This is a genomic window from Martelella mediterranea (assembly GCF_021021415.1).
Taxonomy (GTDB): Bacteria; Pseudomonadota; Alphaproteobacteria; order Rhizobiales; family Rhizobiaceae; genus Martelella; species Martelella mediterranea_C.
This window is the reverse complement of sequence record NZ_JAINWJ010000060.1, coordinates 1-44,076: the sequence shown is the minus strand read 5'-3', so window position 1 is coordinate 44,076 and position 44,076 is coordinate 1. Positions and strand designations below refer to the sequence as shown.

The following is a 44,076-nucleotide window of genomic DNA, read 5'->3' as shown; positions in this document are numbered from 1 at the left end:
GGTGTGCGCGGAAAGAGCCTGATCGTCAACCTGCCGGGCCGACCGGCGTCGATAAGGCTTTGCCTCGATGCGGTTTTCCCGGCGATCCCCTATTGTCTCGACCTGATCGGCGCCGGGCGCATCGAGACCGACCCGGCACGGGTCAAGGCGCATCGGCCGCCGGCTTGAGGCCGGTCGTGGTTTGCAGAAAGGAGTTTCAGACATGAAAGGACGTCCCGCGCCGGAGCGCACGGTGATCATCGACGGCAAGCCGCTTCCCGAGGTTCTGGACGAGGCGATGATCGTCGCCGTGGTGCATGGCTTTTATGACCGGATTCGCGAGGACGCGCTGCTCGGGCCGGTCTTCAACAGCCGGATCGCTGCCGATGACTGGCCGCGCCATCTTCAGCGCATGTGCGACTTCTGGTCGGCGACGCTGTTGCGCACGGCGCGCTATCAGGGCCGTCCGCTGCCGCCGCATCTGGCGATTCCCGAAATCGAGGAACGGCATTTTCACCGCTGGCTGCAACTCTTTGCCGAAACCGTGGATGCGCTTTGCCCGGAAGAAGTGGCTTCGCTGTTTCTCGACAGGGCCATGCGCATTGCCCATTCCTTCCGTCTGGCGATCGGCTTTCATCGCGGCGAGGATACGACCGGGCTATGCCCGATCGGCCACGCCGATCTTGCGCGTCAGGCAGGCGGTGCGAGATCATGAACGCTCAGGAAACCGGGGCATTCGTCGCGCGCAATGCGGAAGGCCAGTTCGAAATCGGCGCGGAGCGGCTCGCGCGCCGCTTCGGCCTCGGCGTCGATGATCTGCGCGCGATGACGGCGCGCGGGCAGGTGCGGTCTTCGGTTGAACGCGGCGACGGCGAGGATGCGGGACGCTGGCGACTCTCCTTTCGCATCGGCAACCGCCGCTGGCGGCTGACCGTGCGCGAGGATGGCATGATCGAAGACGATGAGTTCAGCATTGTCACCTCCGGCGGGCGTTCGGCCTGAGCGCTAAAGCGTTTCCAGGAAAAGCGGAAGCGCTCTATTGCGAACGGCCGGTTTTCTTGTGCGAGGGCTGGTCGTTGGATTCGCGATCGGCCGTTTCGCCGCTGTCGTCGCGACGTTCCGTTTCCAGCCAGGCCGGGTCCAGTTCGTGCAGAAAACAGGGCGGTGACGACACCTCCATTGCGCCTTCGTCCGGCTGATCCGTCTCGGCGTGGCGGCCGCTCCTTTCCGCGATAACGGCCGCGAGGACCCGCGCGTGGTTGATGCATTCGTCGCGGGCGGCGTAGAGCAAGGTCACGGTGTGTTTCTCGTTCCTTGCGCACAGTTCATCAAGCGCGGCGTTTTCCGCAAGCTCCGCGCGATAGCGCCGTTGAAAATCCTCCCACCGGTCTTCTCTGTGCGCGAACCATTTGCGCAATTCGCCTGAAGGCGCGACGTCCTTGGCCCAGAGATCGACGCGGGCCTTGTCCTTCGCAAGGCCGCGCGGCCAGAGCCGGTCGACGAGAACGCGCAGGCCGTCCGCCTTGTCGGGTTCGTCATAGACCCGTTTGATCTTTACCGGCATCGTGCTGTCTTCCTCCCTTGTGATGCCCCGCAACTGCAAATCAGCGGTCGGGCTTGAAAGTCGCCGCGTGTCGGACTATCGTTGAACATATCAATGTCCAATGGCGGGCATTCCATCGCAAAGCTGCGGATCTGAGAACCGTTTCCTTCAAGGGAGCGCTTCGAATGATGCCGCGGCTTTTTTGTTTTCATTTTAGACAGCGAGGAAAGCCGATGCCACCCCGGCATGTGATCCATTCTGCGCGTCATCTCCCGTTTCCGTCAATCGTCAGCCCTTCTCAAGGCGGAGGACGGCGATGGGTGTAGAGACCGTCAAGAGCGTCTGTCCCTATTGCGGCGTCGGCTGCGGCGTGGTGCTCGATGTCGAGGACGGGCGGATTATCCGACTTTCCGGCGATAGAGAGCATCCGGCCAATCGCGGGCGGCTCTGCACCAAGGGCAAGACCGCGCATGAGGCGATTGTCGCTGCCGGTCGTCTTGCGAATGCGCTTGTGCGGGGGGAGGGCGTTGCGCCAGAGGCTGCCTCCGTCGATGTGGCGATTGCTGAAACGGCGAAGCGGCTGCGCGCAATTGCCGACACGCACGGGCCGGACGCGGTTGCGCTTTATGTTTCGGGCCAGATGTCGATGGAGGCGCAATATCTTGCCAACAAGCTCGCCAAGGGGTTTTTACGCACGCGCCATATCGAGTCCAATTCGAGGCTGTGCATGGCCAGCGCCGGTTCCGGGTACAAGCTGTCGCTCGGCGCAGACGCGCCGCCGGGATCCTATGACGATATCGAAAAGGCCGATCTGTTCCTCGTGATCGGCTCGAACATGGCCGATTGCCATCCGATCCTGTTCCTGCGGATGATGGACCGGGTGAAGCAAGGCGCGAAGCTGGTGGTCGTCGATCCGCGCCGCACTACGACTGCCGAGAAAGCCGACCTTCATCTCGCGCCGAAATCCGGAACCGACCTCGCGCTGCTGAACGGCCTCCTGCATCTGATCGTCGAGGCGGGCGGCATCGATCAGGCCTTTATCGAGGCCCACACCGAGGGCTGGACCGATATGCCGGCCTTTCTCGCCGATTACCCGCCGGAGCAGGTCGCGGCGATCACCGGGCTTGAGGTCGAGGACATCAGGGCCGCTGCCGATATGCTGCGCGCCGCCGGCGAATTCATGACGCTCTGGACCATGGGGCTCAATCAGTCGGTGCAGGGCACGTTCAACACCAATGCAATCTGCAATCTGCATCTTGCGACGGGCAAGATCTGTCGCCCGGGCAGCGGGCCGTTCTCTCTGACCGGCCAGCCGAATGCCATGGGCGGACGCGAGATGGGCTATATGGGGCCCGGCCTTCCGGGGCAGCGTTCGGCGCTCGTCGAAGATGACCGTCGCTTCTGCGAGACCCGCTGGGGCCTTGCGCCCGGCACCATCCGCACCGAGGAGGGCACCGGCACCATCGCCATGTTCGAGGCGATGGCCGCGGGCGCGATCAAGGCCGCCTGGATCATCTGCACCAATCCGGTGGCGAGCGTCGCCAACCGCAAGACGGTGACGGCGGCGCTTGAGCGCGCCGAATTCGTCTCGGTGCAGGATGCCTATGCCGAAACCGAAACCACGCCCTATGCCGATATCCTCCTGCCGGCGGCGGTGTCGTTCGAGGCCGATGGCGTCATGGTCAATTCCGAGCGCAACATGGCGCTGACGGCGGCGGCCGCAAAGGCGCCGGGCGAGGCCCTGCCGGACTGGCAGATCATCGCAAAAGTCGCCTGCGCCATGGGCTACGAGGAAGCCTTCGGCTATGGGAGCGCGGCAGAGGTGTTTGAGGAAATCCGGCGGTTCTCCAATCCTGTCACCGGCTACGATATTTCCGGCGTCACGCATGAACGTCTGCGTGAAGGCAGCATCCAGTGGCCGGCATCCGAGACCGGGCAAGCCACGCGCAACCCCATCCGCTACCGCACGCCTGATACGGGATTGAAATTCGCCACCGAAAGCGGCCGGGCGAAATTCTGGCCACGGCCGCACTCTGGTGCGCGTGAAATGCCGGATGGCGACTATCCGTTCATTCTCAACACCGGCAGGCTTCAGCACCAGTGGCACACCATGACCAAGACCGGCAAGGTCGCCCGGCTGAACAAGCTCAATGCCGCGCCGTTCGTCGAGATCAATCCGGCCGATGCTGCGGCGCTTGCGATTGGCGAGGGTGACCGGGTTTCTGTTTCCTCGCGTCACGGCAGGGCGGTGCTGCCCGCGGTCGTGACCGACCGGGTTTTGCCGGGCGCGTTGTTTGCGCCGTTTCACTGGAACGATGTGTTCGGCGACCAATTGGCGGTCAACGCGGTGACCGGCGATGCCGTCGATCCGATATCGCTCCAGCCGGAATTCAAGGTGACGGCGGTTGCGCTCGCCCGCGTGGCGGCGGCCAAGCCCGATGCGCCGGTGGTTGCGCGGGGCAAGGTCGAGGCTGTGCCGGTGTTAGCGGAAGGCAAGGACGCGCAGCCGGACACGGACCCATCAAAGACCGGTGTCTCCGTGTTCTTTGCCTCGCAGACGGGGACTGCGGAAATGGCGGCCGCCGATCTTTGCGACGCGCTCGGCGCGGCGGGGTACCGGGCGGCGTTGCGCCCGCTCGACGCGGTCTCGCCGCATGACCTTGCGATAAAGGACCCGGGGCTTTTCATCGTCAGCACCTTCGGCGATGGCGATCCGCCCGATCATGCGACCGATTTCTGGGCGGCGCTCTTGCGCGAGGATGCGCCCCGCCTTGAGGGACTGCGCTATGCCGTGGTGGCAATGGGCGACAGTGCCTATGATCAGTTCTGCGGCTTCGGCCGGAAACTGGATGCCCGGCTTGAAGCGCTCGGCGGCGCGCGTCTGGCGGCCTGTCGCACGCTGGATGCGGGCGAGGAGGCGGAGGCGGTTTCAGCGGCGATGGCCGCTCTTTCCGGGCGTTCGAATGGCGCGGCGGCCTCGGCTGAAACCGCCGTCCGTTCCAATGGGCGCAAACCGCCGCAAACCGTTGCGGCCAGGCTCAGCGTCAACCGGCTGCTGAGCGGTTCCGGCAGCGCCAAGGAGGTGCGCCAGTTCGGCTTCCGGGTCGATGGCGCGGCGGATTACGAGGCGGGCGATGCGCTTTCCATCATGCCGCGCAACTGCCCCGAGCTTGTCGATGAAATCCTGAGCTCTCTGCAGCTGCCGGCGGAGACGCCGATTTCCGGCATCAACGGCCACGATATCGGCATCGGCGAGGCGTTGCGCGATCATTTCGAGATCGGTCAGTCGCATCCGGATTTCCTCAAATGGTGGGCGGATGTCAGCGGGCATGAAACGCTGAATACCCTGATTGCCGCCGCCGACCGGAAAGCCCTCAATGACTGGCTTTGGGGCCGGCAGATCGCCGATATTGTCGCCATCGCGCCGAAACCCGTTGCCGGACAGGACTTCTGCGACAATCTGAAGAAGCTGCAGCCGCGGCTCTATTCGATCGCCTCCAGCCCGAAGGCGAGCCCGGATGAAATTCATCTGACGGTTTCGGTGCTGCGCCATGCCCGTTACGGAAAGAGCCGCAAGGGCGTCGCCTCGGTGTTTCTGGCGGACAGGGCGGCGGCCGAGCCGGTGCGCGTTTCGGTGAAGAAACAGGCGCATTTCCGCCCGCCCGCCGATCCGGACACCCCGGCGATCATGGTCGGTCCGGGCACCGGCATTGCGCCGTTCCGTGCCTTTTTGCAGGACCGGGAGGCGGCGGGCGCGGGCGGGCCGAACTGGCTGTTCTTCGGCGAGCAATCGCGCGACAGCGGCTATTATTATCGCGACGAAATCGAGGCCTGGCAGAAGGGCGGTTTGCTGACCCGCTTCGACACAGCCTTTTCGCGCGATCAGGCGGAGAAGATCTATGTCCAGCACCGCATGGCGGAAAACGGGCGCGAAATCTGGAAGTGGCTGCAGGAAGGCGCGCATTTCTATGTCTGCGGCGATGCGAGCCGCATGGCGAAGGATGTGGATGCCGCGCTTAGGGCGGTTGCCGAGACCCATGGCGGGCTTTCGCAAGTGGCCGCCGAAGGCTACGTTAAGACGCTCATCAGGGAAAAACGTTATATGCGCGATGTCTATTGACCGTTTTGCGGAAGCCGCCTCATGAACACCAGTGATCTCGCGATCCTTGTCATCGATGAAAACGCGATCCGCGCCGCCATTATCCGGGACGGCCTGCTCAAGGCCGGCCACCATAATGTGACGGTGGTGGAGGAACTGGTCGGCGTTGCCCGCACGATCGAGCGGCTGTCGCCCGATGTGATCGTGATCGATATCGAAAATCCGAACCGCGACATGCTCGAGAGCCTGTTCGTGCTGTCGCGCACGGTAAAAAAGCCGATCGCGATGTTCGTCGATCGCTCCGATGCCGAAACCATCCATGCGGCCGTCGAGGCCGGGGTCTCGGCCTATGTCGTCGACGGGCTGAAGCAGGAGCGGGTCAAGCCGATCCTCGACATGGCGATTTCCCGGTTCAACGCGTTTTCGCGCATGGCGCAGGAGCTGGAGGCGGCGAAAAGCCAGCTCGAAAACCGCAAGGTGGTCGATCGCGCCAAGGCGCTTTTGATGAAATCACGCGGCATGGACGAGGAAAAGGCCTATGCGCTGCTGCGGCGCACGGCGATGGATCAGAACCGCAAGATTGTCGATGTGGCGCAGAGCCTGATCATGACGTTCGAGATGCTGGAGAGATAGAGATGCAGGACCTTTCAATCGGATTTGTGCCGCTTCTCGACAGCGCCATCGTTCTGGCGGCGGAGGCCAAGGGCTTTTTCATCAAGGAAGGGCTCAAGGTGCGCCTCACTCGGGAAACCTCGTGGAGCGCGATCCGTGACCGGCTGGCGGTCGGCAGCCTGCAGGCCGCCCATGTGCTGGCGCCAATGCCGATTGCCGCCAATCTGGGCCTGTTTCCGCTGGCGCCGAAACTGGTGGCGCCGATCGCGCTCGGGCTCGGGGGCAATGCGGTGACGGTTTCGGCGGCGCTTGGTGCTGCGATGGAAGCTAAGGGCGATGAGAGCGATCTTGACCCGGCCAAAGCGGGCGCGGCGCTGAAACGGGTGATTGCGGCGAGAAGAGCTGAGGGCCTGCCGCCGCTGCGCTTCGGGGTCGTCTACGTGTTTTCCGGGCATAATCTCGAACTGCGCTACTGGCTCGCGGCCAACGGCATCGATCCCGACCGCGATATCGAAATCGTGGTGCTGCCGCCGCCCTTCATGCCGGATGCGGTCGAAGCCGGGCGGATCGACGGTTACTGCGCCGGCGAACCGTGGAACACGATTGCCGCGCGGCGCGGCGCGGCGAGGATCGTCACCGTCAAGGCGAAGATCTGGCGCTCCAGCCCGGAAAAGGTGCTGGCGCTGCCCGCCGATTTCGTGGAGGCCAATGAGGAGACCGTGGCGGCGCTGCTGCGTGGCCTCTACCGCGCCTCGCAATGGGCGGCCGAGCCGGAAAACCACCCTGAACTGGCCGCGATCCTCGCCGAGCCGGGCCATCTCGATGTCGACCGTGCCATGCTCGAGCCGCTGTTCTCCGGAACGCTCTCGATCAGCGAAAAGGCGGAAACCACGGTCGAGGATTTCTTCCTCACCTCCGCCAAGGCCGCGACCTTCCCCTGGCAGAGCCATGCGCTGTGGTTCTACAGCCAGATCGTGCGCTGGGGGCTTTGCGATCACTCGGCCGAGAACGCCGAGATCGCGAAGATGAGCTACCGGCCGGATATCTACCGCAAGGCGCTGCAGCCGCTGCACACGCCGCTACCGGGCGCGAGCCTGAAGGTGGAGGGCGCGTTGAAGACGCCGACGCCGGTGGGCGCGAGCGCCGGCGGTCTCATCCTCGGTCCCGACGGCTTTTTCGACGGGCAGACCTTCGATCCCGATCAGGTCGGCGCCTATATCGAACAGCAGAAGGCGGCGATCTGAGCTGCAAAGCCCGCTCCACCCAAGCCCGTATATTGTGCGCTTCTTGGGTGCAATTGCATAAAATGTGGGCAGTATTTTTCTGAATACATTTTTTATGCAAAAATCCGTCGATGCCGCTTGTCTGATGCGACATTGTGTGTTTCCATAAGTCTCAAGAATTCGGCGCCCAATGGAGGGTGCCAGGCAACGCCGCCAACGCATTCGCGCCACAACTGGCCCGATGACCGTTAGGCGGCTTTTTTCGTTTTTTCGATCTTCCCATCCATCAGGAGAACGCCATGCGCCATTTCCTTTGCTCTGCCACCATGCTCTGTTCGCTGACCTTTGCGGCGACGGCTACCCATGCCGAAATGCTGTTTCCGGAAAAGGACGAACTGACCATCGGCTTCATCAAGTTGACCGACATGGCGCCGCTGGCGATCGCCAAGGAGATGCATTTCTTCGAGGATGAGGGGCTCTATGTCACGCTGGAAGCGCAGGCGAACTGGAAGGTGCTGCTCGACCGGGTGATCACTGGGGAACTCGACGGTGCGCATATGCTGGCCGGCCAGCCGCTGGCGGCCACCATCGGCTATGGCACCGAGGCGCATATCGTCACGCCGTTCTCGATGGATCTCAACGGCAACGCGATCACCGTGTCGAACGCGGTCTGGGGCCGGATGAAGGAAAATATTCCTGCAGGTCCGGATGGCAAGCCGCAACACCCGATCAAGGCCGATGCGCTGAAGCCGGTGGTCGAGGCCTACAAGGCCGAGGGCAAACCGTTCAAGATGGGCATGGTCTTCCCGGTCTCGACCCATAATTACGAGTTGCGCTACTGGCTGGCCGCCGGCGGCATCAATCCCGGCTATTATTCGCCGGGCGACATTTCCGGCCAGATCCAGGCCGATGCGCTGCTCTCCGTCACCCCGCCGCCGCAGATGCCGGCGACGATGGAGGCGGGCACGATCGAGGGCTATTGCGTCGGCGAGCCGTGGAACCAGGCGGCCGTGTTCAAGGGTATCGGCGTGCCGGTGGTCACCGATTACGATATCTGGAAGAACAATCCGGAAAAGGTCTTCGGCCTGACCGAGGAATTTACGGAAAAATACCCGCAGACGACGCTGGGGCTGACCAAGGCGCTGATCCGCGCCGCCATGTGGCTGGATGAAAACGACAATGCCAACCGCGAAGAGGCGGTCGAAATCCTGTCGCGCCCGGAATATGTCGGGGCCGATGCCGAGGTGATCGCCAATTCGATGACCGGCACGTTCGAATATGAAAAGGGCGACAAACGCCCGGCGGAGGACTTCAACGTCTTCTTCCGCCACTACGCCACCTATCCCTATTATTCCGACGCCATCTGGTATCTGACCCAGATGCGCCGCTGGGGCCAGATCGCCGAGCCACGGGAAGACGGCTGGTATGACGAGGTCGCCCGCTCGGTCTATCTGCCGGATATCTATCTGGAGGCCGCCCGCCAGCTGATCGACGAGGGCCATGCCACGGACGCGGATTTCCCGTTCGATACCGATGGCTACAAGCCCGCGACCAACGAATTCATCGACGGTGTGACCTATGACGGCCGGCATCCGAACGCCTATCTCGAGAGCTTCCCCATCGGCCTGAAGGGGGAAGAGATTGTTGACGGCAACAAGATTGCCGGACGCTGAGCGCGATTGACGCCAGCACGGACAAGGAAGGCTCAGACGCTATGACCATTGCCACAGACATGATGGACCCCGAAATCGCCGCCCGCCGCGAAAGGCGCATCGCCCGGATCAACCGGTCGGGCAAGGTGCTCGCCCCCTTCGGCCTCGGCTTCGTCGTGCCGCTTCTGAAGCTGGCCGCCGGCGATACCCCGTCGGAGCAATGGGCGGACCTGAAACAGATGCTGCTCGTTCCTCTGATCGGCATCCTCGCTTTTCTGGCGGCCTGGGCATTCCTGGCGCCCAAGGTCCATACCTCGCTCGGCGCGATCCCCGGCCCGGCGGCGGTGTTCCAGCAGGCCGAGGTGCTGATGGACGACCATGTTGCCGAGCGCCAGAAGGCCGAGGAATTTTACGCCCGGCAGGATGAGCGCAACCAGATGTTGATCGCCGAAGGCTATGCCGACCGGGTGAAGGTGCGGCCCTATACCGGCAAGCCGACCTATTTCGACCAGATCTGGACCTCGCTGCTGACGGTCGCGCTCGGTTTCTTCATCGGCACGGTGATTGCCGTTCCCGTCGGCATCGCCTGCGGTCTGTCGAAGACCTTCGAGGGCGCGATCAATCCGCTGATCCAGCTGTTCAAGCCGGTCTCGCCGCTCGCCTGGCTGCCGATCGTGACCATGGTGGTGGCCGCGCTTTACGAAAGCCAGAACGACCTTCTTCCCAAATCGATGGTGATCTCGGCGATCACGGTGACGCTCTGTTCCATCTGGCCGACGATCATCAACACCGCGCTCGGGGTCGCCTCGATCGATCGCGATCTCGTCAATGTCGGCAAGGTCTTGCAGCTTTCCACCTGGACGACGATCCGCAAGCTGGTCCTGCCGTCCTCGCTGCCGCTGATCTTCACCGGCATGCGGTTGTCGCTCGGTGTGGGCTGGATGGTGCTGATCGCCGCGGAAATGCTGGCGCAGAACCCCGGCCTCGGCAAGTTCGTCTGGGACGAGTTCCAGAACGGGTCCTCGGATTCGCTCGCCCGCATCATCGTCGCCGTCATCACCATCGGCCTGATCGGCTTCTTCCTCGACCGGGTGATGTTCGCGCTGCAGACCGCCTTCACCTATTCGGCGAACCGCTAAGGAGGGCATGATGAAACCCATTCTTCAGCTCAGAAACGTGGAAAAGGGCTTTGGCGAAGGCGTCAAGCGCAACCCCGTCCTTTCCGATATCTCGCTCGATGTGCAGGAAGGCGAATTCATCGCGATCCTCGGCTTTTCCGGCGCGGGCAAGACGACGCTGATGTCGATGCTCGCCGGTCTCGATAAGCCGGACAGCGGCGAAATCCTGTTTCGCGGCGCACCGGTCGAAGGCCCGTCGCCGAAGCGCGGCATCGTGTTCCAGAACTATGCGCTGATGCCCTGGCTTTCGGTGGAGGCCAATGTGCGGCTCGCCGTCGACGCCGTGCACCAGGACAAGCCGGCAAAGGAGCGGGCCGCGCTCGTCGACTGGTATGTGGCCATGGTCGGCCTCAACCATGCGCGCGACCGCAAGCCGTCGGAACTGTCAGGCGGCATGCGCCAGCGCGTCTCGGTCGCCCGCGCACTTGCCATGCAGCCGGATCTGCTGCTTCTCGATGAGCCGCTTTCAGCCCTTGATGCGCTGACCCGCGCAAAGCTCCAGGACGAGCTTGCCGATATCTCGCAAAAAGAGAAGAAGACCATCATTCTCGTCACCAATGATGTCGACGAGGCCATTCTTCTGGCGGACCGGATCGTGCCGCTGACGCCCGGCCCCAACGCCACTTTCGGCCCGTCCTTCGATGTGAATATTGCCCGGCCGCGTGAGCGTGCGGCGATGAATTCCGACCCCGATTTCATCCGCCTGCGCGCGTCGATCACCGAATATCTGATGGATGTCGGCGTCAGCGCGAAACCGGAGACGGCGCGGGTGGAAACGTTGCCCAATGTCGTTCCGATTTCGCTCAAATCGACCTCGAAGCCGCTGCCCGCCGCCTATCGCGAAAAGGCGCAGTCGGCCATCGAGAGCGGCTATGTTGAATTCTCCAACGTCACCAAAATCTATCCGACGCCCAAGGGCCCGCTGACCGTCGTCGACAGTTTCGACCTGAAGATGAAGAAGGGCGAGTTCATTTCCGTGATCGGCCATTCCGGCTGCGGAAAATCGACAGTGCTCTCCATGGCGGCGGGGCTGAACCCGATCAATGCCGGGGGCATCATTCTCGATGGGCGCGAGATCTCCGGCGCCGGGCCGGATCGCGCCGTGGTGTTTCAGGCCCCCTCGCTGATGCCATGGCTGACGGCGCGTGAGAATGTCGCCCTCGGCGTTGACCGGGTTTATCCGAAGGCAAGCCCTGCCGAGCGCCGCGATATCGTCGAATACTATCTTGAGCGCGTCGGCCTTGGCGATGCCATGCACCGGCCGGCGGCCGACATGTCGAACGGCATGAAGCAACGCGTCGGCATTGCCCGGGCCTTCGCGCTGTCGCCTAAGCTGCTGCTGCTCGACGAGCCCTTCGGCATGCTCGACAGCCTGACTCGCTGGGAGTTGCAGGAGGTGCTGATGGAGGTCTGGTCGCGCACCAAGGTCACCGCCATCTGCGTCACTCACGATGTTGACGAAGCGATCCTGCTGGCCGACCGGGTGGTGATGATGTCGAACGGACCGAACGCCCGCATCGGCAACATCATGGAGGTCGACCTGCCGCGCCCGCGCTCCAGAAAAGCGCTGCTCGACCACCCGGATTATTACGCCTACCGCGAGGAATTGTTGGAGTTTCTCGAAGCCTATGAAGGCGGCGCCTCGCCCGCCGAGGAACAGCTCGCCGCCATCAGGCAGAAGCGCGACCAGCGCATCAGCCGGCAGACCTGCAACAAACGCGTCGCAGCGGAGTAGAAAACATGGCCCAGAAACTTGTCATCATCGGAAACGGCATGGCCCCCGGCCGCATGCTCGAAGACCTGTTCGAGCGCGCCCCCGGCCTCTATGACGTCACCATCTTCAACGCCGAACCACGGGTGAATTACGACCGCATCATGCTGTCGCCCGTGCTTTCCGGTGAAAAGACCTATGAAGACATCATCATCCATGGCGATGACTGGTATGAAGCCCATGGCGTAACCCTGCATCGCGGCGCGAAAGTGTCGAAGATCGACCGCGAGGAAAGGACCGTGACCGCCGAAAACGGTGTCACCGCATCCTATGACCGGCTGGTGATCGCCACCGGCTCTTCGCCCTTCATCATCCCCGTGCCCGGTCACGATCTGCCCGGCGTGCTCGCCTATCGCGATCTCGATGACGTTGATCGCATGCTGAAGATTGCCGCGGGGCAAGGCCATGCGGTCGTCATCGGCGGCGGGCTTCTGGGCCTTGAAGCGGCCTACGGGCTGAAGCAGCGCGGCATGAGCGTCACCGTGCTGCACCTGATGGACACGATCATGGAGCGGCAGCTCGATCCGGCAGCGGCCTATCTTCTGGAAAAGGCGCTGGACGAACGCGGTATCGAGATCATTACCAAGGCCAACACCAAGCAAATCCTCGGAGACGGCAAGGTCGAAGGCGTCGAGCTGGAGGACGGCCGCATCATCTCCGCCGACATGGTGGTGATGGCCGTCGGCATCCGCCCGGCGGCGGGGCTTGCCAAGGATGCGGGGCTCGAAACAAATCGCGGCATCGTCGTCGATGACGGCATGGCGACGTCCGATCCCGCTATCTTCGCGCTCGGTGAATGCGCCGAACATCGCGGCACCTGCTACGGTCTCGTCGCGCCCCTCTATGAGAGCGCCGGCGTGCTGGCCGACCGGCTTGCCGGTGGCGCGGCGGAATACAAGGGCTCGCATGTCAACACCAAGCTGAAGGTTACCGGCATCAAGCTGTTTTCCGCCGGCGATTTCGCCGAGGGGCCGGACCGTGAGGAGGTGGTGCTGCGCGATGCCACGCGCGGCGTCTACAAGCGCGTGATCCTGCAGGATAACCGCGTCATCGGCGCGGTGCTTTACGGCGATACCGCCGATGGCGCCTGGTATTTCGACATGCTGAAGCGCGGAACCGACGTTTCCGAAATGCGCGAGACTCTGATCTATGGCCAGGCCTATCAGGGCGGTGCCGAGGCCGATCCGGCGGCGGCCGTCGCGGCGCTTCCGGATGACGCGGAAATCTGCGGCTGCAACGGTATCTGCAAGGGCAAGATCGTCAGCGCAATCAAGGACAAGGGCCTGTCCTCGCTCGACGATGTCCGCGCCCATACCAAGGCTTCGGCGTCGTGCGGCACCTGCACCGGGCTGGTCGAGCAGCTGATGGCGCTGACGTTGGGGGATGCTTATAACCCCGCCGCCGTTCAGCCGGTCTGCGGCTGCACCGATCTCGGCCATGACGATGTGCGCCGCCTGATCCGCGCCAAGGGGCTGAAAACCATTCCGGCCGTGATGCAGGAGCTCGAATGGAAAACCTCCTGCGGCTGCGCCAAGTGCCGGCCGGCGCTCAATTACTATCTCGTCTGCGACTGGCCCGGCGAATATGCCGACGACTATCAGTCACGCTTCATCAACGAGCGCGTCCACGCCAATATCCAGAAGGATGGAACCTATTCGGTGGTGCCGCGCATGTGGGGCGGGGTGACGTCCTCGAAGGAGTTGCGCGCGATCGCCGACGTGGTCGACAAATACGAGATCCCGACCGTCAAATGCACCGGCGGCCAGCGCATCGACATGCTGGGCGTGAAGAAGGAGGACCTGCCGGCGGTCTGGGCCGACCTCGGCAAGGCGGGCTTCGTCTCCGGACAGGCCTATGCCAAGGGCCTGCGCACGGTGAAGACCTGCGTCGGCAGCGACTGGTGCCGCTTCGGCACCCAGGATTCCACCGGTCTGGGCGTCCGGCTCGAAAAGTTCATGTGGGGCTCGTGGACGCCAGCCAAGCTGAAGCTTGCTGTTTCCGGCTGTCCGCGCAACTGCGCGGAGGCGACCTGCAAGGATATCGGCGTCATCTGCGTCGATAGTGGCTTCGAGATCCATTTCGCCGGAGCTGCCGGGCTCGAAATCCGGGGCACGGAAGTGCTCGGCATGGTCAAGACCGAGGACGAGGCGCTGGAGCATATCGTGGCGCTCACCCAGATGTACCGCGAGCAGGGCCGCTATCTGGAACGCATCTACAAATGGGCAAAACGCATCGGCTATGACGAGGTCCGCACGCAGATCATGGACGATGCGGACAAGCGCAAGGCCTATTTCGACCGCTTCGTCGAAAGCCAGAAATACGCCCAGGTCGACCCGTGGTCGGAGCGCGTCTCCGGCAAGGACAAGCACGAATTCAAGCCGATGGCCGTGGTCGGGCAGACCGAGCCGGCGGAGTGAGGAGCCTATCATGAGCAACGATTTCATCGCCATCGGCCGTATCGAAGATATTCCTAGGCGCGGCGCGCGCTGCGTGAATACGGCCTTCGGGCGGATCGCGGTGTTCCGCACCGCGGAGGACGAGGTCTTCGCCATCGACGACCGCTGCCCGCACAAGGCTGGTCCGCTGTCCGAGGGCATTGTGCATGGCAGGGCCGTGACCTGCCCGCTCCACAATATGGTGATTTCGCTGGAAAGCGGCACGGCGCTCGGCGCAGACGAGGGCGAGGTGCAGACCTATCCGGTGCGGGTCGAAGACGGCCGGCTTTTCATTGCGCTCTCCGCGCTGCCGATGGCGGCGGAATAGGGGAGGCGGATCATGGCCACCGGACGCGCAAAAACACCCGCCCGCATGGAGGACCTTTCCGTCCTTCCGCTGTTCTTCCGGCTGAAGAGCAAGGCGGTGCTCATCGCGGGCGCAAGTGATGCCGCCGCCTGGAAGGCAGAGCTTATGGCCGCCGCCGGGGCTGACGTCACGGTCTTTCTCGGTCGCGAGGTCGCCGACGCGGCGCTGCTTGCGCTGGAGGCCGATGGTCGGGTGCGCCTTTCCGGCGCGCACTGGTCGGCTGCCGATTGGACGGCGTTTGAACTGGCGCTGGGCGATTGCGAGAACGACGCGGAGGCGCAGGCCTTCCGCGCGCGGGCGAAAGCTGAAGGCGTACCGGTCAACGTCATCGACAAGCCGGATTACTGCGACTTCCAGTTCGGCTCGATCGTCAACCGCTCGCCGGTTGTCATCGGCATTTCAACGGACGGCGCGGCCCCCATTTTGGGTCAGGCGATCCGGCGGCGCATCGAAACGCTGCTGCCGAAATCGCTGAAAGACTGGACCGGGCTTGCGGCCGGTCTACGCGACGGGGTGAATGCCAGACTGAAGCCGGGCGGCGCGCGCCGGGCCTTCTGGGAGCATTTCGTCGATCTGAGTTTTTCTGGTACTTCCGGCCCTGATGATGGTGCAGCGGACAGGCTCCTTTCGCGGGCAACACGGATTGCCGCATCGCCGCAGACGGGCAGCGTCACGCTGGTCGGAGCGGGGCCGGGCGATCCCGAGCTTCTGACGCTGAAGGCCATGCGGGCGCTGCAGGCGGCCGACGTCATCCTGTTCGATGACCTGATTGCGCCGGAAATCCTCGAACTGGCGCGGCGTGAGGCCAAGCGCATGCTGGTCGGCAAACGCGGCGGGCGGACAAGCTGCCGTCAGGAGGATATCAACCGGATGATGCTCGATCTGGCGCGCGCCGGAAAGCGTGTCGTGCGGCTGAAATCCGGCGACCCCTCGGTCTTCGGGCGTTCCGGCGAGGAAATCATGGCCCTTCGCGATGCGGGCATTCCTGTTTCCGTCATCCCCGGCATTACCGCCGCAAGCGCGCTGGCCGCAGGCACGACGACTTCGCTCACCCACCGCGATTGCGCCCAATCGGTGCGCTTCGTCACGGGGCATTCGAAAAAGGGCGCGCTGCCCGCCGATATCGACTGGCGCGCCATCGCCGACCCGACGACAACGACGATGTTCTACATGGGCGGGCGTACCGCCGGCGAAATCAGCGCGCGGCTGATCGCCGAAGGCCTGCCGCCGGAAACACCGGTCCTGATCGCCGCCAATATCAGCCGCCCCGACGAAAGACGCTGGCACGGCACGCTCGCAAGCCTTGGCCGGGGCATGGCTGAAATCGGCCATGACAACCCGGTTCTGTTCGGCGTCGGCCGGGTCTTTGCGCGGAAGTCGGCTGTTACGGGGGCGACAAATGCGACACAGGTTCTCGCTAATCCTTTGGGTGCCGATTCAGAGCCGCTGTACGCTCTCGCTCGATAGTTCACCTCTATAGCTAAGGCTCGAAATGCTCTGCTGCCGGTTCCGTGGGGATGAAGATGAGATTGTGACCAGGAACCAGGAGTAGATGGGACAAGACGCAAGTTCGACGCGACGCATGTATCAATATCTCTATACGCCTCTTTCCATCTCACCGGCGGTCTCACCGACATGCGAAGTTCTGTCAGCGCCTTGTTTGCGGCGCATTCGCGCGGAAGATGTATTCAGCCCTGAAACGAGCGAGGTGAATCATGCAGGCGGCGTTGATTGCGATGACGATTTTCGGCTGTGATGACAGCCTGAACCAGTGCAGCTATATCGATATGGCCGAAACGCGCTATGCCACTGTCCAGGCCTGCGACAGCGAGATCGAAAACAAGCTCATGGCCTATGGCGACAGCGGTTTTCCCACGATCATCGCCGTCTGCCGGGAGCCGGGCGAGCTCGTCAATGCCGCGCTCGGGCGGAACCCGGATGCCGTCTTGCCACCAACCATGCCCGAAACGACGACCGCTCAGGCGCAAACCGAGATGCCAAACCGCCTCCAGCGGCTGACAAGAGGGTCGATGGCGGCGCTGATGGGCATCGTGCCGACGCGCCAGCAGCTCGCCAACGCCTTTTCGGCGCCGCTGCATATTGTGACCGACAGCTATTCCTGGGTGGTGAAGAAAATCTAGCGCCGAAGCCCGGCTCGACGCTGCGCGGCGGTTGCATACGCAATACCTGATACGGCACTCCCGGAAACGCGAAACTGATAAGCCGGGAGGACATTTGCCGCGCAACCGTCCGCTGACACCCGTTCTAGCGGGAGAACGTTACTGGTTGGTTAGCGTTTCCGCATAAAGGCGGAAACCGGTCGGATTTCACCCTAAAAGCCACGACTTGCGGTTTGTTATTTCAGCGCGACAGACGTATTCTTGAACCAATTGGGTGCTACGGCTTTCGGGAGACGGCAATGTCGCCCGCCGTGGCTCTAAAATGTGATGATCGGAGGAAACAGCAACAATGAAGTCCTATGTCGCCGCTCTGTCATTGGCCTCAGCCGTTGCCTTGTTTTCCGGAGCCGCCGCAGCCGAGACCGACTGTCGCGATCTGACGATCGCCGAGTTGAACTGGCCCTCGGCCGGGCTTGCGGCTTGGGTCGACAAGCTGATCATGGAAGCGGGGTACGGTTGCACGGTGTCGCTCGTCGAAGGCGACACCAACAGCGCCGTCGCTTCGATCGCGAAGGACGGCAAGCCCGATATCGTGCCGGAGTTTTGGTTCGAAAGCACGACGCCGGCGCTGGAGGAGGCGGTTGCCGACAAGCGCGTCGCCTTCGGGGCGGCGCTGCTGAACGAAGGCGGGGTGCAGGGCTGGTGGATGCCGAAATATATCCTCGACGCCAATCCCGGCATGACAACCGTTCAGCAGGCCTTGCAGCATCCGGAGCTTTTCATGCCGGCCGAGGAGGGCGGCAAGCCGGCGGTGTTCAACTGTCCCGAGGGCTGGGCCTGTCGCGCCTCGACCGAAAACCTGTTCCGCGCGCTCGATGCGGAAGAGGCCGGCTTCGCGCTCCACGATGTGAAGGACGCCGCCGCCCTCGACGAATCGATTATTCGGGCCTTCGAGGGCAAAGAGGGGTGGCTGGGCTATTACTGGGCGCCGACGGCTCTTCTCGGCAATCATCCGATGGTCAAGCTCAGCTTCGGCGTGGAGTTCAGCAAGGAGGAATGGGACAATTGCACCATCGTGCCGGCTTGCCCGGATCCCAAGCTCAACACCTATCCCGTCTCGGCCGTCTACACGCTGATCTCGGGCGATTTCGTCGACGAAAATCCCGAACTGATGAATTATTTCAATACGCGCTCATGGAGCAACGGGATGGTGAGCGAAGTGCTGGCCTGGATGGATGAGGAAGAGGCCGGTAACGAGGCGGGCGCCCGCCATTTCCTCGCCAATTACCCCGATGTCTGGAAGGCCTGGTTGCCGGAGGACATTGCGGCCAAAGTCGCCGGCAAGATCTGACCGGCGAGGGTTGTTGCGTCGCCCGTTCGTCGCCGTTATGATTACGGCGTGCCGGCAAGGGTGCAGTCGGGGATGGTCCCCGTTCGGTCATCGTGACCGTGGCGATCAACACAGCGGACGCCTCTATGAACTACGAATCGTCCGCTTTCGCCAAACTGCCACCCGCCGGCGCATTCTCCTTAGCTTTGGAAAGCCGACCGGGGTCGGTTGGATGACCAATACCTCTCTGGTCCTCGGCGGAGCACGCTCAGGCAAGTCGCGTCATGCCGAAATGCTGGCGCGCCGGCATGGCGAACGCCTGCATTATATCGCGACCGCCGAAAGCATGGGTGATGCCGAAATGGCGGCGCGGATCGCGCGGCACAGGGCTGATCGCGGCAGCGACTGGATCACCCACGAAGCGCCATTCGCGCTGGTCGAGTGTCTCGAAGCTCTGGAGCGGGAGAATGCGCCCGTGGTGGTGCTCGACTGCCTGACGCTGTGGCTCAGCAATCTGCTGCTGGCGGAGCGCGATATCGACGCCGAAAGCGCGCGGCTTGCCGATTTCGTCGCGCGCTGTCCCTACCGGCTGATCATGGTCAGCAATGAGGTGGGGCTCTCGATCGTGCCGGACAACGCGCTTGCGCGGCGCTTTCGCGATGCCGCCGGAATTTTGAACCAGCGCATCGCGGCGGTCTCGGCGGAGGTGGTGTTCATGGCCGCCGGCCTGCCGCTTCATCTTAAATCTGCATCATAAGCCATTGATAGGTCTGGTTCTTCTCATCCAAGAATACCTTGACGGCCATCGCCATGCAGGACAGCACCAGAAGCGGGCGGATGATCTTAGCGCCATTCTTCATGGCGAGATTCGATCCGGTGCGGGCGCCCAGAAACTGGCCGAGGCCCATGACCAGCCCGACCTTCCACAGGATCGCGCCCCCGAACATGAACACCGCGAAAGCGCCGATATTGGTCGACAGGTTGAGGAATTTGGTGTGGGCGGTGGCCTTCAGCATGCCGAAACCGCCGAGTGTGACGAAGGCGATCATGAAAAACGAACCGGTTCCCGGCCCGAATAGCCCGTCATAAAAACCGATGACGGGCACCACCAGCGCGGCAAAAAGCGGGGCGGAGAGCCGCTTCTCGCGGTCGCTGTCGTCGAGCCCGCTGCGCAGCGCGAAGTAAAGCCCGATCGCGACCAGCAGGAAGGGGAGCGCGGCGCGCAGCGCATCGCCGGAAATCAGCGTCGCGACCAGCGCGCCGAGCGCGCCGCCGGCAATCGCGATCAGCGCCATCGGCCATTGTTTCATTGGCTCCACCCGACCGGCGCGGGCATAGGAGATCGTGGCGGAAGCCGCGCCGAACATGCCCTGCAGCTTGTTGGTGCCGAGCGCCTGCAGCGGCGGCACGCCGGAAATCAGCAGCACAGGTATGGTGATGAGGCCGCCGCCGCCTGCGATCGAATCGACGAAGCCCGCGACATAGGCAGCCGCGAACAGGATCAGCAGCAGTTCGATACTGGCTTCAAACACGAAAACATCCTTTGCGGGGCCATCGCCGCGCGGACCTGCGGCGTTTCCTTTTTTCTCCGGATCGTGTAGGGCCTTTCTCGATCCGGCGCAAACGCCGTTACCATATTTCCGAGAACAGGATGCGCTTTCATGCACAAGGTAATTTTCGACACGGACCCCGGTATTGACGATGCCATGGCTCTGCTCTTCCTGGAGCGCCATCCCGATATCGAACTCCTCGGCATAACCTCTGTTTTCGGCAACGCCTCCGCCGACACGACCACCCGCAATGCGCAGTTCCTCAAGCGCGAATTCGGCATCAAGGCCCCGGTCGCCCGTGGCGCCGACATAACCTTCGATCCGGGCCGGCCGATGGCCTCGTGGCCGACATTCGTGCATGGCGTCAACGGGCTCGGCGATATCGATGTGCCGGAGACGATCGAAGATGTGCCGCTGGATCCGCGTCCGGCCTTCCAGTTCATCATCGATACGGTGCGCGAACATCCCGGCGAGGTCGAGATCGTCGCCGTTGGCCGGATGACCAACCTTGCCATGGCGCTGGCACGCGATCCGGAAATCGCCGGCCTCGTCAAGCAGGTCGTCGTGATGGGCGGCGCGTTTGACACCAACGGCAATGTGACGCCGGCGGCGGAAGCCAATATCCACGGCGACCCGGAGGCGGCCGATGTCGTTTTCACCGCGCCGTGGAAGGTTGTGATCATTGGCCTCGACGTCACGCTCCAGACCGTGATGACCCGCACGATGATGAAGGATCTGGCCCTGCGCGGCGGCGCGGCGGTGGAACTGCTGGCAAGGATTTCCGATCCCTATATCGATTTCTACAGCCAGCAGGTCGAGGACGGCATGGTGGTGCATGACAGCTGCGCCTGCGCCTATGTGGTGGCGCCCGAGCTCTTCGGTCTCAGGTCGGGCGCCGTGCGCGTGGTCTGCGGCGGCATCGCCGACGGACTGACCTTGCAGAAGCCGTCCGGCGGCGCGTTCGGCCCGAGTCCCTGGGATGACAAGACCGAGCAGAAGGTGGCGATGACCATCGAGGCGGAGAAGGTCGTCGACCTGATCGCCGCCACGCTCGCGCCCTGACGCAGGAACAGTCCGGCCTTGTGCCGGTTGTGTTTACCTTAAAATCAGTATCGCGTTGATAGTAATCCCCGCTGCACATATCGTTCATTAGAAACATATGTGTGTCGGGGGTGGATATGCGTAAAATACTGTTGGCGTTACTGGTGTTGCTTGGCGCGGCGTCGGCCGCGAATGCCGCCCGCAAATCCGGCGACGAGATTTTCGATCCAGGCAAGGTGGTGGCGGCCGTCAGCCTGACGAGCCAGACCATGAAGGTCATCATTGGCGGCCATGAGCGCTATGAATGGCCGGTCTCGACCGGGGCAGGGGGCTATTCGACGCCCCCCGGCATTTACGGGGCGGAGTGGTTGTCGAAGAACCACCGCTCGCGCAAGTACAACAATGCGCCGATGCCGTATGCGATCTTCTTCCATCACGGCTATGCCGTCCACGGCACGGACCAGCTCTCCCGGCTTGGCCGCCCTGCATCGCACGGTTGCGTGCGGCTTCATCCGGACAATGCGGCGCTGCTGTTCGAACTCGCGCAGACGATGGGTCTGGAAAACGTCACGGTGGTGATCGGCGACTGATAAGGGAATCAGTCATTGCCCGCGGCTGCGTTCAGCCTGTCGATATCCGGCACGCTGACATGGCGGTTGTTTTCGACAATGATGACCTTTTCGTTGCGCAGCTTGGTCATCTGACGGCTGACCGTTTCGATGGTCAGCCCAAGAAAATCGGCGATGTCGGCGCGCGACAGGGGCAGATCGAAGGTGCAGCCATCATCGGCAAGCGGGTCGATATGGGTCGCGATCAGATACAGAAATGAGGCGACCTTTTCGCGCGCACTCTTGCGGCCGAGCGTCAGCATCCAGTCGCGCGCCTCATCGAGTTCCTTCAGGGACTGATTGTAAAGCTTGCGCTCAAGTTCCGGCGATTCTTCGATCATGCGCTCCAGCGCGGCGCGCGGGAACGCGCATATTTCCGTTTCCGTTGCCGCTTCGGCGGTCAGCGCGCTTTCGCGCGAAAACGGGCGTCCCATGAAATCGGGCGCGAACTGCAGGCCCACGATCTGCTGGCGGCCGTCGGCCATCATCTTGGAAAGCTTCACAACGCCACGCAGAATGTTGGAATAGCTGCCGACGCTTTCGCCCTGTCCGACGACTTCCGCCCCGCCCTCGATTGTCCGGCGCGAGGAATGCTTGTTGATCTGCGCCAGTTGCTCGGGCGTGAGGACCGAACAGATGCCGCCATGCCGCGCCTCGCAAGCTCGGCATACGTGCGGCAGGATGTCGTCGCCTTCATAGGGTCGATGGGTATTGTCGGTCATTGGGTGTTCTCAGTTCGTCGTGGCGCGGAACCGCCTGCCTTCTGTGCGACGCCGGACTTCAAGGCTGCGGCGCCGCCACAACTGCATTGGTTCGCACGCAGCTACTGTGCAACCAAACTTGATCAAAGTCAAAGCTGCGACTGCCCCAAGGCGCTATCCCGTTCGCATTATCAGTCAGGAAGGGGCGCGTCATGACGTCGCAACGACAGTTGTTGGAAAAGTTTTCGGAGCCGGTTCCGCGCTATACCAGCTACCCGACAGCCCCGCATTTTCACGAGGGGGTCGATCCGGTCACGGCGAGACAGTGGATCACGGCACTCGGCGCCGGCCAGAAGCTCTCACTTTATGTCCATATTCCCTATTGCGACCGGCTTTGCTGGTTTTGCGCCTGTCACACCAAGCACACCCTCAAATATGAGCCAGTGGCCGCCTATCTCGAGAGCTTGAAACATGAAATCGAGACCATGGGCCGGCTGGTGTCGCCCGATGTGATCGTGACAGGCCTGCATTGGGGCGGCGGCTCTCCGACCATGCTGAAGCCCGAAGACATGCACCGCCTGATGGGCTGGCTACGGAGCGTCTTCACGTTTGCAGATGACGCCGAGATCAGCGTCGAGATGGATCCCAATGATCTCGATGAGGCGCGCTATGATGCGCTGGCCGAAATCGGGGTGACGCGGGCAAGCCTCGGCGTCCAGGACTTCGATCCCAAAGTGCAGAAGACCATCAACCGCTTGCAGACCTTCGAGCAGACAGCGGAGGTGATTGCGGCGATGCGCAAGCGGGGCGTGAGGTCCGTCAATTGCGACCTGCTCTACGGCCTGCCGTATCAGACGCTTGATACGATGGCGAAGACCGTCGCCGATATCATCAGCCTGAAACCCGACCGGATCGCGCTGTTCGGCTATGCCCATGTGCCGTGGATGAAGAAGCATCAGGTGCTGATTCCCGAACACGCCCTGCCGGATGCGGAGGAGCGATTCCGCCAGATGTCGCTGGCGGCCGGGATGCTGGTCGAGGCCGGTTACGAGGCGATCGGCATCGACCATTTCGCGCTTGCCGACGACACGCTTGCCAAGGCGGCGCGCACCGGCAGGCTGCGGCGTAATTTCCAAGGCTATACCGATGAAAGCGCCGATGCGCTGATCGGGCTCGGGGCGTCATCGATCAGCCAGTTGCCCGAGGGCTACTGGCAGAACATGCCGGCGACCGGCGAGTACCGGCGCATGGTCGAAAGCGGCGATCTGGCGGTGGTGCGCGGTGTAGCACTTCAGCCGGAAGACCGCGCGCGGGCCTTCGTGATCGAGAGAATCATGTGCGCTTATGGTTTTTCCGTCTGTGAGCTGAAAGCGCGATTCGATGCCGGAACGGACGATATCATCGCCGAGGCCAAGACCTATGCGGGCGAAAATCCCGACGTGTGCGTTTATGACCGGTTCGGATTTCGACTGAAAAATGAGGCTTTTCCGTTCGCGCGCTCTGTTGCTGCGGTTTTCGATACCTATCTTGGGCGCGGCAAGGGTCGCCATTCGGCGGCCGTCTGAGTTACAATCGAAAAATTGCCCTCGTGCAACCTGTGGCCATTGGCTTTTCGCCAATCATTGCCTATGAGGAGGGCACACTTGAAAGATGAAGAGGTAATAGGCGTGAGCGCTACATTTGATAAAGTTGCCGATATCATCGCGGAAACGAGCGAAATCGACCGCGATCAGATTACGCCGGAAAGCAATACGATCGACGATCTCGGCATCGACAGCCTCGATTTCCTCGATATCGTCTTTGCGATCGACAAGGAATTCGGTATCAAGATCCCGCTCGAAAAGTGGACGCAGGACGTCAACGAGGGCAAGGTCGATGCGGATGAGTACTTCATTCTGAAGAATCTCTGCGCCAAGATCGACGAACTGAGAGCGGCAAAGCAGTCCTAAGGGCGACCGGTTTTACGACCGGCATCTCAGCCCGCCTGGCTTCGCTGCGGAACTGATGCAGGGGCTGAAAGCATTCAATGCTGCTCGAATATTTCCAGATGATTGACGAGATCGTGTCGGCGGACATCTCCGCCGGGACGATCGTCGCGCGTTCCACGGTTCCCGAAAAAAGCACGGTTTTCGAGGGACATTTTCCGGGCATGCCGCTCGTTCCGGGCGTGCTTTTGATCGAGACCATGGCGCAGGCTTCCGGCATGCTGCTGCTCGGCGTCAATGACTGCACGGCGATGCCGTTTCTGATGATGGTCGACAGCGCCAAGCTGCGCGGCTTCGTCGCGCCCAATGCCGTACTCGATATCGAAGCGCAACTGGAGCACGAGGGCTCGGGCTTTGCCGTTACCAAGGCGAAGATCGCGTCCGGCGGAAAGCCGATCGCGAGCGCCCAGCTCAAATTCCGCACGATGTCCTTCGATGACAATGAACTAGCGCCGATCGTGAAGCGGCGCGCCGAGGAAGTCGGCCTGTTTGCGGCAATCGCCGGACAGGTCGCGGAGAGGTCCTGACATGGCGAAATCCTCCAATGATGTGGTCGTTACCGGCATTGGTCTGGTCACGAGTTTCGGCGTCGGCATCGAGCCCCACGTCGCGATGCTCACCGGCGGCCAGCCGGAAGTCCGGATCGATGCCGAGATCTGCGCGCCCTATCCGGTGCATCCGCTGCCGGAGATCGACTGGAAGGGGCAGATCCCCAAGCGCGGCGACCAGCGCCAGATGGAAAACTGGCAGCGGCTCGGCGTCTATGCCGCAGGCCTCGCGCTCGACGATGCGGGTATGAAGGAAAATGAGGAGCTTTGCGCGACGATGGACATGATCGTCGCGGCCGGCGGCGGCGAACGCGATATCGCCGTCGACAGCCTGATCGTCAACGAGGCGCGCCAGCGCAATGATCGCGAGATCCTGCTGAACGAGAAGCTGACGACCGAGCTGCGCCCGACGCTGTTCCTCGCCCAGCTCGCCAATCTCGTCGCCGGCAATATCTCGATCGTCCACAAGGTCGCCGGCTCGTCGCGCACCTTCATGGGAGAGGAAGCGGCAGGCATTTCCGCCGTCGCCACCGCCTATGCCCGCATTCTCGCCGGCCAGTCCAGCCACACGCTGGTGGGCGGCTCATTCGTGGCCGAGCGGCGCGATATCCTGCTGATGATGGAATCGGTGCATGCGCTGTCGCGTGGTGAGTGGAGACCGCTCTGGGACCGGCCTGAAGATGAAGACGGCGGCATGGTCATGGGCACGGCCGGTGCATTTCTGGTTCTGGAATCACGTGAACATGCCGAGGCCCGCGGCGCGCATATCTATGCGGTGCTCTCCGGCGTCGAAGGCGATCGCGGCAAGCGCGACGATGGCCGTCTGGAGCAGCGGCTCGAGCGGCTGTTCAAGGATGCCGGGTTTACGGGCGCTTCCAACGAGGCGATCCTTTCCGGCGCGACCGGCCTCACCGACATAACCATGCGCGAGGCCGCTTTCGTGAAAGAGCATTTTCCGTCAGTGCCGCTGCGCGGCTATACCGGCGCAGCCGGCCACGCCATGGAAGCCAATTTCACGCTGGGCATTGCGCTGGCAGCCCTTGCGCTCGACAGGAAGGTCGCTCTGCCGGTCTTCAACGCTGGCGGCGAGCAGCCGATGGCGGCGCCGGCCGAAAAGATCGCGGTGACCACTGTCGGCCATCAGCGCGGCGAGGGCGTCGCCGTGCTCTCGGCCGAGAAATAAGGAAGGACCGGACAGATGAGCAATGCCTATACAGATCATCTCGGCCGCCCGCTCGTTGCCGTCACCGGCATGGGCGTGGTGACCTCGCTCGGTCGCGGCCTCGAGGACAACTGGAAGAAGCTGACGGAGGGCGTTTCCGGCATACATGCCATTTCGCGCTTTCCGACCGACCATCTTTCCACCCGCATCGCCGGCACGGTCGATTTCATTCCGGCCGAGGACAATGCGGTTTCCCGCTCCTATAATTTTGCCGAGGCGACCATCGAGGAGGCGCTTGCCGCAGCCGGCCTTTCCGGCGATTTCGAGGCGCCGCTGTTTCTCGCCGCCCCGCCGGTCGAGCCGGAATGGTCGATGCGCTTCGCGCTGACCGATCGCTCCGGTCCGCCGGTAGAGGAAAACGACGCCTATGTCCGTTTCCTTGCCGCCATGCGCGAGAAGGGCGATCCGGCCTTTCACGAAGCGGTGCTGTTCGGTTCAATTTCGGAACGCATCGCCGACAAGTTCGGCACGCGCGGCCTGCCGGTGACCACATCGACGGCCTGCGCCTCGGGCGCGACCGCCATCCAGCTCGGCGTCGAGGCGATCCGCCAGGGCCGCACGGAGCGCGCCATGACGGTGGCCACCGATGGTTCCGTCAGCGCCGAGGCGCTGGTGCGGTTCTCGCTGCTGTCGGCGCTCTCGACCCAGAACGACCCGCCGGAAAAGGCCTCCAAGCCCTTCAGCAAGGATCGCGACGGCTTCGTGATCGCCGAAGGGGCCGCGACTCTGATCCTCGAATCGCTTGCCTCCGCCGTCGCCCGCGGGGCGAAGGTCTATGGCATTGTGCGCGGCTGCGGCGAGAAAGCCGATCACTTCCACCGCACCCGGTCCTCGCCCGATGGCGCGCCGGCGATCGCGACCGTGCGCGCGGCTTTGGAAGACGCGGGTCTCGATATCGACGGCATCGATTACATCAACGCCCATGGCACTTCGACGCCGGAAAACGACAAGATGGAATATTCCTCGCTCAGCGCCGTGTTCGGCGAGCGGCTGAAGTCGATCCCGCTGTCTTCCAACAAGTCGATGATCGGCCATACGCTGACGGCGGCCGGCGCGGTTGAGGCGGTGTTCTCGTTCCAGGCGATGCAGACCGGCGTGCTGCCGCCGACCATCAATCACGTCAATCCGGATCCGGCGATCGAGCTCGATGTTGTGCCGAATGTGAAGCGCGCCGCCGATGTCGGATCGGTGCTCTCCAACTCGTTCGGATTCGGCGGCCAGAATGCCTGCCTGGTGATGACGCGCGAGCCGGCGTGAACCCGAGTGGTTGATGATCTAGTTTAGTTAGTGCCGTTAAGATATTGAATATAAAGGAATGATCCATGCGCGCCTTGCAGCTGACCGATGACCGCAAGATCGAATTGCGCGACGTGGCCGAGCCCGACGCGCCGGCGCCCGGCGAGGTGACGCTGCGTTTGAAGGCGGTCGCGCTCAACCATATCGATGTCTGGGGCTGGCGCGGCATGGCGTTCGCCAAGCGCAAGCTGCCGCTGACGATCGGTGCGGAAGCTTCCGGCGTTGTCGAGGCGATCGGGGCAGGGGTGTCGAATGTCCTGCCGGGCGACTTGGTGGCGATCTATGGCGCGCGCGTCTGCGGCCGCTGCAAGGCCTGTCGCGAGGGCCGCGACAATCTGTGCGAACATGTCGGCGGTGTCCACGGCTTTCATCTCGACGGCTTCGCGCAGGAAAAAATCAACATCCCCGCCCGCCAGCTCGTGGCCGCCCCCCCCGGCGTGGACGCGATCGGGGCGGCCCTTGCGCCCGTCACCTTTGGCACCGTTGAGCATATGCTGTTCGATAATGCCAAGCTTCAGCCCGGCGAAACCATCCTCGTCCATGCCGGCGGCTCGGGTATCGGTTCGGCGGCGATCCAGCTTGCCAAGAAGACGGGCTGCACCGTGATCACCACGGTGGGCTCGGAAGACAAGATGGAAAAGGCCCGTGAACTCGGCGCCGATCACGTCATCAACTATCGCGAGGACCGGTTCGAGGGCGTGGTGCGCAAGCTCACCAAGAAGAAGGGCGTCGATGTCGTGTTCGAACATGTCGGCGCCGATACATGGGCGGGCTCGATGCTGTCGATGAGGCGCGGCGGTCGGCTGGTCACCTGCGGGTCGACCTCGGGCGTCTCCACCAATGTCAACCTGATGATGCTGTTCCAGCAGCAGCTCAAGCTGCTCGGCTCGTTCGGCTGCCGGATGGAGAACATGGCAAACGCGATGCAGAAGATGGCGCAGGGCGTGGTGCATCCGGTGATCGATACGCTGGTCGACTTCGACGGCATCGACAAGGCGCTGGAGCGCATGGAAAGCCGCCAGGTGTTCGGCAAGATCGTGCTCAGGATCGAGGATTGATCGCGACTTGGCTTCAGCGACTTTCGCCGATAAAAGACGGACGCGCGGCATTTGCGCCGCAAAGTTCTAATATGGGCCCGATCCGTTGAAATCCTTCATAACCCGCGTCGTTCTGAAAGCCCGCCAGTTCCAGCAATGGCTGGTGGCCTATCTGATTTTCGCGCTGCTTTCGGTTCTCAAGCTGTTTCCCGCGGATGGTTCGATCCGCTTTGCGGATTGGGTGATGCGCAGGATCGGCCCCCATACCGGCCGCCACAAGCTGATTCTCGAAAACCTGCGGAAGGCGTTTCCTGAGAAGGATGAAGCCGAGATCGAGCGTATCGCGATCGCAAGCTGGGGCCATATCGGCCGGCTGGCGGCGGAATATGTGTTTCTCGATGAGCTTTTCGATTTCGATCCGGAGGCCGACAGCCATGGCCGGATTGAAGTGGAGGGCGTGGAGCGGTTTGTGACGCTGCTCGATCGCGATCGGCCGTTCATCGTCTTCACCGCCCATACCGGCAATTTCGAGCTTCTGCCGGTCGCCGCCGCGTCGTTCAATCTTCACGTCTCTGTGCTGTTCCGTCCGCCGAACAACCCCTATATCGCCAAGAAGGTTTTCCGTTTCCGGCGCAAGCGCATGGGTGATCTGGTGCCTTCGCACGCCGGATCGGCCTTCGCGCTGGCGGGAACGCTGGAACAGGGCGGCGGCGTCGGCGTGCTGGTGGATCAGAAGTTCAAGCGCGGCACCCACTCGACCTTCTTCGGGCAGGAGGTACAGACCAACCCGCTGCTCGGAAAGCTCGCGCGCCAGTTCGACTGCGCGATCTATCCCGCGCGCTGCATTCGCCTGCCGAACAATCGCTTCCGCCTGGTGCTGGAAGACGAGATCACGCTGCCGCGCAATGAAAAAGGCGCGATCGACATACCGGCGACCGCCCAGGTGCTGAACGACAAGGTCGAAAGCTGGGTGCGGGAATATCCCGAGCAGTGGCTCTGGTATCACGACCGCTGGAACCGCCGGAAACGGGGATAGCGGCTTTACGACTTCGTGGCTTGCAGACTTTCGAGAAAGTCCTTTTCGAACACGATATGCCGACGCAGCGTGGTGAAAAGCCCCCGCAGCAGATAGCCGGTCGCCTCGGTATTGACCTCTTCGCCCCGGGCGAGCCGTCCCAGCGCCTCGCTTGCCTCCTCGGCAAAGCACAGATCCTCGAAATGCTCCTGATGCAACCGGTCGAACATGGCCGCCGCGCCTCCTTTGCGGCGCAATGGCGGAAACACCTGTCTTTCCTCGCGTTGCTGGGCGAGTTTCAAGAGAGGCATCAAGGTCTCGGACAGACACTGGCAACTGTGCCGGTCGATATTGCCGGGCAGCGAATCGGCAACCGCCTCCAGCGCATCGCAAAGCCCCAGAATTGTGCCATGTGTCGATGAGAGCGCCGAGAACGGCGCCAGGTTCTTGACCAGCATATGTTTGTTCACAACTGTTTCCCGGATGCATTAGCTCGGCCTTCCGCCCGGCCGTTCTGTCGCCATTAGAGTTCAATGCCTCTCGTGCTTCATTGACCTGGGTCAAGACGGCTTCCAGGACGTGGCGGTGTTCGTCGCAGGGCAGGGGCGGCGCATGGCGAAAAATGTGTCGCATGGCGCCTCCGCACATAAAAATTATTCACATTTTTTGAATAGGTCTCGGTCAGGATTCGGCTACAAGCGATAGCGGCTCAAACGGTAGGAAGCGGAAGGGGATTTCATGTCACGCAGCGCACTGGCAATCGTTCTGGCGGCGGGCGATGGAACGCGGATGAAATCGGCCAGGACCAAGATGCTGCATGAGGTGGCCGGCCGCGCGATGGCGGCGCACGTGGTGGACACGGTTTCCCGTTCCGGCGTCGATGCGGTGGCGCTCGTCGTCGGCCGTGATGGCGAAAGGGTGGCGGACGCATGCGCATTGCCGGGCGTGGCGCTGGAGACCTATGAGCAGCGCGAACGGCTTGGCACCGCCCACGCGGTTCTTGCCGCCCGCGCGGCGCTTGAGCGCGGCTATGACGATGTCATCGTGACCTATGGCGACACGCCGTTGGTGACGGGGGAGACGCTCGCCACTGCGCGGGCGGCGCTCGAAGCGGGCGACGACGTCGTGGTGATCGGCTTCGAAACCGACGAGCCGACAGGCTATGGCCGACTTCTGACCCGCGACGGCGCGCTTTATGCCATCCGCGAGGAAAAGGATGCGAGCGACGAGGAGCGCAAGGTCACGCTCTGCAACAGCGGGTTGATGGCCTTCAACGGAAGGCGCGCGCTCGAACTGCTCGATGCGATCGGCAATGACAATGCCAAGGGCGAATACTACCTGACCGATATCGTCGAGGCGGCGCTGGCAAGGGGCGGACGCGCCGGCGTGGTGATGGCCGATGCCGAGGAGGTTCTGGGCTGCAACAACCGCGCCGAACTCGCCGAGCTTGAGCGCATCTGGCAGGTCCGCCGCCGCCGCGCGCTGATGCTTGCAGGCGTGACCATGATTGCGCCGGAAACCGTGTTCCTCTGCCACGACACCGTGATCGGCGCCGATTGCCTCATCGAGCCGAATGTTTTCTTCGGCCCCGGCGTCGAGATTGCGGATAATGTCACGATCCACGCCTATAGTCACATTGAGGGCGCGAAGATTGCGGCCGGCAGCAAGGTAGGGCCGTTTGCGCGGCTGAGGCCGGGCGCGGTGCTCCACGAGGATGCCAAGGTCGGCAATTTCTGCGAGGTGAAGAATGGCGATATCGGCGTGGGCGCCAAGGTCAACCACCTGACCTATATTGGCGATGCCAGCGTCGGCGCGCGCGCCAATATCGGCGCCGGAACCATCACCTGCAATTATGACGGGGTCAACAAGTTCAGGACGGAGATCGGGGCGGACAGTTTCATCGGTTCCAATTCGTCGCTGGTTGCGCCGGTGCGCATCGGCAGCCACGCCTATGTCGGTTCCGGCAGCGTGGTGACCCGCGATGTGCCGGACAACGCGCTCGCGCTTGCGCGCGGACGTCAGGAAAACAAGGAAGGGCGTGCCGAAATGCTGCGCGCCCGCTCGCTGGCCATCAAGGCGGCGCGCAAAAAGGACGGGGGCAAGTGACCATATGTGCGGAATAGTGGGGATCGTTGGCGTTCGGCCGGTGGCCGGTCGTCTCGTCGATGCTTTGAAGCGGCTCGAATATCGCGGCTATGACTCGGCAGGCATTGCCGTGATCGAGGAGGGCGAACTGGTGCGCCGCCGTGCGCCGGGAAAGCTCGAAAACCTGCGGATCTGCCTGGCCGATGATCCGGTCGACGGCGTCACCGGCATCGCCCACACCCGCTGGGCCACGCATGGCGTTCCCAACGAGGCCAATGCCCATCCCCATATCGCCGGCGATGTCGCCGTGGTCCATAACGGCATCATCGAGAATTTCGCGGAGCTGCGCGCCGAGCTGACGGCCAAGGGCGTCAGTTTTTCAAGCGACACCGACACCGAAGTCGTCGCCCGGTTGCTGGATGACTATCGTCGCGCCGGCATGGCCCCGCGCGATGCAGTGCTGGCGATGCTTCAAAGGGTTACCGGGGCTTTCGCGCTGGTCATCCTGTTCAAGGACCGGCCGGACACGCTGTTCGTCGCGCGTTACGGCCCGCCACTCGCCATTGGTCACGGCGACGACGAGATGTATGTCGGTTCCGATGCCATCGCGCTTGCGCCGCTTGCGACCGGCATTTCCTACCTGGAAGACGGCGACATGGCGATCGTCGATCGCGACGGCGCGGTGTTCTGCGATTTTACCGGCGAGCCGGTGCGCCGCCAGCGCCAGCCGCTCCAGCTCTCGTCGATGATGATCGACAAGGGCAATCACCGCCATTTCATGGAAAAGGAGATTTTCGATCAGCCGGAAGTGATCTCGCACACGCTTGGCCGCTATTGCGATTTCGCAGCCGACCGGACCGCAAAGGCCGATGACGGGATCGATTTTTCCGATATTTCCCGTCTCACCATCGCCGCCTGCGGCACGGCCTATCTCTCCGGCCTGATCGGCAAATACTGGATCGAGCGCTATGCCCGCCTGCCGGTGGAGATCGACGTCGCCTCCGAGTTTCGCTATCGCGAATTGCCGATATCAGATGACACGCTTGCGCTGTTCATCTCACAGTCCGGCGAAACCGCCGATACGCTCGCCTCGCTGCGCTATTGCAAGGAACAGGGCGCGAAGACCGGCGCGCTCGTCAATGTTACCGGATCGACGATCGCGCGCGAGGCCGATGCGGTGTTCCCGATCCTGGCGGGGCCGGAAATCTCGGTCGCCTCAACCAAGGCCTTCACCTGCCAGCTTGCGCTGATGGCATCGCTCGCGTTGCGCGCCGGGCGCGAACGCGGCACGCTTTCGCCGGAGGACGAAAAGGAGCTGGTGCACGCGCTTTCGGAAGTGCCGCGACTGATGAGCCAGGTGCTGCATGCCGTGCAGCCGCAGATCGAAAAGCTCTCCCGCGAACTCTCGCATTTCCATCACGTTCTCTATCTCGGCCGCGGAACCAGCTTCCCGCTGGCGATGGAAGGCGCGCTGAAGCTGAAGGAGATCACCTATATCCACGCCGAGGGCTATGCCGCCGGCGAGCTGAAGCACGGGCCGATCGCGCTGATCGACGAAAACATGCCGGTGATCGTGATCGCGCCGCATGACCGGTTCTTCGAAAAAACGGTGTCCAACATGCAGGAAGTCGCCGCCCGCGACGGCAAGATCGTCTTCATCACCGACGAGAGCGGCGCGCGGGCTTCCGAGCTGAAAACCATGCAGACCATCGTGCTGCCGGACATGCCGGAATTCATCGCGCCGATGGTGTTCTCGCTGCCGATCCAGCTTCTGGCCTATCATACCGCCGTGTTCATGGGCACGGATGCCGACCAGCCGCGCAATCTCGCCAAGGCGGTGACCGTGGAATGATCATCCGCCGGGAACGCCAAGACGACGTCGCCGCGATCTACAGGCTCGTGGCGGCCGCCTTTGCCGGGACGCCGTACAGCGATGGCAGCGAGGCCGACATCATCCGCCGTCTGCGCAAGGCGGGCGCCTTGTCGCTGGCGCTGGTGGCGGAGGAGGAGGGGCGGCCCGTCGGCCATATCGCGTTCTCGCCGGTCGGCATCTCGGATGGGACAGACGGCTGGTTCGGCCTCGGGCCGCTCGCCGTCGACCCGGCATTCCAGCGCCGCGAGATCGGCACCTCGCTGGTGCTCGGCGGGCTGGAGCTTCTGAAGGACGAAGGCGCGCATGGCGTGGTTGTGCTGGGCGCGCCCGGTTTCTACCAGCGCTTCGGCTTCGGCCACGAGCCGGCGCTGACGCTGGAGGGGGCTCCGCCGGACCATTTCATGGCGCTCGATTTCGATGGCCACGTTCCAAGGGGCAAAGTCGCCTATCACCGGGCGTTTTACGGCGAGGTCTGACGGCGCTTTGGGCAGGGGCTCGGTTTCAGCGTCCCGCCTTTACCTCGGCAAGCACGAAAAGCCGGATGGCGGACGACAGGTTGATCTCGCCATCCCGACCGTCGTCGATTTCGGCGATAAGGGCTGCGAGGCTGAGATCGCGGGCGTCCGCGATCCGGGTCAGTTCGGTGTAGAATTCATATTCCAGGGAAAAGCTGGTGCGGTGGCCGTGCAGGCTGACGGAGTGCTTGCGGATCACGCCTCGTCGCCGCCGCGCTCGCGCCGCCCCTGATCGAACCGGCGTTGAGCCTTGTCGCGCTCAAGCTTTTCGCGCTGCTTCTCGCCCTTGGTGAGGCCGTGAAGCGCGCGGTTTTCAGCGGCTTTCTGCTCGGATTTGCGGCGTTCGTTGCGTTTGCGCTGCTGCCGCAGATTGACGATCTCGGCGCACATCGAACGCTCAGTGCTTCTTGCGGAAGGCGTCGAGCGAGACAACGGAGGCGCCGTCATCGCCGCCGGGACCGTCATCGCCGTCATTCATCGGCGGATCGGTCGGCGTCTCGTCCTCGACATCGAGGGTGGCGACGTCGAATTCGAGCTCGAAATTCACCGAAGGATCGTAGAAACCGACAATGGCGTTGAAGGGAATGACGAGGCGCTCCGGCACGTCGGAGAAGGACAGGCCGATCTCGAACAGCGCGTCTGTCACCTTCAGATCCCAGAACTGGTGTTGGATGACGATGGTCATCTGCTGGGCGTATTTTTCCTTCAGCGCCGGCGAGATTTTCACGCCCGGCGCGCCGGTCAGGAAGGTGATGAAGAAATGATGTTCGCCGGGCAGGTGGCCGGTTGCGGCCACTTCGGCCAGAACCTTGCGGATCATGCCCCGCAATGCATCCTGCGCCAAAACGTCGTAGCGAATATGGTCCTGCCCCATTAAATCTTCCTGCCTCTCGCCCGGTTGCTGCGTTCCCCACAGCCATAAGTCGGCTTTTCGGAAATCGCAATCATTATAGGGGATTTTGTTCAAAATCAGGTGGAGGCTTCTGTTGCCAGGTGCCTCCGGACCCCGCCTTACAGTGCTACCCGCAAGGGCTTAATTTGGGTTTCTGGAACCGCCATTAGGCAGCTACAGCGTAACCCTGAGCTTTGTTGTCATTTGCAACTACTCGTTTGACCCGATAACGGTGGTATCATGCCGGGTAAAAGGTCAATCTTTACACTCTTGTCGATCCTGTTTCGCCCCCATCAAAATCAGGCCTTTCCGCCTGATCATGGTGGAGGCGCCGGGTACCGCCCCCGGGTCCAATGAGCTTATTGCATTGCCGTTTATCACCATAGCCGGTCAAGCCGGCAGACCTGATATAAGTGTTTCAAAAGCTTCTGGAAAGGGGCGGGGACAGAGAAAATCTTATCCCGGAACCGCAGACGCCGCATTCCGGTGGGCAACCGGGCGAATTCGGCGCCGATATCTTGCCTTGGAGGCGCGCCGTCGTCAGACTTGCGGCACGATTCCAAGGAGCTTCGCATGGCGCGTCACCCCGAATACCAATATCTCGACCTGCTCGAGCACCTTTTGGAAAAAGGCGACCGCCGGATAGATCGCACTGGCGTCGGCACGCTTTCCGCCTTCGGCGCGATGATGCGCTTCGATATCTCCGACGGTACGTTTCCGGCGTTCACGACCAAGCGCGTCTACTGGAAGACCGCGATCAAGGAGATGCTGTGGTTCCTGACCGGCCAGACCAATATCCAGTCGCTGCTGACGGAAAACGTCCGCATCTGGACCGACTGGCCGCTGGAAAAATACCGCAAGGCTACGGGCGAGCAGATCTCGCAGGAAGCCTTCGAGGAACGCATTCTCGCAGATGACGATTTTGCGCTTGCGTGGGGCGATCTCGGGCCCGTCTACGGCAAGCAGTGGCGGCGCTGGCTCGATGCCAACGGCAAGGAACACGACCAGATCGCGACCGTCATCGAGACGCTGAAAACCAATCCGGCAAGCCGGCGCATGCTGTTCCACGCCTGGAATGTCGGCGAACTGGACCAGATGGCGCTGCCGCCCTGCCATATGACCTATCAGTTCCATACATCCGAGAACAAAAAAGCCGGGCCAGGCGAACCCAAGTTGAAGCTCTCCATGCTGCTGTTCCAGCGAAGCCTCGATGTCGGCCTCGGCGCGCCGTTCAACTGCGCGGCCTCGGCGGCGCTGCTCTCCATGGTGGCGCAGCAGGTCGACATGGCCCCCGGCGAACTGATCTGGATGGCGGGCGACTATCACCTCTACCTGAACCATCTCGACATGGCCCAGCAACTGATCGCCCGCAAACCGCGCCCGTTCCCCAAGCTGAGCCTTCTCCGCCGCCCGGCCTCCATCGACGGCTACCGCATCGAAGATTTCGAGGTAACCGATTACGATCCCCACCCCGCGATCGCCGCGCCGGTGGCGGTGTAGCGAGGCGGGAAGGGCGGCTGCCGGCGCGATGGTTGTGCAAAGCCCTGACAGCGGCTGAACAACAGCAGGCTCGCTATTCTTTCCTGCAAAAAGCGCCGTGGAGCGCGTTGATCACGGTCAACACCTCCGGACGGGTGATGGCGTAGTATACGGTGGTGCCTTCCCGCCGGGATTCGACGAGGCCGTCGGCCCTGAGCCGCATGAGTTGCTGTGACATCGGCACCTGTTCGATGCCGAGTTCCCGGCGCAGTTCGGCGACCGATTTCTCGCCATCCACAAGGGCGCAAAGCACCAGCAGCCTTTGCGGATGGGAAAGGCTGCTCATCAGTTCAGCGGCCGCTTCGGCGGCGGGGATCATTTCGGTGACATTCATGTTCTTGAATTTAATATTTTTGAATGTTATATGCAAGCCATGCGATTACGTTGTCGTGCGAACGGCGTTGAACCGGGAGGTTCAAACCACGCCGTCCATTGCAACATATTGATCTAACAGAAGGAATGCTCAAATGACGCTCGATCGTGCCGTGATGATGTTCGCGGGTTTCATGGTTCTTCTCTCCCTGGCGCTCGGCTTCTACGTCTCGCCCTGGTGGTTCCTGCTCAATGCCTTTGTCGGTCTGAACCTGATCCAGGCATCGGTGACAGGTTTCTGTCCTGCTGCAATTGTGTTCCGGAAGCTCGGAGTCAAGTCGGGTTCGGCGTTCGAATAACCGCGCCAGCCTCGTTATCACACATTTATCCCGGGCGCAGAGGTTAAACTCTGCCGCCGGGAGGAGCTTTGGTCTCATGTTACAAGCCGTTTTCCGATTGACTGCCGCCCTTGCCGTGACGACGCTTGTCGTATCGGCCGCGGCCGCCGCCGAATTTACCGTCGAACCTGTGACCGTGACCGAGATGAAGGCCGTTTTCGGCCGGGTGGAAAGCCGGATCGTGGTGCCGGCGCGCGCCCGGATCGGCGGCGTTGTCGAAGACGTTCGGGTCAGCGAGGGCGATAATGTCGCCAAGGGCGACACCATCGCGGTGATCGTCGACGACAAGATCGCGCTCGAACTGAAGGCTGCCGATGCAAGGCTCGAGGCTCTGAATTCGCAGGTTGCGAACGCACGCACCGAACTCGAACGCGCCCAGCAGTTGCGCACCTCCGGCTCCGGCACCCAGGCCCGTCTGGACCAGGCCACGATGCAGTTCGACGTCGCCACCAATCAGGTCGCCGCCGCCATTGCCGAAAAGGCGGTCGTCGAGCAGCGCGCCAAAGAGGGCGAGGTTCTGGCGCCGGCGACCGGCCGGGTGTTGACCGTGCCGGTAACTTTGGGCTCGGTCGTGATGGCGGGCGAGAATGTCGCCCGTATCGCGCCGGGTCCGTATTACCTGCGCCTGTCGCTGCCGGAGCGCCATGCCGCCGAAATCGTCGAAGGCGCCGAGGTGCAGGTCGGCGAGCGTGGTCTTGTGCCCGGGCAAGAAGAGCTCCCGGCCGTCAGCACCGGGCGCATCAGCAAGGTTTATCCGGAAATCGCCGACGGCCGCGTGATCGCCGATGTCGAGATCGAGAGCGTCGGCGATTATTTCGTCAACGAGCGCACGCTGGTGTCGATCCCGGTCGGCAAGCGGGCAGCCCTCGTCGTGCCCCCGGAAGCCGTCAAGACCGTGCACGGCGTCGACTATGTACGGATCGCGACAGCGGATGGCGAGATGGATGTCGCGGTCGTTCTCGGCGAGATCGTGCGCGACGATGACGGGGAACGGATCGAGGTCCTGTCTGGCCTTCGCGCCGGTGATCGGGTTGTGCTGCCATGAAGCTCGGTATCGCAGGCGGGCTCACCCGCACCTTCATCACGTCGCCACTCACGCCGCTCCTGCTGCTGGCCGCGATTGCGCTTGGCCTGATCGCGCTCGTCTCGCTGCCGCGCGAGGAGGAGCCGCAGATCTCGGTGCCGATGGTCGACATCCATGTCAACGCCAACGGGCTGAAGGCCGAGGATGCCGTCAAGCTCGTTACCGAGCCGCTGGAAACCATCGTCAAGAGCATTGACGGCGTCGAGCATGTCTATTCGCAGACGGATGACGACGGCGCGCTTGTCACCGCCCGTTTCGAGGTCGGCACCAACGCCGATACCGCGATATTGCGGGTGCATGAGAAAATCCGCGCCAATATGGACCATATTCCGGTCGGCGTGCCGGAGCCGCTGATCGTCGGTCGCGGCATCGATGACGTGGCCGCGGTCGTCGTTACCCTGAGGCCGACTCCGGAGGCCGCGGGGCGCTGGACGGAAAACGACCTGACCCGGCTTGCCCGCGAACTTCAGGTGGAAGTCTCCAAACTGCCGGATATCGGGCTTACCTATATTGTCGGCGATCAGCCCGAGCAGTTCCGCGTCGAACCGGATCCCGAGCGCCTGTCGCTGTTCGGCATCACGCTGCAGCAGCTCGCCGCCAAGGTCCAGGGCGCCAATCGGTCCTTCCGGGTCGGCACGATCCGCGAGGACGGCGGCCAGCTTCCCGTCATCGCCGGGCAGACGCTGCAATCCTTGCCCGAAATCGGCAATCTTCTGCTGACGGCGCGCGATGGCCGCCCGGTCTATGTTCGCGATGTTGCAGACGTGGTGCTCGCGACATCGCCGGCCGAACACCGCGTCACCGATATCCGCCGCACGAATGACGGGCTGGATCGTGCCGCCGCCGTCTCGTTGGCGATCGCCAAGCGTCCCGGCACCAATGCGGTGGTGATCGCCGAGGAGATCGTGCACCGGCTGGAGCAGGTGCGCGGCCAGATTTTCCCCGCCGATGTGGAAATGACGGTCACGCGCAATTACGGCGAAACCGCCAACGAGAAGGCCAACGAACTGCTGTTCCATCTGGCGCTTGCGACCGTTTCGATCGTCGTTCTGGTGGGCATCGCCATCGGCTGGCCCGAGGCGCTGGTGGTCGCCGTCGTCATTCCGACGACCATCCTTCTGACGTTCTTCGCCTCCTGGATCATGGGCTACACGATCAACCGCGTCTCGCTGTTCGCACTGATCTTTTCCATCGGCATCCTGGTCGATGATGCCATCGTGGTGATCGAGAACATTGCCCGCCACTGGGCGATGCAGGACGATCGCTCGCGGGTTCAGTCGGCGATCGATGCCGTTGCCGAGGTCGGCAATCCCACCATCGTCGCCACGCTGACGGTGATCGCGGCCCTGCTGCCGATGATGTTCGTCTCGGGCATGATGGGCCCCTATATGAGCCCGATCCCCGCCAATGCCTCGGCGGCCATGCTGTTCTCGTTCTTCGTCGCCGTCATTCTGACGCCGTGGCTGATGATCAAGCTCGGCGGCAAGGGAGCCGGCCACGGACATGGCGACGCTGCCGCCGCGCACGGGGCTGCTGGCGGCGGCCGTCTCGGCCGTTTCTATGTCGCGGTCGCGCGGCCGGTTCTGAAAAGCCGGGCGCGGGCCTGGACCTTCATCGCCCTGGTGGCGCTGGCGACCTTTGCCTCTCTCGCGCTGTTCTACACCAAGGATGTCACGGTCAAGCTGCTGCCCTTCGACAACAAGTCCGACCTTCAGGTCGTGGTCGACCTGCCGAAAGGCGCTTCCGTCGAGGACACCGACCGGGCGCTGCAATCGGTTGTCGACAGGCTTGCGGAGATGTCGGAAATCGTCTCGTTCCAGACCTATGCCGGCACCGCCGCGCCCTTCGATTTCAACGGGCTGGTGCGCCACTATTACCTGAGGGCCAATCCCGAGCAGGGGCAGGTTGCCGTCAACCTGTTGCCAAAGGGCGATCGCGACCGGGCGAGCCACGCCATCGCGCTCGACATGCGCGAACGGCTCGATGGTCTCGACCTGCCGCAGGGCACGGTGGTGAAAGTGGTCGAACCGCCGCCCGGCCCGCCGGTCATGGGCACGCTTCTCGCCGAAATCTACGGTCCGGACCCTGAGACACGGCGCGCTGTGGCGGACAAGGTGCGCGAGGCTTTCGAAAGCGTGCCCTTCATCGTCGATCTTGACGACAGCTATCACAACCGCCCGGAACGGATGCGGGTTGCCATCGACCAGGACAATCTCGAATATTACCGGGTCGAGCAATCGGATGTCTACGACACGCTCAGCTATCTCTATGGCGGGGCAACGGTCGGCTATTCGCATCGCGGCGACGGACGTCAGCCGATCCCGATCCGGCTTGCGCTGCCGAAGGAGCACGGCACGCTGAACGAACGCGCGCTGTCCACCCCGGTGCCGGCCAATGCGCTGCCCGGCGGGCGCGGCGTGGTCGAACTCGGCGATGTCGTCAGCGTCACGCAGGAGCCGGCATCCTATCCGGTGTTCCGCCACAATGGCCGCGCCGCCGAAATGGTGATGGCCGAGCTTGCCGGCGCGTATGAAGCGCCGATCTACGGCATGCTGGCGGTGCAGGATGCGATCGACGCCATGGACTGGGGCGATCTGCCGAAGCCGGACATCGTCCTCCACGGCCAGCCCGACGACGAGACCCATCCGACGCTGCTGTGGGACGGCGAATGGGAGGTGACCTGGGTGACCTTCCGCGACATGGGCGCCGCCTTCATGGTGGCGATCATCGGGATTTATATCCTGGTCGTTGCCCAGTTCGGCTCGTTCAAGCTGCCGCTGGTGATCCTGACGCCGATTCCGCTGACCTTCATCGGCATTCTCGGCGGACACTGGCTGTTTGGAGCGCCGTTCACCGCGACTTCGATGATCGGCTTCATCGCGCTTGCCGGCATCATCGTGCGCAACTCGATCCTGCTGGTCGATTTCATCCGCCATGCGCGCACGCCCGGCCGGCCGCTGATCGACGTGCTGCTTGAAGCCGGCGCGATCCGCTTCAAGCCGATCCTGCTCACCGCGCTCGCCGCGATGATCGGGGCTGCGGTGATCCTGACCGACCCGATCTTCCAGGGGCTGGCGATTTCGCTGCTGTTCGGCCTTGCCTCCTCCACGGCGCTGACCGTGCTGATCATTCCCGCGATCTACGTCGTGCTGCGGGGAGACGGGCGGGAGAGTGCGGCAACGGGAACCGGGGACGGGAGCCCTGAGGGTTCAGCATCGGCATAGGCGTTGATCCGGGCCGGCGGGCGTTACATCGCCGGCCCGGAGCTTTCCCCGAAGATATCGATGAGCTTCGCCCGCATCGTGTCCATCCCCGTTTCCGGCGCGTTCGGGGCGGGGATCATGCCGGGGGTGAAGCCGTCCGCCTCGAAGCGTTCGATCAGTGCGGCATCCCGGCTGATGACATGCACCGGAACCGCCCGCGAGGCATCGGGCCCGGTGACGACCGGGGCGGGTTGATGGTCGCCGAGAACGATGAAGACGGCGTCATCGCCGAAGCGGGCAATGTAATCGCCGACCGTCTGCAGCGAGTAGTCGATGGTTCGGATATAGTGATCGCGGATATCGTCGCGGTTGGACCACACCTCTTGGGGCGATTGTCCGCTTTCCGCCTGGCCGTCGAACACCGTGCCATCGCCGACATCATCCCAGTCGATCAGCGTTGGCACCGGCGTCCATGGCGCATGACTGGAGATCAGCGCGATTTCCGCCATCAGCGGTGTGCCGTCTGCATGGGCGGGCTGGCGCACCAAGCGATCAAACGCCGATAGCGTGTATTGATCCGGCATGGTGATCCAGTTGAAGGGCTTGCCGCGATAGCCGAGATCGCCCGACGCGAAAACCTCATCATAGCCGTAATAGGCGGCCTCTGGCCAGTCCATGGTGATTGCCGGCATGACCGCAGCCGTGCGCCATCCGGCCTGGCGGAACAGGCGGTTCAGGCTCTGCCGGTCGCTGATCATCAGCCGGTCGTAGCGGGCCTGGCTGTCGGTCCAGAGGCCGGAGAGAAACGTGCCATGGGCAAGCCAGCTCAAGCCGCCCATGGTGGGCGAGACCAGCCAGTCGGACGCCGAGGAGAAGCCGGCTTCGGTAAGCTCGTTTTGGACATTCTCAAGCCTCGGGACCGTCACCGGACTGTAGAGCGGATCTTCCACGGCGCTGCGCCCGTAGGATTCGATGAAGACGAGAATGACGTCGCGGCCCCTGATCGCGCCAAACAGATCGTTTCCGGAACCGATTTCGTCTGCGGCGGCCAGGTCGCGCTCGAACTGCTGCATATCCGCAACCGATTTCTGCACCAGCGCCAACCTGTTGCCGAGATAGGCAAGCGCCTTCATCTCTGCTCGTACCGGGGTCTCGACGAAACTCAGCGCCGCGCCGATCGCGAGCAGAACGAGCGCCGCGATCACCGGTCTGCGCTTTTGCGCCGTGCTCAGCCTTATCAACCGCCGCTCCGCCCCGAAGTAAAGCGCGAGAAGGCCGATAAAGGCCGCAAGGACCGCCCCGAGCACGAGGCCCGCCTTCCAAGCGCCAAACGTTCCGGAGAAAACATTCCAGCCGTCGGCCAGCATCTTCATGTCGAGATAGGGGTTGAAGCGCCGCTGGAAGGCGGATTGCACGCCGATATCGGCGATCTTTAGGAACAACAGCGTGAAGACGGCAAGGGCGAACAAAGCGGCCGCCATGGTCGCGACTCGGCGCGGCAGCATCAGCAGCGCCAGCGCCATGAGAGGCACTTCCAGTTGAAACCGCAGGAAAGCCGCGCCGTAAAACGCGCCCGGATGATCCGGCAGGATCAGCGCGGCAAAGCTGAGGACAAGGAAAAATACGAATGCGATCCAGCCCGCGCGGGATGAGACGGTTCGCCCCTTGTCAGGCCTTTTGCTTCTTGTCATCAAACCATCATCGCGCGCCATACGTTTCACCAAGAGGCGGCGCGTGCAATTTCGGGCCGCATGTTGCGAAGGACCAGAGCTTGAACAAACTTGCCGCCGTTTCGGTTATCGCCTGTCTGGCGCTGCTTGCCGGGCTCATCGCTCTGACCGGCCCGGAACGTCTGGTCGCGGCCCTCAGCGATGTGCCGCCCACCCTCGTCATTCTGGCGTTCGCGCTGGTGCAGGTGCAGATCATAGCCTCGGCCTGCCGTTGGCGTTTCACGGCCCAAAGGCTCGGGCAGGAGATCGGCCTCGGCCTCGCCATTCGCGAATATTACATCAGCAGCGCGCTCAATTTGGTGCTGCCGGGCGGCATGGCGGGCGATGCCGTGCGCGCCTATCGCAGCCGGCTGGAGGGCGTCGGCGGCTGGAAGCGGCCGGCGGCGGCGGTGTTTCTGGAAAGACTGTCCGGCCAGATCGCCTTCTTCGCGCTGAGTTTTCTCGGTCTTCTCGCCTGGCCGGTGTTCCTGAGCGAACGCCTGCCGGATCAGGCTGATGCGCTGATATGGGGCGTAAGCGCGGTCTTCATCGTCGCCATTCTGATCGCCGCCGTGTTCTGGGCGGAATGGCTGCCGCAGCGCTTCCGCGCCGCTGGCGCGGATATTGCCGCCGTGTTCTGGAAAGACCGGGCGTTTGTGGTGCAGGGCGGTCTCAGCGTGTTGATCGTCTTCGGCTATATCGCGGTATTCCTGATCGCGTCGCGCGCAGTGGGCGCCCCCTTGCCGGCGATCGCGGCCTTCACAGCCATTCCGCTTTGCCTGATGACCATGCTGATTCCCGCAGGCGTTGGCGGCTGGGGCACGCGAGAGGCGGCCGCCGCAGCGCTCTGGCCGCTCTTCGGCTTCTCCAGTGCCGAGGGCGTGGCCGCCAGCCTGCTTTACGGGGTGATATCGCTGGCGGGCGCTGCCGTGCCCGGCGGCATCTCGGTTGCCGTCTCGCTCGTGAGGGGCAGGATCGCCAAATCCTGAGACGAGCGACCTCATGACCGGTTCTTGCGCAGGAGGTAGAGGGTATCGGCCGCGAATGAATAGGCCAGCAGAGCAAGCGCAATCAGCGCGGCGACGGTCGAGACCGGCGGGACGATCGTCGGCACGAGGATTGTTTGTTGAAAACGGCCTATTGTTAAAGCGGGA

The 44,076-nt window shown here is 62.9% G+C and carries 40 protein-coding genes, 1 other RNA gene and 1 pseudogene; 32 read left to right on the top strand and 10 right to left on the bottom strand.

Going from position 1 to position 44,076, the window contains the following annotated elements:
• The 3 genes and pseudogenes from K7H91_RS23400 to K7H91_RS23390 form a co-directional block, all read left to right on the top strand.
• Positions 1-168 (top strand): annotated as a pseudogene (locus K7H91_RS23400) (molybdopterin adenylyltransferase); the annotation flags it as partial.
• Positions 169-202: 34 nt separating this feature from the next.
• On the top strand, positions 203-694 hold the full coding sequence (locus tag K7H91_RS23395; protein WP_230722597.1) for a group III truncated hemoglobin: 492 nt from the start codon (positions 203-205) through the stop codon (positions 692-694).
• On the top strand, positions 691-981 hold the full coding sequence (locus K7H91_RS23390; protein ID WP_230722596.1) for a DUF6522 family protein: 291 nt from the start codon (positions 691-693) through the stop codon (positions 979-981). The genes K7H91_RS23395 and K7H91_RS23390 overlap by 4 nt, the downstream gene beginning before the upstream one ends.
• 34 nt (positions 982-1,015) lie before the next feature.
• Here K7H91_RS23390 and K7H91_RS25785 read toward each other — a convergent pair whose 3' ends face one another.
• A complete protein-coding gene (locus K7H91_RS25785; RefSeq protein ID WP_330166038.1) occupies positions 1,016-1,543 on the bottom strand; it encodes a DUF488 domain-containing protein in 528 nt (175 codons plus the stop codon).
• Positions 1,544-1,838: 295 nt separating this feature from the next.
• Between K7H91_RS25785 and K7H91_RS23380 the strand changes: the two genes are divergently transcribed.
• From K7H91_RS23380 to cobU, 12 genes are all read left to right on the top strand, one after another.
• The gene (locus K7H91_RS23380; protein ID WP_230722595.1) at positions 1,839-5,642 is read left to right on the top strand and encodes a molybdopterin-dependent oxidoreductase; all 3,804 of its coding nucleotides are present in this window, start codon (positions 1,839-1,841) and stop codon (positions 5,640-5,642) included.
• Between the two features lie 21 nt (positions 5,643-5,663).
• Positions 5,664-6,254 carry an ANTAR domain-containing response regulator gene (locus tag K7H91_RS23375; RefSeq protein WP_200336689.1) on the top strand — a complete coding sequence of 197 codons (591 nt, stop codon included), beginning with the start codon at positions 5,664-5,666 and terminating at the stop codon, positions 6,252-6,254.
• A 2-nt stretch (positions 6,255-6,256) separates the two neighbouring features.
• Positions 6,257-7,477 carry a CmpA/NrtA family ABC transporter substrate-binding protein gene (locus tag K7H91_RS23370; protein ID WP_230722594.1) on the top strand — a complete coding sequence of 407 codons (1,221 nt, stop codon included), beginning with the start codon at positions 6,257-6,259 and terminating at the stop codon, positions 7,475-7,477.
• Between the two features lie 278 nt (positions 7,478-7,755).
• Complete coding sequence (locus tag K7H91_RS23365) at positions 7,756-9,129, top strand: CmpA/NrtA family ABC transporter substrate-binding protein (protein WP_230722593.1); 1,374 nt, start codon at positions 7,756-7,758, stop codon at positions 9,127-9,129.
• 41 nt (positions 9,130-9,170) lie between these two features.
• Entirely contained in the window at positions 9,171-10,247 is a 1,077-nt protein-coding gene (locus K7H91_RS23360) for an ABC transporter permease (RefSeq protein WP_230722592.1), read from the top strand.
• Positions 10,248-10,254: 7 nt separating this feature from the next.
• Positions 10,255-12,021 carry an ABC transporter ATP-binding protein gene (locus K7H91_RS23355; RefSeq protein ID WP_230722591.1) on the top strand — a complete coding sequence of 589 codons (1,767 nt, stop codon included), beginning with the start codon at positions 10,255-10,257 and terminating at the stop codon, positions 12,019-12,021.
• A gap of 5 nt (positions 12,022-12,026) precedes the next feature.
• Complete coding sequence (gene nirB, locus K7H91_RS23350; protein ID WP_230722590.1) at positions 12,027-14,474, top strand: nitrite reductase large subunit NirB; 2,448 nt, start codon at positions 12,027-12,029, stop codon at positions 14,472-14,474.
• Between the two features lie 10 nt (positions 14,475-14,484).
• Entirely contained in the window at positions 14,485-14,820 is a 336-nt protein-coding gene (gene nirD, locus K7H91_RS23345) for a nitrite reductase small subunit NirD (protein WP_230722589.1), read from the top strand.
• A 12-nt stretch (positions 14,821-14,832) separates the two neighbouring features.
• Positions 14,833-16,326 carry a siroheme synthase CysG gene (gene cysG / locus K7H91_RS23340; RefSeq protein WP_230722588.1) on the top strand — a complete coding sequence of 498 codons (1,494 nt, stop codon included), beginning with the start codon at positions 14,833-14,835 and terminating at the stop codon, positions 16,324-16,326.
• 248 nt (positions 16,327-16,574) lie between these two features.
• Positions 16,575-17,000, top strand: a complete 426-nt coding sequence (locus K7H91_RS23335) for a hypothetical protein (RefSeq protein WP_230722587.1) — start codon at positions 16,575-16,577, stop codon at positions 16,998-17,000.
• 328 nt (positions 17,001-17,328) lie between these two features.
• Positions 17,329-18,330, top strand: coding sequence for a glycine betaine ABC transporter substrate-binding protein (locus tag K7H91_RS23330; protein WP_230722586.1), 1,002 nt, complete (start codon positions 17,329-17,331; stop codon positions 18,328-18,330).
• Positions 18,331-18,541: 211 nt separating this feature from the next.
• The gene (gene cobU, locus K7H91_RS23325) at positions 18,542-19,066 is read left to right on the top strand and encodes a bifunctional adenosylcobinamide kinase/adenosylcobinamide-phosphate guanylyltransferase (protein ID WP_230722585.1); all 525 of its coding nucleotides are present in this window, start codon (positions 18,542-18,544) and stop codon (positions 19,064-19,066) included.
• Here cobU and K7H91_RS23320 read toward each other — a convergent pair.
• Entirely contained in the window at positions 19,050-19,841 is a 792-nt protein-coding gene (locus K7H91_RS23320) for a TSUP family transporter (RefSeq protein ID WP_230722584.1), read from the bottom strand. The genes cobU and K7H91_RS23320 overlap by 17 nt on opposite strands.
• Before the next feature lie 129 nt (positions 19,842-19,970).
• Here K7H91_RS23320 and K7H91_RS23315 point away from each other — a divergent pair, with 129 nt between their 5' ends.
• Together K7H91_RS23315 and K7H91_RS23310 are read left to right on the top strand one after the other, a co-directional pair.
• Entirely contained in the window at positions 19,971-20,921 is a 951-nt protein-coding gene (locus K7H91_RS23315; RefSeq protein ID WP_230722583.1) for a nucleoside hydrolase, read from the top strand.
• Positions 20,922-21,037: 116 nt separating this feature from the next.
• On the top strand, positions 21,038-21,490 hold the full coding sequence (locus K7H91_RS23310; RefSeq protein ID WP_230722582.1) for a L,D-transpeptidase: 453 nt from the start codon (positions 21,038-21,040) through the stop codon (positions 21,488-21,490).
• 8 nt (positions 21,491-21,498) lie between these two features.
• Here the strand turns inward: K7H91_RS23310 and K7H91_RS23305 are convergent, their stop codons facing one another.
• Complete coding sequence (locus K7H91_RS23305) at positions 21,499-22,230, bottom strand: Crp/Fnr family transcriptional regulator (protein WP_230722581.1); 732 nt, start codon at positions 22,228-22,230, stop codon at positions 21,499-21,501.
• A gap of 191 nt (positions 22,231-22,421) precedes the next feature.
• Between K7H91_RS23305 and hemN the strand changes: the two genes are divergently transcribed.
• The 7 genes from hemN to K7H91_RS23270 all read left to right on the top strand — a co-directional run bounded on the left by hemN (position 22,422) and on the right by K7H91_RS23270 (position 29,333).
• The gene (hemN, locus tag K7H91_RS23300; RefSeq protein WP_230722580.1) at positions 22,422-23,774 is read left to right on the top strand and encodes an oxygen-independent coproporphyrinogen III oxidase; all 1,353 of its coding nucleotides are present in this window, start codon (positions 22,422-22,424) and stop codon (positions 23,772-23,774) included.
• 96 nt (positions 23,775-23,870) lie between these two features.
• On the top strand, positions 23,871-24,158 hold the full coding sequence (locus K7H91_RS23295; RefSeq protein ID WP_085986543.1) for an acyl carrier protein: 288 nt from the start codon (positions 23,871-23,873) through the stop codon (positions 24,156-24,158).
• Between the two features lie 77 nt (positions 24,159-24,235).
• Complete coding sequence (locus K7H91_RS23290; protein WP_230722579.1) at positions 24,236-24,721, top strand: 3-hydroxyacyl-ACP dehydratase FabZ family protein; 486 nt, start codon at positions 24,236-24,238, stop codon at positions 24,719-24,721.
• Between the two features lies 1 nt (position 24,722).
• Positions 24,723-25,925, top strand: a complete 1,203-nt coding sequence (locus K7H91_RS23285) for a beta-ketoacyl-ACP synthase (RefSeq protein WP_230722578.1) — start codon at positions 24,723-24,725, stop codon at positions 25,923-25,925.
• 15 nt (positions 25,926-25,940) lie between these two features.
• Entirely contained in the window at positions 25,941-27,221 is a 1,281-nt protein-coding gene (locus K7H91_RS23280) for a beta-ketoacyl-ACP synthase (RefSeq protein ID WP_230722577.1), read from the top strand.
• A 65-nt stretch (positions 27,222-27,286) separates the two neighbouring features.
• Positions 27,287-28,318 (top strand): zinc-binding dehydrogenase, encoded by a 1,032-nt coding sequence (locus tag K7H91_RS23275; protein WP_230722576.1) that lies wholly within the window; start codon positions 27,287-27,289, stop codon positions 28,316-28,318.
• Between the two features lie 85 nt (positions 28,319-28,403).
• Positions 28,404-29,333 (top strand): lipid A biosynthesis lauroyl acyltransferase, encoded by a 930-nt coding sequence (locus tag K7H91_RS23270; RefSeq protein ID WP_230722575.1) that lies wholly within the window; start codon positions 28,404-28,406, stop codon positions 29,331-29,333.
• Positions 29,334-29,338: 5 nt separating this feature from the next.
• On the opposite strand, the gene K7H91_RS23265 is transcribed toward K7H91_RS23270, so the two are convergent.
• Positions 29,339-29,782 (bottom strand): hemerythrin domain-containing protein, encoded by a 444-nt coding sequence (locus K7H91_RS23265; protein WP_230722574.1) that lies wholly within the window; start codon positions 29,780-29,782, stop codon positions 29,339-29,341.
• A gap of 268 nt (positions 29,783-30,050) precedes the next feature.
• Between K7H91_RS23265 and glmU the strand changes: the two genes are divergently transcribed.
• The 3 genes from glmU to K7H91_RS23250 are packed head-to-tail and all read left to right on the top strand — an operon-like array spanning position 30,051 to position 33,746.
• Complete coding sequence (gene glmU / locus K7H91_RS23260; protein WP_230722573.1) at positions 30,051-31,418, top strand: bifunctional UDP-N-acetylglucosamine diphosphorylase/glucosamine-1-phosphate N-acetyltransferase GlmU; 1,368 nt, start codon at positions 30,051-30,053, stop codon at positions 31,416-31,418.
• Between the two features lie 4 nt (positions 31,419-31,422).
• Complete coding sequence (gene glmS, locus K7H91_RS23255; protein WP_230722572.1) at positions 31,423-33,249, top strand: glutamine--fructose-6-phosphate transaminase (isomerizing); 1,827 nt, start codon at positions 31,423-31,425, stop codon at positions 33,247-33,249.
• A complete protein-coding gene (locus tag K7H91_RS23250) occupies positions 33,246-33,746 on the top strand; it encodes a GNAT family N-acetyltransferase (protein ID WP_230722571.1) in 501 nt (166 codons plus the stop codon). The genes glmS and K7H91_RS23250 overlap by 4 nt, the downstream gene beginning before the upstream one ends.
• A gap of 25 nt (positions 33,747-33,771) precedes the next feature.
• Here K7H91_RS23250 and K7H91_RS23245 read toward each other — a convergent pair whose 3' ends face one another.
• The 4 genes from K7H91_RS23245 to ssrA all read right to left on the bottom strand — a co-directional run bounded on the left by K7H91_RS23245 (position 33,772) and on the right by ssrA (position 35,116).
• On the bottom strand, positions 33,772-33,984 hold the full coding sequence (locus K7H91_RS23245) for a ribbon-helix-helix domain-containing protein (protein ID WP_230722570.1): 213 nt from the start codon (positions 33,982-33,984) through the stop codon (positions 33,772-33,774).
• Positions 33,981-34,175 carry a DUF4169 family protein gene (locus K7H91_RS23240; protein WP_230722569.1) on the bottom strand — a complete coding sequence of 65 codons (195 nt, stop codon included), beginning with the start codon at positions 34,173-34,175 and terminating at the stop codon, positions 33,981-33,983. Before K7H91_RS23240 ends, K7H91_RS23245 begins: the two co-directional genes overlap by 4 nt.
• Positions 34,176-34,182: 7 nt before the next feature.
• On the bottom strand, positions 34,183-34,659 hold the full coding sequence (locus K7H91_RS23235) for an SspB family protein (protein ID WP_018063129.1): 477 nt from the start codon (positions 34,657-34,659) through the stop codon (positions 34,183-34,185).
• Positions 34,660-34,757: 98 nt separating this feature from the next.
• Positions 34,758-35,116: a transfer-messenger RNA gene (gene ssrA / locus K7H91_RS23230) on the bottom strand.
• 134 nt (positions 35,117-35,250) lie between these two features.
• Here ssrA and thyA point away from each other — a divergent pair.
• Positions 35,251-36,177, top strand: a complete 927-nt coding sequence (gene thyA / locus K7H91_RS23225) for a thymidylate synthase (protein ID WP_230722568.1) — start codon at positions 35,251-35,253, stop codon at positions 36,175-36,177.
• Positions 36,178-36,250: 73 nt separating this feature from the next.
• Here the strand turns inward: thyA and K7H91_RS23220 are convergent, their stop codons facing one another.
• Complete coding sequence (locus K7H91_RS23220; protein WP_018064143.1) at positions 36,251-36,550, bottom strand: ArsR/SmtB family transcription factor; 300 nt, start codon at positions 36,548-36,550, stop codon at positions 36,251-36,253.
• Positions 36,551-36,683: 133 nt separating this feature from the next.
• Between K7H91_RS23220 and K7H91_RS23215 the strand changes: the two genes are divergently transcribed.
• The 3 genes from K7H91_RS23215 (at position 36,684) to K7H91_RS23205 (ending at position 41,234) form a co-directional block, all read left to right on the top strand.
• Complete coding sequence (locus K7H91_RS23215) at positions 36,684-36,887, top strand: YgaP family membrane protein (protein WP_230722567.1); 204 nt, start codon at positions 36,684-36,686, stop codon at positions 36,885-36,887.
• A gap of 76 nt (positions 36,888-36,963) precedes the next feature.
• Positions 36,964-37,971 (top strand): efflux RND transporter periplasmic adaptor subunit, encoded by a 1,008-nt coding sequence (locus tag K7H91_RS23210; RefSeq protein ID WP_230722566.1) that lies wholly within the window; start codon positions 36,964-36,966, stop codon positions 37,969-37,971.
• On the top strand, positions 37,968-41,234 hold the full coding sequence (locus tag K7H91_RS23205) for an efflux RND transporter permease subunit (RefSeq protein WP_230722565.1): 3,267 nt from the start codon (positions 37,968-37,970) through the stop codon (positions 41,232-41,234). Before K7H91_RS23210 ends, K7H91_RS23205 begins: the two co-directional genes overlap by 4 nt.
• 23 nt (positions 41,235-41,257) lie before the next feature.
• On the opposite strand, the gene K7H91_RS23200 is transcribed toward K7H91_RS23205, so the two are convergent.
• Complete coding sequence (locus K7H91_RS23200; protein ID WP_230722564.1) at positions 41,258-42,904, bottom strand: sulfatase-like hydrolase/transferase; 1,647 nt, start codon at positions 42,902-42,904, stop codon at positions 41,258-41,260.
• Positions 42,905-42,984: 80 nt separating this feature from the next.
• Between K7H91_RS23200 and K7H91_RS23195 the strand changes: the two genes are divergently transcribed.
• Positions 42,985-43,911 carry a lysylphosphatidylglycerol synthase transmembrane domain-containing protein gene (locus K7H91_RS23195; RefSeq protein ID WP_230722563.1) on the top strand — a complete coding sequence of 309 codons (927 nt, stop codon included), beginning with the start codon at positions 42,985-42,987 and terminating at the stop codon, positions 43,909-43,911.
• Positions 43,912-44,076: the final 165 nt, after the last annotated feature.

Excerpts from the sequence above, each read along its gene's own strand:
- cysG (WP_230722588.1), top strand. The coding sequence starts at position 14,833 with ATGGCCACCGGACGCGCAAAAACACCCGCCCGCATGGAGGACCTTTCC.
- K7H91_RS23285 (WP_230722578.1), top strand. The coding sequence starts at position 24,723 with ATGGCGAAATCCTCCAATGATGTGGTCGTTACCGGCATTGGTCTGGTC.
- cobU (WP_230722585.1), top strand. The coding sequence starts at position 18,542 with ATGACCAATACCTCTCTGGTCCTCGGCGGAGCACGCTCAGGCAAGTCG.
- K7H91_RS23395 (WP_230722597.1), top strand. The coding sequence starts at position 203 with ATGAAAGGACGTCCCGCGCCGGAGCGCACGGTGATCATCGACGGCAAG.
- K7H91_RS23365 (WP_230722593.1), top strand. The coding sequence starts at position 7,756 with ATGCGCCATTTCCTTTGCTCTGCCACCATGCTCTGTTCGCTGACCTTT.
- K7H91_RS23315 (WP_230722583.1), top strand. The coding sequence starts at position 19,971 with ATGCACAAGGTAATTTTCGACACGGACCCCGGTATTGACGATGCCATG.
- K7H91_RS23390 (WP_230722596.1), top strand. The coding sequence starts at position 691 with ATGAACGCTCAGGAAACCGGGGCATTCGTCGCGCGCAATGCGGAAGGC.
- nirB (WP_230722590.1), top strand. The coding sequence starts at position 12,027 with ATGGCCCAGAAACTTGTCATCATCGGAAACGGCATGGCCCCCGGCCGC.
- K7H91_RS23305 (WP_230722581.1), bottom strand. The coding sequence starts at position 22,230 with ATGACCGACAATACCCATCGACCCTATGAAGGCGACGACATCCTGCCG.
- K7H91_RS23290 (WP_230722579.1), top strand. The coding sequence starts at position 24,236 with ATGCTGCTCGAATATTTCCAGATGATTGACGAGATCGTGTCGGCGGAC.
- thyA (WP_230722568.1), top strand. The coding sequence starts at position 35,251 with ATGGCGCGTCACCCCGAATACCAATATCTCGACCTGCTCGAGCACCTT.
- K7H91_RS23310 (WP_230722582.1), top strand. The coding sequence starts at position 21,038 with ATGCGTAAAATACTGTTGGCGTTACTGGTGTTGCTTGGCGCGGCGTCG.
- K7H91_RS23240 (WP_230722569.1), bottom strand. The coding sequence starts at position 34,175 with ATGTGCGCCGAGATCGTCAATCTGCGGCAGCAGCGCAAACGCAACGAA.
- K7H91_RS23280 (WP_230722577.1), top strand. The coding sequence starts at position 25,941 with ATGAGCAATGCCTATACAGATCATCTCGGCCGCCCGCTCGTTGCCGTC.
- K7H91_RS23375 (WP_200336689.1), top strand. The coding sequence starts at position 5,664 with ATGAACACCAGTGATCTCGCGATCCTTGTCATCGATGAAAACGCGATC.
- K7H91_RS23205 (WP_230722565.1), top strand. The coding sequence starts at position 37,968 with ATGAAGCTCGGTATCGCAGGCGGGCTCACCCGCACCTTCATCACGTCG.
- K7H91_RS23250 (WP_230722571.1), top strand. The coding sequence starts at position 33,246 with ATGATCATCCGCCGGGAACGCCAAGACGACGTCGCCGCGATCTACAGG.
- hemN (WP_230722580.1), top strand. The coding sequence starts at position 22,422 with ATGACGTCGCAACGACAGTTGTTGGAAAAGTTTTCGGAGCCGGTTCCG.
- K7H91_RS23200 (WP_230722564.1), bottom strand. The coding sequence starts at position 42,904 with ATGACAAGAAGCAAAAGGCCTGACAAGGGGCGAACCGTCTCATCCCGC.
- K7H91_RS23370 (WP_230722594.1), top strand. The coding sequence starts at position 6,257 with ATGCAGGACCTTTCAATCGGATTTGTGCCGCTTCTCGACAGCGCCATC.
- K7H91_RS23335 (WP_230722587.1), top strand. The coding sequence starts at position 16,575 with ATGCAGGCGGCGTTGATTGCGATGACGATTTTCGGCTGTGATGACAGC.
- K7H91_RS23360 (WP_230722592.1), top strand. The coding sequence starts at position 9,171 with ATGACCATTGCCACAGACATGATGGACCCCGAAATCGCCGCCCGCCGC.
- K7H91_RS23330 (WP_230722586.1), top strand. The coding sequence starts at position 17,329 with ATGAAGTCCTATGTCGCCGCTCTGTCATTGGCCTCAGCCGTTGCCTTG.
- K7H91_RS23275 (WP_230722576.1), top strand. The coding sequence starts at position 27,287 with ATGCGCGCCTTGCAGCTGACCGATGACCGCAAGATCGAATTGCGCGAC.
- K7H91_RS25785 (WP_330166038.1), bottom strand. The coding sequence starts at position 1,543 with ATGCCGGTAAAGATCAAACGGGTCTATGACGAACCCGACAAGGCGGAC.
- glmS (WP_230722572.1), top strand. The coding sequence starts at position 31,423 with ATGTGCGGAATAGTGGGGATCGTTGGCGTTCGGCCGGTGGCCGGTCGT.
- K7H91_RS23210 (WP_230722566.1), top strand. The coding sequence starts at position 36,964 with ATGTTACAAGCCGTTTTCCGATTGACTGCCGCCCTTGCCGTGACGACG.
- K7H91_RS23220 (WP_018064143.1), bottom strand. The coding sequence starts at position 36,550 with ATGAATGTCACCGAAATGATCCCCGCCGCCGAAGCGGCCGCTGAACTG.
- nirD (WP_230722589.1), top strand. The coding sequence starts at position 14,485 with ATGAGCAACGATTTCATCGCCATCGGCCGTATCGAAGATATTCCTAGG.
- K7H91_RS23355 (WP_230722591.1), top strand. The coding sequence starts at position 10,255 with ATGATGAAACCCATTCTTCAGCTCAGAAACGTGGAAAAGGGCTTTGGC.
- glmU (WP_230722573.1), top strand. The coding sequence starts at position 30,051 with ATGTCACGCAGCGCACTGGCAATCGTTCTGGCGGCGGGCGATGGAACG.
- K7H91_RS23215 (WP_230722567.1), top strand. The coding sequence starts at position 36,684 with ATGACGCTCGATCGTGCCGTGATGATGTTCGCGGGTTTCATGGTTCTT.
- K7H91_RS23235 (WP_018063129.1), bottom strand. The coding sequence starts at position 34,659 with ATGGGGCAGGACCATATTCGCTACGACGTTTTGGCGCAGGATGCATTG.
- K7H91_RS23380 (WP_230722595.1), top strand. The coding sequence starts at position 1,839 with ATGGGTGTAGAGACCGTCAAGAGCGTCTGTCCCTATTGCGGCGTCGGC.